Genomic DNA, 57,671 nt, shown 5'->3' on the forward strand with positions numbered 1-57,671 from the left:
CCATCAAAGCCTTTATCATGCCCTGCTGACCTTGCTCAGAAGCAACCCGCTTTAATCGCCTCTGCTTCCTAAGCCCCCTATTTAATAGCTGGTAGCGCCCGTGTCTATTGCGCAAAGCCCCTGTTTTCCTTAAAAATCAGGCGCCCCGCCTAGGCCGCTGCCCAGAACACCGCAAACCACTGCTGCGGATCGGTCCAGCAACGCATCTGGCTGAATCCGGCTTGATTGAGCAGCGCCGTCATCGATTCGACCGTGTATTTGTACGAGCTTTCGGTGTGAATCCGCTCGCCGGCCAGAAAAGACCGCGAATGGCCGGGCCAGGTGACGGTCAGGTCGCTCAAGGCTTCCAGGTGCATTTCAATGCGTGACTGTGCCGTGTTGAACAGCGCCACATGCTTCCACTGGCGAACGTCGAAGTCCGCGGCCAGCAGTTCGTTCACGTTGCGCAGCAGGTTTTTGTTGAAGGCCGCCGTGACACCGAGCGCATCGTCATAGGCCGCCTCAAGTGTGGCCGTGTCCTTGACCAGGTCGATGCCCAGCAGCAGGCCACGCGCCTTGCCCTGCGCCATATCGGCCATGTTGCGTAAAAACGCCAGCGCCTGCGCCGGCTGAAAGTTGCCCAGGCTGGAGCCGGGGTAGAAATACACGCGGTCGTGCCATTGCACTTCATCGGGCAGGCGCAGGCTGGATGAAAAATCCATGCCGATGCCAACGATGTCGAGCGCCGGGAAGCGGTTTTGCACCTGACCGGCTGCGTCCTTCAGGAAATCCGTCGAAATATCGACCGGGACGTACTGGTGTGGCTGGATCACCGGCATCAGCGCCAGTGCCTTGGCGCAGTTGCCCGCGCCCAGGTCGATCAGGCAGGGGTGATGCAGACCGGCTTGCGCCAGCGCGCTGGCGATCTGCGGCGAAGCAGCCTGGAAGATGCCGGCTTCGGTGCGGGTCGGGTAATACTCGTCAAGCACCGTGATGGCCTCGAACAGCATGGAGCCCAGCGTGTTGTAAAAAAACTTCGGCGACAGCGCGGCGGCTTGTGCCAGCAGGCCTTGCGTCAGTTCATAGGCGATGCTGCCGGTTTCACGGTCGGGGGATTTGCTGTCGCGCAGGTTGATGAACCGGGGCGTCGGCAAGGACGGTGTCGCAAGCGGCAAGTCGAAAAGCAGGTCGGAACGTTTCACGGGAGCCTTGGCAAGTAGTACAAATAGCTTTTGATTTGAAAACGTTTTTATCTTGCCGCCTGTAGGACTAGGTCGTTTAGGGGCATCGGGCGGGCCGACTGCTATGTCCGGCCCTTGCAGCGCGCTGCCTTTCCACAGGCGTGCGGGTGGCACAATACCTTTCAGACGTTTCAGCGGCCGCTCAGGCCCCGAACCGAAGCCGCTCACCACGGGAGCATTCCATGTTTTTGGCCGCATCGGCCCACAGACTGCACGCTTTGCAGGCTCACAAAATGCATGGGGTGGCATTCTGGTCCCCATTGACCCCTTGAAACTGGATAAGATAATTCCATGTCGCGCTATAACACCCCTTTTGAAATTCACGTCCACGGCGAAGTGCCTTTGCGTGACGATGTCAGCTTCGAGCAACTGCAGGAGGCGCTCAAGCCCTTGTGGAAATATGCCGGCTCCAAGTCGCTGGCCGCAGGCGCTGCCAGCGTCTATGAAGAAGAGCCCGGCATCCGCTTCGACGCACCCAAGCATTTGCTGCAGATGTGCTGGACGGTTCCAGGCGGCGACGACTTTCGCCAGTCGCTCGATGAAATGTGCATGGGGCTCAATGAGCTGGCCGAGCTTGGCGCGCCGATCGAAGTGACCTTCTACGATGCCGACTTCGACGAGGAAGACGAAGGCAGCGAGGAAGACGAGGCGCGCGATGACTTCGTCATCTACTTTGTCGGCCCGACGCCGGCGGCCATCATGCAGGTGCAGCGCGATCTGCTGGTGCAGGACCTGATCGGGCTGATGGAGCGGCATTTCGACGGCTCCGAACTCGGCGAGGTCGTGGAAGCCGTTGACAAGCTGTTTGGCCGCCGCTTCGACGACCTGGTCAATTCCATGCAGCTAGGCCGGCCGCCGCGCGGTTCGGGCGGCTCGCAAGGCGGTTCGGGCCACGGGACGGGCGGGCGCAAACCGCGCCACCTGCACTGAGCAGGCTTACTGGCTCAGCACCAGCTGCGCAATGGTGCCGGTAGCAACCGCAATCAGCACATAGTCCGAGCCAACCTGCACCCATTGCTGGCCGCGAGGCGGCGCATTCAAACGATGGTCGCGCCAGTGGTTCGCGCCGGACTGCGCTTGCGCTATTCAGCCCAGCCCCAGCGCCTGGTAAACGCGCAGCGCCGCATAGGCATCGTTGGCCGCATAGATCAGCTGCGCCTCCTGCAGATGCACGTTGGCCCAGTTCGAGGTGGTGGCCTTGCGCGACTTGATGAAGCGCTGGTTGAACAGCACCGCCACCGCGCCGCGCACGCCCATGTCCTTGCGGTAGCCACGCTCCCGGAAGACAGTGTTCAGGTCGAGCACAGCCTGCGGATCGACGCCAAGCTTGTGGATGATGCGGCGCCGGTCGTCGCCCAGGCCAAAGCCTGCCTTGATCACTTGGCGTGCCTCCAGCAGCAGGGCAACGGCGCGGCGGCATTCGGCGTCTTCCAACTGGAAGATGTAGGCCCGGTCCAGCGTGGAAAGCTGGACGATGTGCGGTCCGGTGGATGCTTCGTTCTTCATGAACGTCGGCTTGGACTCGGTGTCGAAACCCAGCGCCGTCACGTCGTCGAGTTCTTCCAGTGCGCGAATGGCCTGCTGCGCCGTCGCGACGAGCTGGATCTGCGGCAGATCGAGGCGGTCAAAAGGCGCCAGCAGCGCGATCTGCTCTTTGTCCGGGGTGGGGTGACGTTCGGTCATGAAATCCAATGCGTGAAAATAGGGGTAGAGCTTACCGCCGAGCGCTTGCCGTTCCATCACCTGCATTTTCATCACTTCCCGCATTAACCGACCATGGCCACAGCCAAAAGCATCACCACCGACCACTACAAGCTTTTCCCGTCGCCGCGCAACCGGCACCGGGCGCTTTTCCAGCACGAGGTGTTCGTGCCTTATCCCTACATGCTGATCGATCTGGAAAGCTATAACTTCAAGGGCAAGTACAGCCTGTTTGCCGCCTACCGGCTCAGCGACCAGAAGATGGGCCAGCTGGTCACGATTGACCTGGCCGAAGACGAGGCTAGGTTCAAGGCCCGGTTTGTCCCGGATTGAGGATGCAGGTTGAAGGGCATGGCACCAGGGATGCTCTCAAAAAAATAGCTGGTAGTGCCCGCTGGACGGGCGCTAACCAGCTATTAACTATTATTTTTACTGCCAGGAACGCCTGGCAGCAAGATTTACAGCGTGTCGATGAAGCTGCGCAATTTATCCGAACGCGAAGGGTGCTTGAGCTTGCGCAGCGCCTTGGCTTCGATCTGGCGGATGCGCTCGCGCGTCACGTCGAACTGCTTGCCGACTTCTTCGAGCGTGTGGTCGGTGGACATCTCGATGCCGAAACGCATGCGCAGCACCTTGGCTTCGCGCGGCGTCAGGCTGTCCAGGATGTCTTTCACCACATCGCGCAGGCCGGCCTGCATCGCGGCCTCCAACGGGGCGGTGTTCGCGCCGTCTTCGATGAAATCGCCCAGGTGGCTGTCGTCATCGTCGCCAATCGGCGTTTCCATCGAGATCGGCTCCTTGGCGATCTTCATGATCTTGCGGATTTTTTCTTCCGGAATCTCCATCTTCTCGGCCAGGATGCTGGCGTCGGGCTCAAAGCCGAACTCCTGCAAGTGCTGGCGCGACAGGCGGTTCATCTTGTTGATGGTCTCGATCATGTGCACCGGAATCCGGATGGTGCGCGCCTGGTCGGCAATCGAGCGCGTGATCGCCTGGCGAATCCACCACGTCGCGTAGGTCGAGAACTTGTAGCCGCGCCGGTATTCGAACTTGTCCACTGCCTTCATCAGGCCGATGTTGCCTTCCTGGATCAGGTCGAGGAACTGCAGGCCGCGATTCGTGTACTTTTTTGCAATCGAAATCACCAGGCGCAGATTGGCCTCGATCATTTCCTTTTTGGCGTCACGCGAATTCGACTCGCCTTCGTTCATGCGCTTGTTGATGTCCTTCAGGTGCGCCAGCGGCACGACGACGCGCGCCTGCAACTCACCGAGCTTGGTCTGCAGTTCCTGGATCGGCGGAATGTTGCGCGCCATGACGTTCGACCAGGGCTTGCCGGAGGCGACCTGCTTTTCAACCCATTTCAGGTTCAGCAGGTTGGGCGGGAAATCCTTGATGAAGGTTTCCTGCGGCATGCCGCACTTTTCAACAATGATCTTGCGCAACTCGCGTTCCTTCTTGCGAACGTCGAGCACTTGGCCGCGCAGCAGGTCGCACAGCTTTTCAATCGTCTTGGCGGTAAAACGCACCGTCATCAGCTCGTCGCTGAGGGCTTTTTGCGTTTTCAGGTAAGCCGGCGTACCGTAGCCTTCTTTTTCGTAGAGTTTCTGGAGTTTCGCGGCATAGTCGCCGACTTTTTCGAAGCGGCTGAGCGCGTCTTTCTTCAACTCTTCGAGTTTCTTGGTCAGCGCCTTGGAGCCGCCCTTGCCGTCGTCGTCGTCGTCTTCGTCGAATTCGTCGAAGTCTTCCTCGGCCACGTAATCGTCGGCTTCGTTGGCCACGGTGAAACCATCCACCACGGTCGAGATGACGACCTTGCCTTCGCGGATTTCCTCGGCCAGCCGCATGACTTCAGCAATGGTTGCGGGGCTTTCCGAAATGGCTTCCATCATGCGCATCAGGCCGCCCTCGATGCGCTTGGCGATCTCGATTTCGCCTTCACGCGTCAGGAGTTCGACCGTGCCCATTTCACGCATGTACATGCGCACCGGGTCGGTGGTGCGGCCAAATTCGCTGTCCACGGTGGAGAGCGCGGCTTCGGCTTCTTCCTCGGCTTCCTCTTCCGTTGCCACGGTGGCGCCGGTGTTGTTCAGCAGCAGGGTTTCGGCGTCGGGTGCTTGTTCATAAACAGCCACGCCCATGTCGTTGAGCATGTTGATGACGACTTCGAGCGTCTCGGCATCGACCAGCTTGTCGGGCAGGTGGTCGGAGATTTCGCCGTGCGTCAGGTAGCCGCGCGTCTTGCCGAGCTTGATCAGGGTTTTCAGGCGCACCCGGCGCTTGAGGATGTCTTCTTCGGACAGGACGGTTTCGTCCAGGCCGAATTCCTTCATCAGCGCGCGTTCCTTGGCCTTGCTGATCTTCATGCGCAGCGGCTTGACCTTTTCGGCGGTGGCCGTCACCTCGACCACTGCCGGCTCTTCGGCAAATTCGGCTTCGATGTCGGACAGGTCCTCGTCACCATCCAGGCTTGATTCCTTGGTCTTGCGCACGCGCTTGGCAGCGGCTGCAACCGGCGCGCCTTCGGCAGCAGCGGCTTTGGGCGGGCGGCCGGGTTTCTTTTTGGCAGGCGCGGCGCTTTTGAGCAGGGCGTCTGCAGCGGCGAGAAGTTGGGCTTGGGTGGATTTGGGCTGCACGGCAGGAACTTTCTTCAAGGGCATATCGGTTTTCGCAGAATTCAAAGAATCTTTGCCCGGCGGGGCAGGATCAAACGCGGGCTGCAATGGATATGGCGGTTTTTCCAGGTTTTTCAACCTTTCAACCGGGCACTTCAATCACGCCCTGGCGTCCGGACCACGGTCAGGGAACCCGGGGCAAAAGTTCAGGATTCAAATCGGAAGCGGTAAAAATCAAGGCAGCCTGTGCCTTGGTGCGGGAATGCTTAACTTTTGGCAAGCTGGTTGGGCGAACATTTGGAATGCAGTCCTTGCGGTGCGTTGGCCGTTTCCTGTGGAGTTTCCCTTCGCTGAAAGGGGGCCGGTGCCGGAGGTGCTGCTGTCGCGCTTGCTGGAAAAAAGCGGATTATACCCTGAAAAACTAAATATTCCAGTGTCTATGCGGGTTTCGAGGGGGTGCCCCGGGTGCGCGATTGCGCCAGAAGTTCGCGCAATCGTTCCAGCACGGCCGGGTCATTCGGCGCGCGGGCCGCCAGATCGGCAATTTCACTGTCGTGCCTGAGTTGCTGAAGCTGCGCCAGTATCCGGCGCGTTTCGCCCCAGTCGTAGTCCACGCCTTCCAGCACTTCGGCGAACTGCGCCACGGCATGGTGCTCATGGGCGTGGCCGCGCAGACCTTCGCGCAGCGCGGCCCAGGATTGCGGTCCATGCTCATGCAACTGGCTTTCCAGCCAGGCAAACAGCGGCCCGTGCGGCGCCGGCAGGCCGAGCAGCAACTGGTGTTCCTCGGTGCTGAGCCGGTCCCAGCTTTGCGGCTCGGTCAACAGCAGCCTGAGTACCCGATCCTCGCGGCTGGCCGGCAGGATGCGGCCCGCCACGCGGCGCGGCGTGGTGCCGGAGGGGAAAGGCTTGCGGCCGAACTTTCCCGGCTTGCCCGGGGGGGCGGGCGATGATGGTGCGTAGGCAGGAGGCTGCGAAAAGTAGGGCTCCGACGATGCGTAATCGGGCTCGTCATGCAGGCCCATGGGCGGATAGTCGCCAAACTCGGGCATACCGTGGTCCAGCTCGGGCGCAGGGTGTTCGGGCCGGAAGTTCTGGGGCTGCGGGGGCGGGCCGTTATTTTTTTTGTAATACGGTTTGCGTCCGCCTGACGCCGGCTGCCAGAGCTGCAGCAGTTCGCGGCTGTCAATCATCACCTGGTCGGCAATCTCGGCCAGCAGTTGCGGCTTGAGCGCGCCCTCGGGCAGCGCGCTCCACAGCGGCCGAGCATTGCTGGCCATGTGCGCCCGGCCCTCGGCGGTGTCCAGGTCGCAGCCTTCGCCCGCAGCTTCGAGCAAGAAGCGGCTCAGCGGCACCGCTTTGCTGACATAGGCGGCAAAACCTTCCTGGCCATGCGCGCGGATGAAGCTGTCGGGGTCGTGCTCGGCCGGCAAGAACAAAAACTTGACGGTGCGCACATCGCTGGCAAAGGGCAGGGCGGCATCTAACGCCTTGCGCGCCGCGCGCCGGCCGGCGCTGTCGCCGTCAAAGCTGAACACCACCGAATCGGTGAAGCGAAACAGCTTTTGCACATGCTCAGGCGTGCAGGCCGTTCCCAGCGTGGCGACCGCATTGGGAAAGCCCAGCTGCGCCAGCGCCACCACATCCATGTAGCCTTCGGTGACCAGCGCGTAGCCGTGCAGGCGCAAGGCGGTGCGCGCCTCGAACAGGCCGTAGAGCTCGCGGCCCTTGCTGAACACCGGTGTTTCGGGCGAATTGAGGTATTTGGGTTTGTCGTCGCCCAGCACGCGGCCGCCAAAACCGATGCATTCACCCTTGACGTTGCGAATCGGAAACATGATTCGGTCGCGGAATCGGTCATAGCGCTTGGCTTCGCCAGCGGCGTTTGCTTCGCCGGGCTCGCCGGTGATGACCAGCCCGCTTTCAACCAGCAAGGGGTCACCATAGTCCGGAAACACACTGGCCAGAGCCCGCCAGCCTTCAGGCGCATAACCCAGGCCAAATGTCCTGGCGATTTCACCTGAAACACCGCGCTGCTTGAAATACTGAATCGCCCGTTCTGATGTGCGCAGACTCTTGATGAAGGCCAGGCCGGCTTTTTCCAGCACGCTGGTCAAGGTGGCCTGCTGCTCGCGCACCTGCGCTGCCTTGACCCGGTCTTGCGGCGAGATGTCGTCCTCGGGAACCTGCAGGCCATATTGCTGGGCCAAGTCTTTCACCGCCTCGATGAAGGTCATGCCGGCATGGTCCATCAAAAAGCTGATGGCGTTGCCGTTCTTGCCGCAGCCGAAGCAGTGGTAGAACTGCTTGGACGGGCTGACGCTGAAGGACGGCGATTTTTCGCCGTGGAACGGGCACAGGCCCATGAAGTTGGCGCCGCCTTTTTTAAGCTGCACGTAACGGCCGACGATGTCGACCACGTCAGCGCGGGCTAAAAGCTCCTGGATGAATGATTGGGGTATGGCCATGGGTCAAAAAAGTTGAAAGCCAATTTAAGCACAGCTGCCTACAAAGGATTGCGTGGAAGGCACCCTGCGGCCCGCCAGCTGCCGCACATAATGAAAACCCACTTTTTCCACCTGCGCTCATCCGCGCAAACGCTCAATGACCCTTGAACCGCAGGCCGCCTATGTGCTTCGCCATCCCGGCGCTTTCGCGTTGCAGATCCTCAAGGGCTTTCGCGCCAACCAGGGCTTGTTGCTGGCCGGCGCGGTGGCCTATTACGCCTTGCTGTCGATTGTGCCGCTGCTGATCCTGATTGCGATTGCGCTGTCGCATGTGGTGGATCAGGCCGCGCTGCTGGCGGCCCTGGGCCGCTACATCGGCTGGCTGGCGCCGGGGGAATCCAACTTCATCGTCAGTGAACTGACCCATTTCCTGGCGCACCGGGACGTCATGGGCTGGGTGCTGCTGGGCACCATGCTGTTTTTCAGTTCTTTGGCGTTCACCGTGCTGGAAAACGCGATGTCGGTGATTTTCCTGCACCGCGTGGCGATCCGGCGGCGGCATTTCCTGGTGTCGGCCGTGCTGCCTTATTGCTACATTTTTTGCCTCGGGCTGGGCTTTTTGCTGGTGACGTTGGTGGCCGGAAGCTTTCAGGCGCTGGGCGACAAGAGCATTGAGTTCCTGGGCGCAAGCTGGTCGCTGAGCGGGTTTTCTGGTGTCCTGCTGTACCTGCTGGGCTTGACCGGCGAGATTTTTGTGCTGACCTCGGTCTACATGGTGATGCCGGTGGGCCAGTTGTCCCTGCGCCGGGCGCTGATGGGCGGCGTGACGGCCGCGCTGCTCTGGGAAGTGACGCGCCATGTGCTGGTCTGGTACTTCGCCACGCTGTCGCAGGTCGGCCTGGTGTACGGCTCGCTGACCACGGCCATCGTCGTGCTGCTGAGCCTGGAAATTGCCGCCACCTTGCTGTTGCTGGGCGCGCAGGTGATCTCGGAATACGAACGCATCGGCACCGTCGAGCCCAGCGCGCCAGCCCAGCCTTTGCAGACCTGAGCTCGTCCGCAAGCATTTGGTGCTACTAAAAGCATAGCTGCCTGCGACCGCCAGTCAAGCGTAGAAAGCCTTTTTTACCATCAATCGCCCATCACCAGGCCTTCGCGCCTCGGATCAGCGCCGCCCAGCCAGAGCAGCATGCCATGGGCTTGGCCGCGCGTGATGGCCTGCAGGCCGCTGGTCATGGCCTGTTCGCGCACTTCGGCGCCGCGTGCGCGCAGCGCGTCGACTGTGGCTGGCGCAAAGCGCTTTTCTTCCAGCAGCGTTGGCCCGTTCAGCGACGCGAAGTTGGGCAGGTCAATCGCCTGCTGCGGCATCAGGCCCCAGTTCAGCACGCCGTACAGCGTCTTGGCAGTGAAGTGGATGATCAAGGCGCCGCCGGGGCTGCCGCCGCTCATGACGAGCTGGTTGGTCGCCTTGTCGAACACCAGCGTCGGCGCCATTGACGAGCGCGGCCGCTTGCCGGGCTGCACGCGGTTGGCCACCGGCTTGCCCTCGGCGTCGGTGGGCGCAAAGCTGAAGTCGGTCAGTTCGTTGTTCAATAGAAAGCCGCCGGCCTTCTTGGTGCCGCCATCGGTCATCAGGCGCGAGCCGAACTGGTCCTCGATGGTCGTGGTCATGGCAATCGCGTTGCCGAAACTGTCAACAATGCTGATGTGCGAGGTGCCGTATTCAGGCTGTTCAGGCATGGCGGCATGCGCCGTGCTGACCGCGCCCGGAACGCCGGGCTTGGCGGTTTTCATGCTCGGGCCGGTGGGCTGGATCAGCTTGGCGCGCTGGCTCAGGTAGGCGGGTGCCAGCAGGCTCATCCAGTTGCCGCCGGGCGGCTGGACGAAGTCCGGGTCGCCCAGGAACTGCGCCCGGTCGGCGAAGGCCAGGCGCGAGGCTTCGGTGTACAGGTGCAGCCAGTCGGCCGAGGGCGTGGGTCCGGTGGTGCCGGGAACGCCGCCCATGCCGGTCACCAGCCCGAGCGTGGCGGCTGGCGTGTTGTTGAGGATGCCCAGAATCTGCCCGACGGCGATGGCGCCCGAACTTGGCGGCGGCATGCCGCACAGCCGGTAGGTCTGCGCCTTGACGGGGTAGTCGGAACAGATCGGGTCGCGTTTCTTTGCCTGGTAATTGGCCAGGTCACTGAGCGCGAGCTTGCCCGGGTTGCCAGGGTGGCCCTGCACCTTGGTGACGATGGCCTGCGCGACCGGGCCGGTGTGCAGCGCATTCGGTCCCCGGCTGGCGATTTGCCGCAGTATTTCGGCCAGCGCCGGGTTGCGCAGGGTGGCGCCGGCATCGACCGGGCTGCCGTCTGGCTTGTAGAAATAGGCGGCGGCCGTCGGGTCGTTCTTCAGGTATTTCTCGTCCTTGAGCAGCGTGCTTAGCCGCGCACTGACCCGAAATCCGTTGTCTGCCAGCGCAATGGCCGGCGCGAAAAGCTGCGCCCAGGGCAGCTTGCCGTATTGCTTGTGCGCCATTTCCAGCATGCGCACCGTGCCGGGAGTACCCACCGAGCGGCCGCCGACCACGCCGTCATAAAACGGCATCGGCTTGCCGTCCGCGCCCATGAACAGTTTTTCATCCGCCGCCATCGGCGCCGTTTCGCGGCCGTCAAAGGCTTCCACGGCCTTGCCATTGGAGTGCAGCAGGAAAGCGCCGCCGCCGATGCCGCTGGACTGCGGCTCGACCAGGGTCAGCACCATCTGCACCGCGATGGCCGCGTCAATCGCCGAGCCGCCGGCCTTGAGGATCTGGTAGCCCGCATCGGTCGCCAGCGGATTGGCGGCCGCGACGGCGAACTTCATGGCGGCCCAGCCGGGCTTGGGCGTGAAGCCCGACGAGCCCTCGGGCTGCTGGGTGGGCGCGCTGTAGGCAAAGGGGCTGGGGGGAGGACTGGCGCAGGCCGCCAGCAAGGCAGCCAGGGCAACGGAAGTCAGCAGGCGTTTCATGCGATCTCCTCGGGAAATGGTGAAGCGCCATGGTAGGTGACGCCGCACCGTCCGCCAAGCCATCGTGCGATTTATGAGTCATTTAGGCCGTTAGCGCACGGCGGGCGGGCGCCAGCAGCTATCAAAAAGAAAGCAGCCGCAGCGCCGCCCGTTGCAGGCGGCGCGGGGGTTTTTAGCGCGGTGCCAGGCGAATCGCGCCGTCAAGGCGGATCACTTCGCCGTTGAGCATGTCGTTTTCAAAGATGTGCTTGGCCAGCTTGGAATAATCCTGAGGCGTTCCCAGGCGCGAAGGGAAGGGCACGGCGGCGGCCAGCGAGTCCTGCACGTCCTGCGGCATGCCGAACATCATCGGCGTGCCGAAAATGCCGGGGGCAATCGTCATGTTGCGGATGCCGTTGCGCGCCAGGTCACGGGCAATCGGCAGCGTCATGCCGACCACGCCGCCCTTGGAGGCGCTGTAGGCGGCCTGGCCCATCTGGCCGTCGTAGGCTGCCACGGAGGCGGTGGAAATCAGCACGCCGCGCTCGCCGGTGGCTTCGGGATCATTCTTGGCCATGGCTTCGGCGGCAAGGCGGATCATGTTGAAGCTGCCGACCAGGTTGACGGTGATGGTCTTGGTGAAGGTGGCTAGACTATGCGCGCCATTCTTGCCGATGGTCTTTTCGCCCGGTGCGATGCCGGCGCAATTGACCAGGCCCATCAGCTTGCCCATGGACACGGCCTTGGCCACCACGGCCTGGCCGTCGGCTTCCTGGCTGACGTCGCACTTGACGAAAGCCGCATTGGCTTCGCCAAGTTCCTTGGCGATGGCTTCGCCTTTTTCCGCCTGCATGTCGGCAATCACGACCTTGCCGCCGTTGGCGACCAGCATGCGTGCCGTGCCTTCGCCCAGCCCTGAAGCGCCACCGGTGACGATAAATACCTTGCCTGCGATGTCCATGGGATGTTCCTTGAAATTGAAAGGTTGAAAAAAAGGGAAAGGAAAGTCGGTCTAGCGGTTTGACGTTTACGTTAACGTCAATCCAGCCGCCAATTATCGCGCATGAAAAAGCCCGGCTGTCTTTCAACGGCCGGGCTTGCGCTCAGGGATCGGTCAGTGATTCGATTATTTGTAACCCACGCGGTCGAGCATCTGCTGCACCTTGACCTGGTTCATGCCGACGACACTGACCGGAATAGTTTCGGACTTGAAGCTGCCGCCGGTCATGGCTTGCAACGCCGGGTTGCTGACCTTCACGCTGGACACGGCAGGCCATTCGTTGTTGCCGTTGGCAAAATAGTTTTGCGCCTCTGGCGTGGCCAGGTATTCCATGAACTTGACCGCATTGGCCGTATTTTTGGCATTCTTCGCCACGGCGGCGCCGGCAATGTTCACATGCGTGCCCCAGGTTTGCTGATTGGGAAACACCACGCCGACGCGCTCAGCCACGAGTTTGTCCTCGGGCGCGTTCGACCGCATGATGCGCGCCAGGTAATACGAGTTGGTCAGCGCCACGCCGCATTCACCGCTCGCCACGGCCTTGATCTGGTCGCTGTCGCCGCCCTTGGGGTCGCGCGCCATGTTGGCGACCAGGCCTGCAAGCCACTGCTCGGCCTTGGCTTCGCCCAGATGCTCGGTGACGGCTGAAAACAGCGACAGGTTGTAAGGGTGCGCGCCCGAACGGGTGCACAGCAAGCCCTTGTTCTTCGGGTCGGCCAGTTCCTCGTAGGTATCGACATCGGCCTTCTTGACCTTCAGCTTGTCATACACCACGACGCGGGCGCGGGTGGAAAAGCCAAACCAGGTCGTGCCTTCAGGGCTTGCCTTGGCCCGCAGGTTGACCGGAATGGCCGCTTCAAGCGTGCGCGACTTGATCGGCTTGAACAGGCCTTCGACATCGCCTTTCCAGAGACGGGCGGCATCGACCAGCAAGATCACGTCGGCAGGCGACGCCGCGCCTTCGGCTTTCAGTCGGGCCAGGATGCCGGCGTCGTCGGCATCAACCCGGTTCACCTTGATGCCGGTGGCCTTGGTGAAGTTGCTGTACAGCGCCTCGTCGGTCTGGTAGTGGCGGGCAGAATACAGGTTGACCACCTGTTCCTGGGCGCTTGCGTTGCCCACGGCACCCATCAAGGCAGCGGCAGCAAGGGCAAGACCGGTAAAAATAGGCGCTTTTTTGATCATGGTGAGAAATTCCTGAAGGCTTGAAAGTTAATGAGTTTAATGCAAATGCGAATTAGTCGCAATATCTTTTCGGCTGGATGGCTGGCCAAACTGCTGCTTCCCGCCATGCTTGTCGCCGGCTGCACCACGGCGCCGGTGGCGCCCGTCAAGCCGGCCGTGCCGGACGGAGTCGCGCTGCCTGCCGTCAAAAAGCCTTTGAAGATTGGCCTGGCGCTGGGCGGCGGCGCGGCGCGGGGCTTTGCCCATGTCGGCGTGATCGCGGTGCTCGAAGAAGCCGGACTGCGGCCGCAGATGGTGGTGGGCACCTCGGCTGGCAGCCTGGTCGCGGCCATTTACGCCACCGGCAAGACCAGCGCGCAGCTGCAGCAGACCGCGCTTGGCATGGAGGAAGTGGCGATGACCGACTGGATGCTGCCGATCATCGGCAAGGGCGTGTTTCGCGGCGATGCGCTGGGCCGCTACGTCAACCAGCTGGTCGGTGGCCGCCTGATCGAGAACATGGCAATTCCGCTGGGCATCGTGGCGACAGACCTCAACAGCGGCCAGGCGGTGCTGTTTCGCAGTGGCGACACCGGCACGGCGGTACGCGCGTCGAGCGCGGTGCCGGCGGTGTTCGTGCCGGTCAGGATCAGCGGGCATGAATATGTCGATGGCGGCCTGGTGTCGCCGGTGCCGGTGCGCTTTGCCCGGCAGATGGGCGCCGACATCGTGATCGCGGTGGACATTTCGAACCCGCCCGAAGGCAACCCGGCCGGCGACACCTTGCAGATCTTGTTGCAGACCTTTTCCATCATGGGGAAAAGCATCAACCAGTACGAGCTGAAGGAAGCCGATGTGGTCGTGCGGCCTTCGCAGGCAGGGCTCAAAAGCGCCGATTTTTCGGCCCGCAAGCTGGCGATTGAATCGGGCAGGGCGGCGATGCTGGCGGCGCTTCCGGCGCTGAAGGCGCGGCTGGCCACCGGCATCGCGTCCAGCCATTGAATCCTTTTTCGGATTCGCTCATCTTTCGATAGCTATTGATGCAAGCTGCGCGTGCGCAACAGGCTGATTTGAGCAAAAAAAAGCCCAGTCGCGAAACTGGGCTTGAACGGAACCGCGAAACCAGACGTTTCTGCAAGGAACCGAGGAGACAACTGGTGGAAACCTGTCAGTTCAGACCGGCCTCACGAAGTGGGCTCCGTGTGCTTTCAAGGTGCGCCGGGCACCGAGAGAGCAGCAATTTGAAATTAACGCTTTGTGGAAGCGCTCTTGGAAGCGCTCTTGGAAGCGCTCAAAGCGGACTCGGAAACCGTGTTGAAGTTGGTTTCGGCCATGTCGCCGGCTTGCTTGACGGCTTTTTGTACCGACTCGAAAGCCGTGTTGGCGGCGGTCATGGCGCTTTTCATCATGGTCACTGCGGTTTCGGAACCGGCAGGTGCATTCTGGGTGGCACTTTCGACCAGGTCGGCGAACTTCTTCTGGGCTTCGGCGGTCTGGCCTTCGAAGGTCTTGCTGATTTCAGCGCCGGCGGACTGGGCGATGTCGTACAGGTGACGGCTGTAGGCGGCGGTTTTTTCAGCCAGAGGCTGGACCATGCTGGCTTGCAGTGCGAGCAGTTCCTGTGCATCCTTGACGCCCATGACGGCTTGTGCGTTGTTGGCGGTTTCGGCCAGGGCAGCCTTGGTGGCTTGCACGTTCAGTTCGACCAGTTTTTCGACGCCTTCGAAGGCTTTCTGGGTCAGGCCGAACAGGGTTTCGATATTTGCTTTGTGGGAAGCCATGAGTTGTTCAGCGGTCAGCATAGTTAATCTCCATAAGTGTTGTTAAGGGTAGTAGTTGCCTTGCGCTGAATTGCTGCACTGCAACATGGAATTAATTATAGGAGAAACTCGTCTTTTTGCAAACATATTTTGCTGCAATGCACCAATCTAGATAGGTTACCCTGATCTGATTCGCTATTTCAGGATCAAGTCTCGTGCAAGCCTTTTACGCCGACCACTTCGTCTTGCCGCTTCCCGCTGGACACCGCTTTCCCATGCCCAAGTACAAGCTGCTGCGCGAGCGGCTGGTCGCTGAATTGCCCGAGGTGCGCCTGGGCCAGGCTCCGGCAGCCAGCGATGGCGAACTGGCACTGGTGCATACGCCGGCTTATATAGAGGCCATCACCCATGGCACGCTGGCGTTGCCGGCGCAGCGCGAGATCGGCTTTCCCTGGAGCCCGGCCATGGCCGAGCGTGCGAGGCGTTCGGCCGGGGCCACCATGCTGGCGGCGCGGGTGGCGCTGGGGCTGGCGCCGGGCGCCCGGACCGAGGGCATTGCCGCCAACCTGGCCGGCGGCACCCACCATGCTTACGCGGGCAAGGGCGGCGGGTTTTGCGTTTACAACGACTCGGCGGTGGCTGCGCGGCTCATGCAGGCCGAATGGGCCCGGCGTCACTGCCAGGCGCGCCGGCCGCTGCAAGTTGCGGTGATTGACCTGGACGTGCACCAGGGCAATGGCACGGCCAGCATCTTTGCCGGCGACGCCAGCGTGTTCACGCTGTCGCTGCACGGCGAAAAGAATTTTCCGTTCCGCAAGGAGGCGAGCGATCTGGATGTCGAGCTGCCCGATGGCTGCCTGGACGCGCCCTATTTGCAGGCGCTGGAGGAGGCGCTGGACGAACTGGACCGGCGTTTCGAGCCCGGCCTGATTTTGTTCCTGGCTGGCGCCGACCCCTTCGAGGGCGACCGCCTGGGACGGCTGAGCCTGAGCTTCGACGGCCTGGAGGCGCGCGACCGCCGGGTGTTCGACTGGGCCTGGCAACGGCGGATTCCGCTGGCCTTTTCGATGGCGGGCGGCTATGGCAGGAATATCGACGAAACCGTGCAGGTGCAGGTCAACACCTACCGCGTCGCGCTTGAATATTGGCGCCGGTGGGAATCGGCCAGCTGATGCGCTGGCAAAATAGCGTTCCCATGCGCCCCACACCCCGACCCCAGCCCGAATACCGCAGCGATTACCGGGCTTTTCGGGCCATCGGCACCCGCTGGTCCGACAACGACCTCTACGGCCATGTCAACAACGTCGTTTATTACAGCTGGTTCGATACCGCCGTCAACGGCCTGCTGATCGAGCGTGGTGCGCTCGACATCCATGCCGGCAGTGTGATCGGCCTGGTGGTGGAAACCGGCTGCAACTATTTTTCGCCGCTGGCGTTTCCCGAGCCTGTCGTGGCCGGCATTCGCGTGGCGCATGCCGGCGCCTCCAGCGTGCGCTATGAAGTTGCCCTGTTCCCGGCCGACGACAGCCTGCCGTGCGCCGCCCGGGGCCATTTCATCCATGTGTATGTCGACCGCGCCACGCGCCGGCCGGCAAGCCGCCTGCCGCCTGAATTACTGTCTGTCCTGGAGCTGCTGAAATGAACCCAACCGATTCTTTCGCCCACCCCGTCGTCGCCGGCGACTTTGCGCCTGACGACGCGCCGAGCAGCGCCTTCCAGCCGCCCGTCAACGCGGTGGACCGCGCCATCGAAAGCCGCCAGTCGATGCGCGAGTTCCTGCCGGCGCCGGTGCCGCGCGCGCTCATCCTGCATCTGCTTGAACTGGCCAGCCGCGCGCCGTCGGGCACCAACACGCAGCCGTGGAAAGCCTATGTGCTCCAGGGCGCGAGCAAGGACCGTTTGGTAGAAAAAGTCTGCCGCGCCCATGACGCGCTGCGTGACAACCCGGTGCTGGCGGCCGACTACCAGGAGGAATACGACTATTACCCGGAGAAATGGGTGTCGCCTTATATAGACCGGCGACGCGAAAACGGCTGGGGCTTGTATGGCCTGCTGGGCATCACCAAGGGCGACAAGGACAAGATGCATGCGCAGCACCAGCGCAACTACCGGTTTTTCGATGCGCCGGCCGGGCTGATGTTCACGCTGGACCGGGTGATGGGACGCGGCTCGCTGCTGGACTACGGCATGTTCATGCAGAACCTCATGGTCGCCGCGCGCGGCCACGGCCTGCACACCTGCCCGCAGGCCGCGTGGAACGGCTTTGCCAAGATCATCCTGCCGCACATCGGCGCGGGCGAGAGCGAAATGCTTGTCTGCGGCATGTCGCTCGGCTATGCCGACGAGTCGGCGCTGGTCAACACCTTTCGCACGCCGCGCGTGGATGCCGCCGAATTCACTAGATGGTTAGATTGAACCAGTGACCTTTTCCGTCGTCCAGCTGCTCGGCGGGTTGTCTTACGCGACCACGCTGTTTCTGATGGCCTCGGGGCTGACGCTGATTTTCGGCGTCACGCGGATTGTCAATTTCGCGCATGGCAGCTTTTTCATGCTGGGCGCGCTGTTCACCGCGCACTGGGTCACCGACTGGTTTCCGGCTTGGGGTGACAGCGCGTCGCTGTACCTGCTTGCTATTCTTCTGGGAGCTGCCTGCGCAGCAGGGGCGGGCGCGATTGCCGAATTCTTCTTGTTAAGGCGAATGTCGGGCGCGCCCGAGCTGTACCAGCTGGTGGCAACCTTCGGCCTGAGCCTGGCGATGCATGACGCAATGCAGTGGGGCTTCGGGCCGGACGAGGTGTTCGCGCCGCGTTTTCCGGGGCTCAAGGGATCGGTGCAGATCGGCGACGAATTTTTTCCGGTGTACCAGCTCGCCATGATCGCGCTCGGGCCGCTGGTCTGGTTGGGCCTGCACTTGCTGCTGCGCCGCTCGCTGTTCGGCCAGCGCCTGCGCGCCGCCACGCAGGACCGCGACATGCTGGCGGCGCTGGGCGTGAATCCCAAGCCCTTGATGCTGGGCGCTGTGGTGCTGGGCTGCGCGCTGGCCGGGTTGGGCGGCGCACTGCAGTTGCCGCGTGAACCGGCGCATCTCCAGATGGACATGAACGTGATCGTCGAGACCTTCGTGGTCGTCGTCACTGGCGGGCTGGGCAGCATTGGCGGCGCGTTTGTCGCCGCGCTGCTGATCGGCCTGGTGCATGCCTTTGGCACCGCTGCATTTCCGCAGGCGACGCTGGTCGTCGTGTTTTTGACCATGGCGGTGGTGCTGGTGTTCCGGCCGCAGGGGCTCAAGGGCAAGCGGGCCGCGTCGCTGGAACACGGCGGCAACCGGGAGGCGGCGCAGAAGTTTCGCGGGCTTGGGCTGGGGCGCGGCTGGAGCTTGTTAATAACGCTGGCCTTTGCCTTGCTCGCCGCGCTGGCCTGGTTGGGCGGGGCTTACTGGCAGACGCTGGCCGCCGACGGCTTGATCCTGATGATTTTCGGCATCAGCCTGCAGTCCATGATGGCGCTCGGCGGGCTGGTCAGCTTTGGCCATGCGGCATTCTTTGCGCTCGGCGCCTATGGCGCGGCGCTGTCGCACAGCCTCTGGGGCGCAACGCTGCCGGTCGCGCTGGCCGTGGGCTGCGGCGCGGCGCTGGCGGTCGCTAGCGTGTTCGGCGCGGCGGTGGTGCGCAGCAGTGGTGTGTACCTGGCGATGCTGTCGCTGGCACTGGCCCAGGTGGTCTGGGCCGGGGCGACGCAGTGGGTGGGCCTGACGGGCGGCGACAACGGGCTGATTGGCCTGCGGCTGGTCAGCGATGACGGCCGGCCGGTGTTTTATATGCTGCTGGTGACGCTGGCGCTGGCGGCTGTGTTCGCGCTGCGTTATCTGAGCCGCTCGGTGATGGGCGCGGCCTTGCAGGCGGTGCGCGATGCGCCGCTGCGCGCAGCCGCGTCCGGCCTGTCGGTGGGCTGGCTCAAGTACCGCGTGTTTGTCGAAAGCGCGGTGCTTGCTAGCCTGGCGGGCGGGCTGTTCGCAGCGCACAAGGGCGCGGTGTTTCCATCGCTGGCGGCCGTGTCCACCTCGGTCGATGCACTGCTGGTAGTGTTGCTGGGCGGTGTGCATCAGCTCTGGGGCGCGGTGGTGGGCAGCGTGGTGCTGACCTACCTTGGCGCTGAACTGGGCCGTGAAGTGACTTACTGGCGCGGTCTGCTGGGCGTGTTCATCATGCTGATCATGGTGGCTTCGCCGTCGGGGCTGCTCGGCTTGTTGTCCGGCTTCGGCGGGCGGCGTGTCATCGAAGGGAAGCGCTGATGCTGCAGGTACAAGCGCTGGTCAAGCATTTTGGCGGCATCCATGCGGTCGATGGCGTGAGCTTTGAGGTTGCGGCGGGTGAATGCGTGGCGCTGATCGGCCCCAACGGCGCCGGAAAATCGACCTGCTTCGCCTGCATCGCCGGCCAGTATCCGCTGACCGGCGGCCGCATCCTGTGGAACGGCCAAGCGCTCGAAAAGCTGGCGCCGGCCGCGCGCCTGCGGCACGGCGTGGCGCGCACCTTTCAGGTGGCGCAGGTCTTTGAAGCGCTCACCGTGCTACAAAATGTGCAGCTGGCTATCGAAGCCAACCGTGCGCAAAAGGCCGTTTCGGCCTTCAAGTCGCTAGACCGGCAATCGATTGAGGCAGCCATGGCGCTGCTCGACCAGACCGGCCTGCGCGAATCGTCCGGCGACGACGTGGCAAACCTAGCCTACGGCGCCAAGAAGCGGCTTGAACTGGCCATTGCGCTGGCCGCCGCGCCCCGGCTGCTGCTGCTCGATGAACCGGCCGCCGGCCTGGCCGAAGCCGAGCGCGCCAGCCTGATGGCGCTGGTGAAAAAGCTGGCCGGGCAGGGCATGGCCGTGCTTTACACCGAACACAACATGGACGCCGTGGCCGGTGTCGCCGACCGGGTGCTGGTGCTGATCGAGGGCCGGCTGGCAGCGCAGGGCTCGTTTGACGAGATTTCCCGCGATGCCGAGGTACGTCGGCTCTACCTGGGCGATGGTCTGGGCGATGACGGCGACGGCGTCGATACCAAAGGAGCAGCGCATGCTTGAGATCGACAGGCTTAACGCTTCTTATGGCCAGGCGCAAGCCCTGTTCGAGGTGTCGCTCAGCGTGGCGGCCGGCGAGATGGTCGTGCTGCAGGGACTGAACGGCGCTGGTAAATCAACGCTGCTCAAGGCGGTGATGGGTCTGGAAGTACGCACCGAGGGCGCGATTCGCTGCCAGACGCCCGCCGGCCTGGCAAACGTTGAGCGCTGGGAAACCCACCGGCGCGCGCAGGCCGGGCTGGGGTACGTCGCCGAGGACCGCCGGCTGTTCACCGAACTGACGGTACGCGAAAACCTGCATGTCGCCGCCGGCCGCGATGCCAAAGCCCATGAAGCCCGGGCGCTGGACCTGTTTCCGGTGCTCAAAACCCTGCTCGGCCGGCCTGCCGCGCAGATGAGCGGCGGCCAGCAGCAGATGCTGGCGATTGCCCGGACTTTGATGACCGGCCCGAAAGTGTTGCTGCTCGACGAACCCTGCGAAGGCATCGCGCCGGTGCTGGTGGCGTCGATCCGCGATGCGCTGCTCGCCCTGAAGCGCGAAGGCATGGCGCTGCTGGTCGTCGAGCAAAATCGTTTGCTGGCTTCGCGCGCCGACCGCTTGCTGTGGCTGGTTGCGGGTAAAGTCAGGGGCTCGTGAAATGGACCCGTTTCGGGGTTCATTCATTTTTAATCCATCGCTACAAAGGACATTGTCATGACCATGACCACCACCGCCTCGGGACTGCAGTACGAAGACACCGTGCTGGGCACCGGCGCCATCGCCAAGGCCGGCCAATACGTCAAGGTGCATTACACCGGCTGGCTGTACAACGACGGCGTGCAGGGCAAGAAATTCGACTCCAGCAAGGACCGTGGCCAGCCCTTCCAGTTCTCGCTCGGCGCCGGTGAAGTCATCAAGGGCTGGGACGAGGGCGTGCAAGGCATGTCGGTCGGCGGAACGCGCCGCCTGGTCATTCCGTCGGAACTCGGTTACGGCGCGCGCGGCGCGGGCGGCGCGATTCCGCCGAACGCTACCCTGCTGTTCGAAGTGGACTTTCTCGGCACCTGATTCCCCGGCAACCACCGCCGACAAGCCCAGGCCCGGCAACCGGCCTGTGCCACGCATTTCTTTCCACGGGGCCTTCAGGGTTCAACATGATCATCACCAGCCTGCTCGACACCGACCTGTACAAGTTCACCATGATGCAGGTGGTGCTGCACCAGTTTCCCGGCGCCGAGGTGGAATACAAGTTCAAGTGCCGCAACGCCGGCGCATCAGGGGTCGGCGATCTTTCCTTTTATGTCCACGAGATACGCGAGGAAATCCGCGGGCTGTGCAGCCTGCGGTTCCACGACGCCGAGCTGGCCTACCTCAAGGCCATGCGCTTCATCAAGAGCGACTTTGTCGATTTCCTGGGCATCTTCCAGCTCAATGAAAAGTATGTCAGCGTCAAGGCGCTGCCTTCCGGGGAGATCGAAGTCCTGATCAAGGGCCCGTGGCTGCACACCATCCTGTTCGAGATTCCGGTGCTGGCCATCATCAACGAGGTCTATTTCCGTAACACGCAAAAGCAGCCCGACCTCACCGAAGGCCGCAAGCGACTGGAAACCAAGATCGGGCAGCTGCAGGTCAGGAGCCTTGCCGAACTCAAGATTGCCGACTACGGCACCCGCCGGCGTTTCAGCAAGGCCTGGCATGAAGAAGTGCTGCGCTCGCTGGTCACGCGCCTGGGCACCGGCGCCGAGGGGCAACTGGCCGGCACCAGCAATGTGCTGTTCGCCATGAAGCTCGGCTTGATCCCGCTGGGCACCATGGCCCACGAATACCTGCAGGCCTGCCAGGCGCTGGGACCGCGCCTGCGCGACAGCCAGGTGTTCGGTTTCGAGTCGTGGGCCAAGGAATACCGTGGCGACCTGGGCATTGCGCTGTCCGACGTGTACGGCATGAGTGCTTTCCTGCGCGACTTCGACCTGTACTTTTGCAAGCTGTTCGACGGCGCGCGCCATGACAGCGGCGACCCGTTCCAGTGGGGCGAGCGCATGATCGGTCACTACGTCGGAAACCGTGTCGATCCCAAGACCAAGACACTGATCTTCAGCGACGCGCTGACGGTTCCCCGGACCATCGAGCTGTACCGGCAGTTCAGGGGGCGCTGCCAGCTGGCTTTCGGCATTGGCACCAACCTGACCAACGACCTGGGCTATGAGCCGCTGCAAATCGTCATCAAGATGGTGCGCTGCAACGGCCAGCCGGTGGCCAAGCTGTCCGACACACCGTCCAAGAACATGTGCGACGACGAAAAATACCTGGCCTACCTGCGCCAGGTGTTTGATGTCGCGTCGGTGCGCTGACGCGGTCGCCGACCGGTGCGGCCGGTGCGGCCCAGCTATTAAGATTCGATTTTCAACTGGAGCCGCCCATGAGACTTCTTCGCTGCCCGGCCGCCTTCGCACTGCTTTGTCTGTTGCCCGGTCTGTCATCGGCGGCAGCGCTCGACGGCAGCGCGCTGTCGGTGCTATGGGGCGTGCCGTTTGCCGGGTTGCTGCTGTCCATTGCGACATTGCCGCTGCTGGCGTCGTTTTTCTGGCATCACCATTTCGGCAAGGTGGCGCTTGGCTGGTCGCTGGCGTTCCTGGTGCCGTTCGCATTGATTTATGGACTGGACACGGCAGCCGTCAGTTTCATGCATGCGCTGCTGGAGGAATACATCCCCTTTATCTTGCTGCTCACGGCGCTGTTCACGGTGGCTGGAGGCATCCATATTCGGGGCAACCTTCACGGTACCCCAGCGCTGAACACCGCTATCCTGGCAATTGGCGCGGTGCTGGCCAGCTTTATGGGCACCACCGGCGCGTCGATGCTGCTCATCCGGCCGCTGATTCGGGCCAATGACAACCGCACGCACACGGCCCATGTGGTGATATTTTTTATTTTCATCGTCTCCAATGCTGGCGGCTCGCTGACGCCGCTGGGCGATCCGCCACTGTTTTTGGGTTTTCTGAAAGGTGTGGATTTTTTCTGGACCATACGTTACATCTTTCCAGAAACCTTGTTTATGGTGGGCAGTCTGCTGGGTATTTTTTACGCGCTTGACACCTGGTTTTACCGCCGCTGCGAAGAGCTTTTGCCTGTTGATCCATCGCCTGACGACCCGCGGATCGGTTTTGACGGCAGTGTCAACTTTTGGCTGTTGGGTGCCATTGCTGGCCTGGTGCTGCTCAGCGGGTTTTGGAAATCTCCGGTGGCTTTTGAAGTTGCTGGCAGCCGCGTTGGCCTGCCGGGGCTGGTGCGCGATGTCGGGCTGGTGGCCATCACGTTCATCTCGCTGGCGATCACGTCGGCCAAGGTCCACGCCGACAATCAATTTTCTTGGGCACCGATGGTCGAGGTGGCCAAGCTGTTTGCCGGCATTTTCCTGACCATTGTTCCGGTTATCGCCATGCTCAAAGCCGGAGCCAGCGGGCCATTTGGCGCAGTTGTGGCGATGGTGACGCGGTCTGACGGATCGCCCGACCCGGCGATGTATTTTTGGGCCACCGGCATCCTCAGCTCCTTTCTGGACAACGCGCCGACCTACCTGGTGTTTTTCAATACCGCCGGCGGCGACCCGCAGGCGCTAATGACGACCTTCGCCCCGACGCTGGCCGCCATTTCAGCCGGCGCGGTGTTCATGGGCGCCAACACCTACATCGGCAACGCGCCCAACCTGATGGTCAAGGCCATCGCCGAGGACCGGGGCGTGAAGATGCCGAGCTTCTTCGGCTACATGCTGTGGTCGGGCGGCGTCCTGATTCCGCTGTTCATCCTCATGACCTTCATCTGGTTCAAGTAAGAAAGAAAGCAGGTACTTCCCATGAGCAAACCCAAGATCCTGGTTGCCAGAGCAGTCTTTCCCGAAATCATCGCCCGGCTGGAGCAGCATTTCGAGGTCGAGTCCAACCAGCCAGACGAAACCTGGTCCAAGGCCGAATTGATCAGGCGACTGCAGGACAAGGCCGGCGCCTTTACCACCGGCGGCGACCGCATCGACGGCGACGTGCTGGCCGCTTGTCCCAACCTGAAAATCTGCGCCAACATGGCCGTCGGCCACAACAATTTCGATTTGGGCGCCATGACCGCCGCCGGCGTGCTGGCGACCAATGCGCCCGATGTGCTGACCGAAACCACCGCCGACTTCGGCTTCGCCCTGCTGATGGCCACGGCCCGCCGCATCACCGAGAGCGAGCACTACCTGCGCGCCGGCCAATGGACGAAATGGAGCTACGACATGTTCGCCGGCTCCGACATCCATGGCGCCACGCTGGGCATTCTGGGCATGGGCCGCATCGGGCAGGGCATTGCCAAACGCGGCGCGCTTGGCTTTGGCATGAAGGTTATTTACCACAACCGTTCGCGGCTGGATGCGGCGCTGGAGGCCGAATGCAAGGCCAGCTATGTCGGCAAGGAAGAACTGCTGAAAACCGCCGACCATCTCGTGCTGGTGCTGCCGTATTCACCGGCATCGCACCACGCCATCGGCGCCGCCGAACTCTCGCTGATGAAGCCGACCGCGACGCTGGTCAACATCGCGCGCGGCGGCATCGTCGATGACGCGGCGCTGGCAGCGGCGCTGCGCAACCGCACGATTGCGGCGGCGGGCCTCGATGTGTTCGAGGGCGAGCCGTCGGTGCATCCCGATTTGCTAAGCGTGCCGAACGTGGTGCTGACGCCGCACATCGCCAGCGCCACCTTACCGACGCGCCTGGCGATGGCCAGCCTGGCGGCCGACAACCTGATTGCCTTTTTTACAGGAAAAATGCCTCCTACGCCCTTGAATGCTGCGGTGTTAGCTATCAAATAAAGAGTGACAAACGTCATGGAATTCTGGCTGATGGCGGCCTTGCTGCTGACCAATCTGCTGCTGCTGCTGCTGCTGGTCTGGCTGCTGCTGCGCAAGCCGGCGCAATTCCCGGGCGAAAGCCAAGCCGAACTGCTCAACGGATTTGCCGATATTAACGACCGGCTGGAGCGCGAACTGCGCCGCGAGATCAGCGACAGCGCGCGCGGCAGCCGTCAGGAACTGGCGTCAACGCTGGCGACCTTCCAGCAAACGCTGGTGCAGCAAAGCTTTGAGGCCACGCGCACCCAAAACACCCAGATCGATGCGTTTTCCCGCCAGCTCAGCCTGCTCCAGCAAAGCCTGTCGGACACGTTGACGACCCAGTTGCAGTCGGTCGGCGAATCCAATGCCAGGCGCATGGGCGAGGTGCGCGAAACGCTGGAAAACCAGCTGGCGCAACTGCAGCAAACCAATTCGGCCAAGCTCGACGAAATGCGCCGCACCGTCGATGAAAAGCTGCAAAACACGCTGGAAGCGCGGCTCGGCCAGAGCTTCAAGCAGGTGGCCGACCGGCTCGAACAGGTTCACAAGGGGCTGGGCGAAATGCAGACGCTGGCGCAGGGCGTGGGCGACCTCAAGCACCTGCTCACCAACGTGAAGACGCGCGGCATTTTCGGCGAAGCGCAGCTGGCGGCCCTGCTGGAGCAGGTGTTCACCGTGGACCAGTACGCCGCGCAGGTCGTCACGCGGCGCGGCGGCAAGAACCCGGTCGATTTCGCCATCAAGCTGCCGGGCCGCTCTGATTCAGGCGAGCCGCTGTGGCTGCCGATCGATGCGAAATTTCCGAATGAAGACTACGAACGCCTGTTGGACGCGCAGCAGCGCGCCGACGGACCAGGCGCCGAGGTTGCCGGCAAGGCGCTGGAACTGCGCATCCGCCTGGAAGCCAAGTCGATCAGCGAAAAATACATTGAGCCGCCGTACACCACCGACTTTGCGATTTTGTTCTTGCCGACCGAGGGCCTGTATGCCGAGGTGCTGCGCCGCCCCGGCCTGATCGAATGCCTGCAGCGCGACCACCGCATCACGCTGGCTGGCCCGACCACGCTGCTGGCCATGCTCAATTCGCTGCAGATGGGGTTCAGGACGCTGGCGCTGGAAAAGCGCTCCAGCGAGGTCTGGCAGGTGCTGGGCGCGGTCAAGACAGAGTTCGGCAAGTTTGGCGATGTTCTGGCCAAGGTCAAGTCGCAGACCGAAACCGTGCTCAACACCTTGAGCAACGCCGAGCAACGCAGCCGGGTCATGGGCAAGGCGCTGCGCAATGTCGAAGCCCTGCCTGACGCCGATGCGGTGCGCTTGATTCCGCTGGACAGGGAACTGGAGCCGGATTGAGCTTGCCCGCATGACGCCGGGCGAGGCTGATCCTGGCGCGCATCAGGGCGGCAGGCCGCGCTGCCAGCGCCTGTCAGCCTGCCCAGCTCAAAGTTCGTAAAAGTTCTTGATCGCGTCCCAGGCGGCCTGTGGCTCATCGACATACTGGATGAAGTCGAGGTCTTGCGGCGAAATCGCGCCTTCCTCGATCATCACATCGAAGTTGAACAGCCGTTTCCAGTATTCGGTGCCAAAGAGAATGATGGGCACCGGCTTAGCCTTTTTGGTCTGCACCAGCGTGATGACCTCGAACAACTCGTCGAGCGTGCCAAAGCCTCCTGGAAAAGCCACCAGCGCCTTGGCGCGCATCATGAAATGCATCTTGCGCAAGGCGAAGTAGTGGAACTTGAAGTTCAGCGACGGCGAAATGTAGGGATTGGAGCCCTGCTCGTGCGGCAGCACGATGTTGAGCCCGACCGTCAGGGCGCCCATTTCCTGCGCGCCCCGGTTGGCCGCTTCCATGATGCCCGGGCCGCCGCCGGTGCAGATGAACAACTGCTCGGCCGACGGGCGCGGGTTGCTGTAGCCCGCCACGATGCGCGCGAACAGGCGCGCCTGGTCGTAGTACTGGGCGTTGCGCATGTGGCGCTGGGCGAGCGCCAGTGCGGCTTCGTCATCGCCTTGCTCGGCCAGGGCGAGCGCCGCCTCGGCCTGCTCGGGGGCTGGAAAGCGTGCGCTGCCAAATACCACGACGGTGTTTTCAATGCCCTGGGCCTGCTGGTCGATCTCAGGCTTGAGCATTTCAAGCTGGATGCGGATGGCGCGGGTTTCGCGCCGCAGCAAAAATTCCGGGTCGGCAAAGGCGAGCCGGTTGGCGTCGGGCCGTAAGGGCGCGCTGTCGCTGGACAGGGAATGCAGTTCAGCCCAGGCGTTGGCCAGGCGGTCTTCGGATAAGTCTTGTGTTTGTTCCATGAGCCTGTTTGGGTGGTGCGTGGTCCCTGTGTTTCACCACCGGGTCACGCTTAAAGGAGAGAGAAAAATGCGATGGGTAACGGGAACATCATAAGGACGGTTTGTTTCGCTTCCTGTCAAACCAACAAAAAAGGCTCCCGACGGGAGCCTTTTGACTGCGCAGGGCGATGCCTGATCAGACGCGCTTGCGGTATTCGCCGGTGCGGGTGTCGATTTCGACCACATCGCCTTGCGCCACGAAAATTGGCACGCCGATTTCAAAACCGGTGGCCAGCTTGGCGGGCTTGAGCACCTTGCCGGACGTGTCGCCCTTGACAGCAGGCTCGGTCCAGGTGATCTCGCGCTGCACGCTGGTCGGCACTTCGACCGAAATGGCCTTGCCGTCATAGAACACGACTTCGAGTTCCATGCCGTCTTGCAGGTAGTTCAGCGAGTCGCCCATGTTTTCGGCTTCGACTTCGTACTGGTTGTAGTCGGCGTCCATGCAGATGTACATCGGGTCGGCAAAGTAGGAATAAGTGCATTCCTTCTTGTCCAGGAAAACCTGGTCAAGCTTGTCGTCGGCCTTGAAGACCTGCTCGGTGTTGAAGCTGGCAATCAGGCTTTTGAGCTTCATGCGCACGGTGGCGGAGTTGCGCCCGCCGCGGCTGTATTCGGTTTTCAGCACGACCATCGGGTCCTTGCCGTGCATGATGACGTTACCGACGCGGATTTCTTGAGCGATTTTCATAGCAGTTTTGACTAGGGTGGACCGCAGGGCGCGTGCAGTTGTGATGCAGGTCCGCGGCGGGTTATAGGATCGGTTCCGGGACCAGTTATCTGGCCGTTCATGTCGTTCATGCGTTTTGCCCTCGCGGGCTATTTCGCAAAGCCCACGATTTTAGCGGTTTTTTGCCACAAAGTTAAGCAGGCTGCTTGTCAGGTCATTCTGGCGCATCAGCCGGGAGCGGGCCGCCAGGGCGCAGGCTTGCCAGTCCTGCAGGTCGGACAGCTGGACAGGAGCCGCTTCATGACCGGCGCCCGCCCGGTTCCATGCCTGGTAAAAGCGTCGCAGCGAAGGCGGCGCTTGCAGCATGTCGAGAAAGGCGTCCAGCTTGTCCAGGTGCGCCGCATCGTCCTGCGGGTAGATATGCCAGACAAACGGCTTGCCGGCCCAGAGGGCGCGCACCACCGAATCCTCGCCGCGCACAAAATTCAGATCGCAGGACCAGAGCAGATGATCGAATTCTGTCTGGCTCAGCCATGGAAGGTATGAAATTGATAGCTGGTTACGCCCGTGGATATTGCGCAAAAGGCATTTTTCATCATTGAATACTGTTTTCACTGCACTGGCGGCGCGGCCCGCCGCCACGAGCAGGCGCACCGGTTCCCCGCCAAGCCCGTGCTGCGCAAGCTGATTCAGCAGGCCCGGCAGCGCGACGGGTTCATAGCAGAACAGCGACACCAGCTTTCCCCCGCTGAACGCAATGCCTTGCGCGGCCAGCCAGGCTTGGCGGTCAAAGCGGGCTTGCCGGTCGTCCAGTCCGGGTTCGCACAGCAGGCCGCCGGTGGCTGCGGTGAAGCCCGGGTAGAAAAACCATTTGGTCCAGCCCGCCGCCGGGCCGCGCTGGACCCGCGAGGGCAGGGCATGGCAACGCTCGACATACGCCTCGGCGGACAGGTATTCAAGGTTGATCCACAAGGGTTTCAGGCCGTTTGCGCTTTGCTGGATTGCGCAAGCAGCTATGAATTCAGGAGCAGAATCACATCCAAACGCTTCGATCAGCACGTCGGCTGGCTGCGAAGCAAGGTTCGCTGCCCGCAGGTCGAGCGGCTGTGTCCATGCCATCACCTGAACATTCGGGCAGCCGCCAGGCGCCATCCAGGCCAGGGCGGAGGCATCGTCGACCCACAGGCGCACGCGGTGGCCGCGCGTCGCCAGGTCGGCCGCCAGGCGCCAGCACACGCCAATGTCCCCGAAGTTGTCGATGACTTTGCAAAAAATGTCCCATTGCAGGCGGTGATTCATCCAAGGATTGTCCACAATACGGCCAAACCGTTCCCTTGACACCATGACCCCAATCCACGAATTCGACCCCCAACTGCTCAGCGAAGTGGCGGCATTGCCGCCCTTGCCTGGCGTTTACCGCTACTTTGACGAGCAGGGCGGTGTGCTGTATGTCGGCAAGGCGCGCAACCTGAAAAAGCGCGTCACCAGCTATTTCCAGAAAAACCACGGCGGCACCCGCATCGGCCACATGATCACGAAAATCGTGCGCATGGAAACCACAGTGGTGCGCTCCGAGGCCGAGGCGCTGCTGCTGGAAAACAACCTGATCAAGACGCTCTACCCGAAATACAACATCCTGTTCCGGGACGACAAAAGCTATCCTTATCTCAAGCTGACCGCTGCCCAGCCCAGGCCTGAAGGCAGCGCGCCAATGGCCATCGCCTATCCGCGCATCGCTTATTACCGGGGTGCGGTGGAGAAAAAGCACCGGTATTTCGGCCCGTACCCCAGCGCTTGGGCGGTCAAGGACACGATTTTGTTGCTGCAAAAGGTGTTTCGGCTGCGCACCTGTGAGGACACGGTGTTCAACAACCGCACCCGGCCTTGTCTGCTTTATCAAATCAAGCGCTGTTCCGCGCCGTGCGTCGGCCATGTGACGCCCGAGCAGTACGCGCTGGACACGGCCAACGCCGAACGCTTCCTGCAAGGCCAGACGCAGGAAATTTTGAGCGAGCTGGAAAAGAAAATGCTCGCGCATTCCGACCGGATGGAATTTGAGCAGGCCGCCGAGTTGCGCAACCAGATGTCGGCGCTGTCGAAAATATTGCACCAGCAGTCGATGGAAATTGGCGGCGACAAGGATGTGGACATCCTGGCGGTGAAGGTCCAGGGCGGCAAGGCTTGCGTCAACCTGGCGATGGTGCGCGGCGGCCGCCATTTGGGCGACCGGCCGTATTTTCCGACGCATGTGGAGCATGCGGCCGACGTGGCCGCGCTCGATACCGAGCCCGATTCGTCCGTGGTTCCGGTGAAGGAAAAATCGCTGGAGGCGCTGGTGCTTGAGGCCTTTATCGCGCAGCACTACATCGACGTCCCGTTGCCGCCCACGCTGGTCGTCAGCGAGCCGGTCGACAAGGACCTGATGGCCGCACTTAGCGAGCAGTCCGGCAGCCGCGTCGTCGCCGTCCACCAGCCGCGCGAGCAGCGCCGCGTCTGGCTGGAAATGGCGCAGAAAAATGCCGGCCTGCAATTGGCCCGGCTGCTGGCCGAGCAGGGCTCGCAGCAGGCCAGAACCCGGGCGCTTGCCGAAGCGCTGGAACTGCCGATGGACAACCTGGACGCGCTGCGCATCGAGTGCTTCGATATTTCGCACACGGCCGGGGAATCGACCCAGGCGTCGTGCGTGGTGTTCAAGGAACACAAGATGCAAAGCAGCGAATACCGCCGCTACAACATCGAAGGCATCACCCCGGGCGACGACTACGCGGCCATGCGCCAGGTGCTGACCCGCCGCTACACCAAGCTGGCCGAGGCGGCGCGCAATGGCGAGGCCACGTTGCCCGATCTGGTGCTGGTCGATGGCGGCAAGGGCCAAGTGTCGATGGCGCGCGAGGTGTTCGTCGAGCTGGGGCTGGACCTGGGGCTGATCGCCGGTGTCGAAAAAGGCGAGGGCCGCAAGGTCGGCCTGGAAGAACTGGTGTTTGCCGATGGGCGCGAGAAGGTCTACCTGGGCCGCAATTCGGCCGCCTTGATGCTGATCGCCCAGATTCGCGACGAGGCGCACCGCTTTGCCATCACCGGCATGCGCGCCAAACGCGCCAAGGTGCGGATCGGCGGCAGTCGGCTGGAAGACATTGCCGGCATTGGTCCGAAAAAGCGCGCCAGCCTGCTGCAGCGCTTTGGCGGCGTACGCGGTATCGCGTCGGCCAGCGTCGAGGACATCGCAATGGTCGATGGCATTTCGACCGAGCTGGCCGAGGAAATCTACCGGGCGCTGCATTGACGGCGCACCACGGCGCAGGCTGCGGCGCACAGGTCGGCCGCAGCGCTTACGCAGCCGGTCTGCCGCGCATGCCAAAATCAGTGCCATGTTCCTGACCATCCCCACCCTAATGACCTGGACGCGGATTGTGGCAATTCCGCTGATCGTGGGGGTTTTCTACCTCGACATGCCGGCTGCGCAACGCAATCTGATCGCCACCGTGATGTTCGTCGTGTTTGCCGCCACTGATTGGCTCGACGGTTTTCTGGCCCGCAAACTTAACCAGACATCTTCCTTCGGTGCTTTCCTGGACCCGGTGGCCGACAAATTCTTGGTCTGCGCCTCGCTGCTGGTGCTGGTGCATCTGCAGCGTGCCGATGTGTTCGTGGCCCTCATCATCATTGGCCGGGAGATCGCCATTTCGGCGCTGCGCGAATGGATGGCGCAGATTGGTGCGTCGCGCAGCGTGGCGGTTCACATGCTGGGCAAGGTCAAGACCACGGTGCAGATGATCGCCATTCCTTTCCTGCTGTATGACGGGCGCCTGTTTGGCATCATCAACACGCCGGTGTGGGGCACTTGGCTGATCTGGCTGTCGGCCATTTTGACGGTCTGGTCGATGGTGTATTACCTGCGAAAAGCGATTCCTGAAATCCGCGCACGGGCCAAGTAGATTCTTCCTGTAGCAGGCTGGCCTTGAATTTTTCACCCTCTTCAAGTGCGCTCGTTCGCGCCATGCCGGCGGTCTTCGTGCTGATCTGGAGCACGGGTTTCATCGTCGCCAAGTTCGGCCTGCCTTACGCGCCGCCGCTGACGTTCCTGGTGCTGCGCTATGCGTTTTCCATTGCCTGCTTCCTGGTCTGGGTCCGGTTCAGCCGCGCCCGCTGGCCGCGCGACCGCCAGCAGTGGCTGCACCTGGCCCTGACCGGGGTGCTGATGCATGCCGGTTACCTGGGCGGCGTGTGGGTGGCGGTCAAGGGCGGCATGGGGTCGGGCCTGGCGGCATTGATTGTCGGCCTGCAGCCGGTGCTGACCGCGCTGTGGCTTTCATGGGCCGGCGCATCGAGTTCCTCCATGGCATCGAAAACGCAGGTCACACCCCGCCAGTGGGCCGGTCTGGTCTTGGGGCTGGGCGGCTTGCTGCTGGTGGTGGCCCGCAAATTCGGCGCCGGCAGCGAAGTCACCTTGCTGACGCTTGGCAGCACGCTTTTTGCGCTGTGTTGCATCACGGTTGGAACGCTCTACCAGAAGCATTTTGTCCAGCCGACCGACGTGCGCACCGCCAATGCGATCCAGCTGGCCGCCGCGCTGCTGGTCACGCTGCCTTTTTCCTTCATGGAAACCGAGGCGATTGTCTGGAACACTGAGTTCATCGGCGCCATGGCCTGGTCGGTGCTGGCGCTGACGCTGGGCGGCAGTTCGCTGCTGTACCTGCTGATCCAGCGCGGCGCGGCCACGGCGGTCACCAGCCTGCTTTACCTGGTGCCGCCCACCACAGCCGTGATGGCTTGGGTGCTGTTCGGCGAATCCATCACGCTGGCAACCGTTGCCGGCACGGCGCTCACGGCCCTGGGCGTCAGCCTGGTGGTACGGCCCGCGAAGCCGGCGGCAGCGGCGTAGTTCTTCAGATGAAGAGCCCTCAAAGTGCTCCACCAGAACATAAGCCAGCAGCCGGGTGTGGCGTGGCGAATCCTCACGGCAGTGCGCCACCGCTTGAATATCGGCCTTTCGCATCGCGTAGCTGGTCAGCACCCGCTCGGTTTGCCCGTCCGACTCTGTATCGCGCAGGAGCCTCGGCACTGCGGCTGGCGCAAGCCCTGGATTTTTTTAAAAACTGAAACGAAAAGGACCCATATGAACAAGAGCTTTGGCAAGAAAAGAATCGCCGTCATCGCCGGCGATGGCATCGGCAAGGAAGTGATGCCTGAAGGCATCCGTGTGATGGAGGCTGCGGCGGTCAAGTACGGCATCGACCTGCAGTTCGACCACTTCGATTTTTCCAGCTGGGATTATTTTGAAAAGCATGGCAAGATGCTGCCCGATGACTGGAAAGACCAGATTGGCGGACATGATGCGATCTACTTCGGCGCGGTCGGCTGGCCCGACAAGATCGCCGACCATGTGTCGCTCTGGGGTTCGCTGCTGCTGTTCCGTCGCGAATTCGACCAGTACATCAATCTGCGGCCTGCTCGGCTGATGCCGGGCATCATCGCGCCGGTCGTGCGGCGTGACGGCAGTCCGCGCCAGCCCGGCGAGATTGATTTCTACATCGTGCGAGAAAACACCGAGGGTGAATACTCCAGCATCGGTGGCCGGGCGTTTCCCGGTACCGAGCGGGAGTTTGTGCTGCAGGAGTCGGTGTTTACGCGCATCGGCGTCGATCGGGTGCTGAAATTCGCGTTTGAACTGGCGCAGGCACGGCCTAAAAAGCATTTGACCAGCGCGACCAAATCCAACGGTATTTCCATCTCCATGCCTTACTGGGACGAGCGTGTCGCCGAGATGGCGAAAAATTATCCGGACATACAGCTCGACAAGTTTCACATCGACATCCTGACGGCTCATTTTGTCCAGCGGCCAGAATTTTTCGATGTCGTGGTGGCGAGCAACCTGTTTGGCGACATCCTGAGCGACCTGGGCCCTGCCTGCACTGGCACCATCGGCATTGCACCGAGCGCCAACCTCAACCCGGAGCGCAAATTTCCTTCGCTGTTTGAGCCTGTTCATGGCTCGGCGCCGGACATTGCCGGGCGCGGCATTGCCAATCCCATAGGGCAGATCTGGTGCGGTGCCATGATGCTGGAATTTCTGGGACACAAGGATGCCCACGACGGCATTCTTGCAGCCATAGAACAGGTCCTCAGCGCCCAGAGTGGTGCGCCACGCACGCCCGATCTGGGGGGGCAGGCGGGTACGGCAGACGTTGGCAAAGCCATCGCGCAAGTGTTGATCGAACGGTAATACCTTGTGTTGTCAAACATGAAAATTAAAGTTCATGCTCCGCAACAAAATCAGAATTTGCCAAAACAAAGCTAGAATTCTGCCTCTGAGCTTAAATACTTGCGCCATGTTGACAGCCTGGAAGTCCATGGCTTTAATGGATCCAGAAACCAAGCTGTTCTGCCGCTCCTGCTAACACCGCACCGCCGCGTGCTGCGGAAACGGGTACTAAGCCAACCAGACCAACTGATCAAATAACGAGGTGCTTTTTGTGAACAAGACTGAATTGATTGAGCACATTGCCCAGAACGCCGACATTTCCAAGGCTGCGGCAACACGTGCCCTGGAGTCCACCATCAGCGCCGTGAAGGCCACGCTGAAAAAAGGCGGCTCCGTGTCCTTGGTGGGCTTTGGCACCTTTGCTGTCGGCAAACGCGCAGCCCGCACGGGGCGCAATCCCCGGACTGGCGATGCGATTAAAATCAAGGCAGCCAAGGTTCCTAAATTCCGCCCAGGCAAAGCGCTCAAGGATGCGCTGAACTGATGTAATGTTTTTACAGTGGGGTGCTTAGCTCAGTTGGTAGAGCAGCGCCTTTACACGGCGTAGGTCGGCGGTTCGAGTCCGTCAGCACCCACCACCCACTAAAAAAAGGCGAACTTGGGTTCGCCTTTTTTCGTTGTTGTGCCCGTCCGGGCCGTCACACAGGAAATTCGAAGATGTTTGATTTCATTCGCAAGCACACCAAGTGGACAATGGCGTTGCTGTTTTTGCTGATTGTGCCGTCCTTCATATTGGTTGGCATGAACAGCAACCCTTCCACTGAAAAAGGCCGTGTGGTGGCCAAGGTGGATGGAACCGAGATTACCCAGCCTGAATGGGATCGGGAGCATCTCGGTGAAGTTGACCGTCTGCGCGCCTCCATGCCGACGCTCGATGCCAAACTGCTGGATACACCCGAAGCACGCTATGCCACTTTAGAGCGTATGGTTCGCGACCGCGTTGTTGCCGTGGCTGCTGAAAAGCTCAAGCTTTCCACCAGCGATCAGCATCTTGCGCGGGAATTGCAGAGCAGCCCCGAGATTGCCGCCTTGCGTCGCGCTGATGGCTCGCTTGACATGGAGCGCTATCGCCAATTGCTCGGCGCCCAGGGCTTGAGTCCTGAAATGTTTGAGGCCAATGTGCGCTCTGATCTGTCCCGGCGACAGGTGCTGGCGGGTGTGACTGGCAGCGGCCTGGGCTCCAGTGTTGCGGCTGACCTTGCATTGAACGCTTTTTTTGAAAAGCGCGAGATCCAGCTTGCGCGATTCAATGCTGCTGATTACGCGGCAAAGCTGAGTCCCTCGGAGGCCGACATCGAGCAGTTCTACAAGGCCAATGAAAAACTTTTTCAGGCGCCTGAGCAGGCCAGCATCGAGTATGTTTTGCTTGACCTTGACACGGTGACAAAGAGTATTGCGGTCAATGAAGCGGACCTCAAGACGTATTACGAACAGAACGCCAGGCAATTGACGGGCGCTGAGGAGCGTCGTGCCAGCCACATCCTGATTACTGCTCCGGTCAGTGCACCTGCCGCGCAGCGCGAGGAAGCCAAAGCAAAAGCAGAAACACTGCTCGCAAGTGTAAGAAAAGCCCCAGATGCCTTTGCTGACGTGGCCCGAAAAAACTCGCAGGATCCAGGCTCTGCGCCCAGCGGTGGCGATCTTGACTTTTTTGGAAAGGGTGCCATGGTCAAGCCCTTTGAAGACGCTGTTTTTTCGATGCAGAAAGGTGACATCAGCGATGTGGTCGCGTCTGATTTTGGATACCACATCATCAAGCTGACCGACATCAAGTTGCCCAAACAACGCAGTTTTGAAGAAATGAAGCCCACGCTTGAAGCGGACCTGAAGAAACAGCAAGCACAAAAGAAGTTTTCCGAAACTGCTGAAGCTTTTTCAAATGGCGTGTATGAGCAGTCAGACAGCTTGAAGCCAGTGGCGGATCGTTTGAAACTGGAAATCAAAACCGCTGGGAATGTATTGCGTCAGCCAGTTGCAGGCGCAACCGGTCCGATGGCCAATGCCAAGTTTCTCAATGCGCTTTTCTCGCCTGATTCAATCGAGAAAAAACGCAATACCGAAGCTGTCGAGGTGGGGTCCAGCCAGTTGGCGTCAGGTCGCATTGTCCAGTACACCCCGGCGCGGACCTTGCCTTTGCCCGAAGTTAAAGAAAGCGTGCGCCAGCGCTGGCTGGCGCAGCAGGGTGCCGAAGAAGCCCGTAAGGACGGGACGGCCAGGCTCGCGGCCTGGAAGTCCGCACCCGCCACGGCGGCCCTGGCCGCGCCAATACTGGTGTCGCGCGAACAGAGTCAGCAGTTGCCGGTGCCGCTTGTCGATGCTGCGCTGCGTGCCGATACAAGTGCTTTGCCCTCCTTTGCGGGCGTTGACCTGGGGGCTCAGGGCTATGTAATCCTCAAAGTCAACAAGGTCGTGCCGCGTGATCCACCGGCCGACGCAGCAGCCAAGCAAGAGCGCAACCGGTACGGCCAACAATGGACCTCTGCCGAAACGCTGGCTTACTACAATGGTTTGAAAGACCGCTTCAAAGCAGAAATACTGGTAGCCAAGCCCGCAGTTGCCGAGCAAAATGCAAAAGCCGCCCCAAGCAGGTAAATAATGCTCTCTTTACCGTTATAATTTCGCCCTACGGTGGCTGTAGCTCAGTTGGTAGAGTCCAGGATTGTGATTCCTGTTGTCGTGGGTTCGAGCCCCATCAGCCACCCCAGTATTTAAAACCCAGCATTCCTGCGGCATGCGGGTGCAAACTTCTAAAGCCTCTTGAAGCAATTCAAGAGGCTTTTTTTGTTGGCCAATCGAAGTACAAAAGTGGTGGTAATACTTCTTGCAACCTCAGCAACCCCTCAGGTTCTTTCCCCGGTTATATCAAGGGGGCGCTGGGGTGTAAGTCTGGGGACTGGGGTGGTCTGGGATCTGGAATAAAGCCTGAGGCGGTAGGGTCTGAAATAGGGGAAGAAAATTGTTGATCGATGAATTTCGTTTTTCTTTTGTCACGGTAGCAACTGATCTCAAACAGGAGTCGAGTCATCGTGGATAACAACCCGGCATCACACGGTCTGGAGCGGTTCATGGCGGCGCAGGACCGCGTCTATGCCTCTGTCTGCGAAGAACTGGCTACGGGAAGCAAGACAAGCCACTGGATGTGGTTCGTCTTTCCTCAATTCAAGGCGCTAGGCCGAAGCAGCATCGCCAAGCACTTTGGCATCGAATCAAGGGATAAAGCGCTGGCCTATTGGCAGCACCCCGTCCTTGGAAGGCGTCTCAAGGAATGTGCAGAACTTGTTCTGGCTGTTGACGACAAGACGGCCCATGAAATTTTCGGCTCGCCAGATGATCTTAAATTCAGGTCCTGCATGACGCTTTTTGCACAGGTCGCCCCGGATGAGAAGGTTTTTAGCCTGGCGCTACAACGCTTCTTCGGCGGGCAGCCTGATGAAAATACGCTCAAGCTGCTTGAGGGGGTTGGTTGAATGCCGATGCCAAGCTACATGGCCAAGGCAAAATTTCTCGGCTGCGCAGCATCGACATGCACATGAATCTGCGTATCAATCGCCGTCGCCAAAGAGATCTTTGCTGGAGGACTTGACCGCAACGTCAGCTTTCAGCTGGTCACTGGGATAAGGCTGCATGAACGCCAGCGTCTGTTCCACCGGCATCGTGAGCCAGTCCAGATAAGCGCCGTCGGGCAAGACCACCACCATTCTTTTTTCATCCTTGGGCTTGTGATAGTGCTTCATCAGCGGGTGGGTATCGGCATTGATGGTCAGCATCGCAAAGCTGTGGACCACTTCGCCGGAGGGCGACTTCCATCGAGACCACAAGCCTGCCAGGCCGATCGGCTTGCCGTCAGCGCGGCTGATGCGGGTCGGCACGGCCTTGCCGCTGCGCCAGTCCGGCTCATAAAAGGCATCGACCGGAATGATGCAGCGCTGACCGTGGCGCCACGCATCCCGAAAGCTCGGCTTGCTGGCGGCCGTCTCGCTGCGCGCGTTGTAGGTTCGCTTGCCGATGGACACGTCCTTGGCCCAATGCGGGATCAGCCCGAACTGGCCGGACAAGGCTTCGCGTTCAGGCACAGCTTCGTCGTCGGCGTCGGCTTCAGGCGGGCGGCGTATCAGGCTGGCCATGTACAGGGGCCAGACATCGGATCGGCCCGCATTCGCCGGTGGCTCGACATCAAAATAACGTTGGTAACGCTGTCGGTCATGGACCGCTTCATAGTGGGCGCACATGCGTTTATCGTAATGGGACGCGCCGCAAAGTACACAGCAAAACGCCGGGGCTGCGACTTGTCCCCGCTCGCTGTGGCTTAGCTTGTGGATAAGCACAGGGACAAGTCTCGAGAACGGCGCCAGTGCTGGGCTGGCGGGCGATGCTTAAAAAACAGGCGGACAAGGTTGCTCGGGTAAAAAAGAACCGTCGTGGACGATTGATCAAGCGCTGGCCGCGTTTATGCTGCTGTTTGTTCTATGGTGAATTTTTTCATCAAATCGTGGCTTTGCGCTTTACTGCTGTGTGTTTATTGCTATAAATATTAAAGTTTTGAATTTTCAATTGCTTGCCCGGCCTTGCCCCGCAATCGCACGCTGTCTGAAGCAAAATCAGGCAGCCGTTTCGACAAGAAAGAGACTTGCATGCGTTTCATTCATACCGCCGACCTGCATATCGACAGTCCCTTGCGTGGGCTGAGCCGCTACGAGGGCGCGCCGCTGGAGCGGCTGCGTGGGGCGACTCGCCGCGCGCTGGAGCGCCTGGTGGACCTGGCGCTGGATGAGCGGGTCGATTTTGTGCTGATTGCTGGCGATCTGTACGACCGGGACTGGCAGGATTTCCATACCGGCCTGTTCGTGCGCGAACAGATGGTGCGCCTGGGCCGCCAGGGCATTCGCGTGTTCATCGTGCAGGGCAACCACGATGCCAGAGGCGTGATCACGCGGCAGATTCCGTGGCCTGACCATGTCAAGGTGTTTTCCAGCCGCACCGCCGAAACCGTTTGCCTGGATGCCCTGGGCGTGGCCATCCACGGCCACAGCTTTCCGGACCGCGAGGTGCCCGAAGACCTGGTGCCCGGCTACCCCATGGCCGTGCCGGGCTGTTTCAACATCGGCCTGCTGCACACCAGCTTGACCGGCATTGGCGGACACGACACCTACGCCCCAACGACCTTGCCGGACCTGAAATCCAGAGGCTACGACTATTGGGCGCTGGGACACGTCCATGCCCGGCAGGTGATCTGCGAGCAGCCCCGGGTGGTGTTTCCCGGCAACCTTCAGGGCCGCCATGCCCGCGAAACCGGCCCCAAGGGCTGCGAACTGGTCACGGTCGAGGGAACCCGGATAACGGCCAGCTTCATGCCGCTGGCCGTGGTTCGCTGGCACCAGATCGGCATCGATTTGCAGCCGGTGAAGACACTGGACGAACTGCCTTTGCGGGTTGCGCAGGCGCTGGAGCTTGCGGCATCCGAAGATGGTGATGTGCTGCATGCGGTCCGGATGGTGCTGTCCGGCGAAACCCATCTGCATGCCCTGGAAGCGCGCCAGCCCGGAACCTTGGCCGCAGCCGTGCAGGCCGCAGCGCAGGACGTGTCTGGCGTGGAGGTATGGATCGAGCAGGTCAGGCTCGATCTGCGTTCGCCCCTGGACCGGTCGCGGGTGGAGCAGGGCGACGATGCCCTGGGTGAACTGGTGCGCTGGGTTGACCTGCTGGCCAACGACGGCCCGGGACTGGAGGACTTTTGCCGCACGGCCCTGACCGACGTACTGGGCAAGGTGCCTGCCGAGGTGCTGGCGGCCATGGCCCACGAGGCTGCCGACGCCACCACGGACATTCCCCGGCTGGACGATGGCGCGGCGCTGCTGGCCCTGTTGAAGGACGCCGAAGCCACGCTGCTGGCGCGGCTGACAAGCCCAGAAGTGAATGCATGAAAATCCGCAAACTGTTCCTGACGGCGTTTGGCCCGTTCACCAATGCCGCGCTGGATTTCTCGGGTGCCGCCAACCTGCACCTGGTCTATGGTGCCAACGAGGCCGGCAAGTCTTCGGCGCTGCGCGCCATGACCGATTTGCGCTACGGCATACCCCCGCGCAGCAAGGATGATTTTGTGCATGGCTTCAGGGACATGCTGCTGGCCGGGTGTTTCGAGGACGCGGCGGGCGCCGCCGTGGGCCTGGCGCGCCGCAAGGGCAACAAGGACCCGCTGACGAGCGCTGATCCGGCAAGTGGCCTGCCTGCGACGGGTCCCGTGGTTTCCGCAGAGGTGCTGCTGGCGCTGACCGGCGGGGTGGCACGCGAACAGTTCGACACCATGTATGGCCTGAACTCCATGCACCTGCGCAAGGGCGGCCAGATGCTGATCCAGGGCGAAGGCGAACTGGGCGCCGCGCTGTTCGAGGCCAGCACCGGCTCGGCCGGCATCAAGCTGATGCTCCAGACGCTGCAACTTGACGCGAAAAAATACTTCGTCCCCAAGGGCCAGTTGCCCATCCTCAATGAAGCCGCGCGGCAGCTTGAAGAGGCCCGCCAGCGCTACCGGCAGGCCGTGACCAAGCCAGACCAGTGGAAGGCGCTCAAGCGTGTCCATGACGAGGCGCAGGCCCAGCTTGCGCAGGCCAGGGAACAACTGGCCGGCCAGCGCAGGCGGCTTGAAGAGCTGACCGAGTTGCGGGCGGTCGAGCCCCTGCTGCGCGAGCTGGACATGGCCGAAAGCCAGTGGGACGCGGTGCAAGGCCATGTGGCGCTGCCAGCCGATGCCCGGGACTGCAGGCTGGCCGCGCTTCAGCACCAGGCGCAGTCGCACAGCGCGCTGCTTGAAGCCGACGAAGCGATTGCACAATGCCGCGATTCGCTGCTGGCGCTGGAGATCGAGCCCATGCTGCTCACCCGTGCGGCGGCCATCGACCGCCTGGAGGCCGACGTGTCGCTGGTGCGGCGCGAGCGTGATGTCCGGCGCAAGCTGCAGGCTGCGACCGATGACGAAGGCCGGCAGCTGATGCTGCGGGCGCGGCAGATGCAGTCCGGCCGCCAGGCGGTTGACGGCCTGGAAGAATTCTTCAGTCATGCGCCGTCGGCGGCGGACCAGGCCGAGGTGCTGCGCACGCTGGAAGCGTTTCAGGCACTGAACATCGAGTTGCAGCATGTCCAGGCCCGGCTGGCGGCAGACGACTGCAAGCTGGCGCAACTGCGGCGCGAGGAGGTCCATGAGCCGGCAGCGGATTTGCGACAGGCCCTGACGCTGGCGCTGGAGCAGGCCCGGTCGCTGGGCGATGCGCAGCAGCGGCTGTTGGGCCTGCAGGCCGGACTGGAAACCGAGCAGCGCAAGCTCGACGGGTCATTGCGCGACATGGGGCTGCAGTCGCCCGCGCAACTGACGCTCACGGGCTGGCTCGCCGTTGCCGAAATCGATGACTGGGAAAGCGAACGCAGCGAACTGCTCAGGCAGACAGCGCTTGACGGGAACCGGATTGAGCAGTTGCAGACCGATCTGGCATTGCAGCACCGGCGCAGCAAGCGCCTGGCAGCTACTGGCGAAGTCGTGACGGCCGACACCTTGCGCCAGGCCAGGGAACTGCGGGAAGCCAACTGGCAGGCCCTACGGTTTGTTTTTCTCAACCCTGATGCAGAAGCGGCCAAGCGTTCAAGTAGCGACACGTTCGACGACACCCTGCCGCTACGTTTCGAGCAGACGCAGGCCGAGGCCGACCGGCAGGCGGACCTGTTGCGCGAGGGTGCGCAGCGAGCCGCCGAAGTGGCCGAATGCGGGCAGCGCATTGCAGAAATGACGCAGGCGCTTTCCGACCTGCAGGCCCGCCAGGCCGAACACGCCCAGACACTGGCGTCGCTGGACAGCCGCTGGCACCAAACCCTGTCGCGCCTGGGGATTCCCGCCGGCACGGCAGCCGGGGTGCGGGAGTGGCTGGTGGTCCGGCAAACGGCGCTCGACCGGCATGAGCGCCTTGTGCAGGCAAGGCTTTCCCAGGACCTGCTGGCGCAGCAGATGGCGGCAGCCTGCCAGGGCTTGTGCGATGCCCTGCGGGCGCTGGGGCACGCTCTGCCTGCGATACAGCCACCCCTCGATGCGCTGGTCGCGCTGGGCACCGCCGCCGACCGCGAACTGGTGACCGCGCGGGCTGCGATGCAGCGCTGGCGTGTTGACCTGAACAGCCTGGAGCAGAGCATTCAGGCTGACCAGGCCCGCGATGCCGAACTGGCCCGGTTGATCCAGAACTCTCGCGTGGCGCTGGACCACAGTTGCTTGCGCCTGTTCCTGTACAAGGATGCCGAAGCGCCGGCCCTCAAGGCGCGGCTCGCTGAACTCCAGCACTGGGTCAATGACTACCAGCTGCATGCGGGCCAGCAACATCAGCTCAGGCAAATGCAGGCGAGCGAAGAAGCTGTCGCCGAATCGGCAGCTGCCCTGGGCCAGCTGTTGGGGGAAGCGCTCCTGGATCATCTGGATGCCTGGATCGATGCGCTGGCCGGGCGGCTCTCGCGTTCCCGCGAGGCCGCCGCGACGAAGGCATCGCTGCAACGCAGGGAGGCCGAGGAAGCCGCGCGCCGGCAACGTGCATGCTCGGCCCTCGAAGAGGCCCGGCAGACCCTTCAAGGGCTGGTCAGCCAGGCAGGGGTGCAGCATGCCGACGAGCTGCCGGAGGCGGAAACCCGCTCCGGCCAGCAGCACGCGCTGCGCTTGCGCCTTCAGGGGCTCAGGGACCAGCTCGCACGAACTTCCCGCAAGGACGCTTCCACCCTGCGCCACGAACTTGCCAGCCGGGACAGCGTGACCATCGAGCAGGAAAAACAGACCTGCGCGGCTGCGATCCTCGGGCTGGAGTCAGACGAAAAAACTGCCATCGAGGCAGAGCAGGCCGCCCGGCTTGCGCTGGCGACAATTGACACATCGGACGACGCGGCCCAGGCCAAGGAAGAAATGGAAGCCGCCATTGCCCGCTACCGCGCTGGCGTGCGCCCATGGGCGCAGCTCAAGCTGGCCGAAGCGCTGTTGGCCGAAGCCTTGCGCCGCCACCGAGAAAAGGCGCAGGGCCCGGTGGTGGCCCTGGCCGGCGAATACTTCCGGCTCATGACGGCAGGACGTTTTGTGCGGCTGGTGGTCGATGCCGACAGCGACACGCCGCTGCTGCTTGCCCAGCCGGCCCAGGGCAAGGCCCTGGAGATTTCGGCATTGAGCGAAGGAACGGCCGACCAGTTGTACCTCGCCTTGCGGCTGGCCGCGCTGCAAGTGCAGCGCAAGCCCGGCCGCATGATGCCGCTGGTGCTCGACGATGTGTTCATGACCGCCGATGACGAACGGGCCACCCACATGTTCCGCGCCCTGGCAAAATTCGCCGCTGCATCGCAGGTGCTGGTGTTCACCCACCACCACCATTTGCTGGCGCTGGCGTCTGGCGCTGTCGGGGAAAACGGGTTGCGGGTGCATCGGCTCGAAGCCGCACCTGCGCACGGCCAGTGAAGTCAGTGACAGGAAGGAGCGTTGCGACGTTCCTGTTAATGATTATTTACTGCCTTTGCGCACTACCAGAAATCGCTGACAGCTATCATTTTTGATTTCAATGAAAGACAAGGGGATTGCATGATTGTTCGTTTCCACATCGACCCGATGGAGCAGGACCTGTATGAATACAGCGTCAGCTATGAAGGGGAGACGCTGTATGCCGATGTTGGCCTGGGCTCCATGGAGGACTGCATCATCGCCGCAACGGAAGGCCTTGATCAAGAAGCCGTGGCTGCCGAAATAGCCTACAAGGGAATCATCAGCGGAACCTATGCGCTGGCGTCGCTGGCCCTGATGTCTGCGCAGATTGCCGACCATGCGCTTCAAACGACGCTGGCCATTGAAGAGGTTTTACCCTGAAGCCCTGGGGTTGCCGTGCTGTTAGAAGCCCGGACTGTCCACAAAATCCGTCCCAGTCCAGGCACCTGTCAGGCTGGTTTCCCGCCTCAGGAGAAAGCTTTCATTGACGCATTCCCGCAGCCTCGGTCTTTACCTGGCGATCTGCTTTTCGCTGCTGTCGGTGTTGCTGACCCTTGTTTTGGTGGCGGTGATCGACGTCACCGTCACGAAGCAGGCCAAGGCCAGCATTGGCGCGAGTCTGGCCGAGCTTTCCTACCAGATGAGCTACCGGCTGGACCGGGCCATGTTCGAGCGTTACAGAGAAGTCCAGCTGATGGCCGAGCGAATCGGCAGGGACAGCCGGGCCGTGCGCGAGCCTGAAAACCGCAGGGCGCTCGACAGCCTTCAGCGCACCTACCCGCATTACGCCTGGATGGGGGCCGCCGACCACGAGGGCCAGGTGCTGGTGGCCACCCGCGGCGTCCTGGAGGGCAGCGACGTTTCCGCCCGACCCTGGTTTCAGAATGCGCTGAAGGAAATTCATATGGGCGATGTGCATGAGGCCAAGCTCCTGCCCAACACCACCGGAGCGCCCTTGCGTTTCGTGGACATCGCCTTTCCCTATGCGGGCGCAGACGGCCGGGTGCAGGGGGTGCTGGGCGCGCATCTTTCCTGGGAATGGGCCAAGACGATCGAGCAGTCGATCACCGAGCCGGTCGGCAAGGAGCGCGAGGTGGAAGCGCTGATCCTGTCGGCCGACAACGAGGTGCTGCTGGGACCGGCCGACCTGGAGGGGCAGACGCTGGCGCTGCAAAGCCTGCAAGGCTTTACAAAGGGCGCGCGCGGTTTTTACACGGAACGCCTGCCCGATGGCAACGACTACCTGGTGGGCATCAGCCAAGGCAATGGTTATGCCGACTATCCGGGCCTGGGCTGGAAAGTGATCATGCGCCAGCCTCTCGATAATGCCTATTTGCCAGTCAAGCAGCTGCAGAGGCAGGTGTTCCTGGTTGGAATTCTGGTGGCATCGGTGTTTTCCCTGCTGGGATTCTGGGTTGCGCGCGTGATCACCCGCCCGATCAAGCTGCTGTCGCATTCGGCGCAGCGGCTGGAGTCCGGCGAGCATGACGCCATCAACGCCATCGGCGCCATCGATGCCGCCTACACCGAAGTCAGCGCTCTGGGGCGGTCGCTCAATTCCCTGATCCGCAACCTTCAGCAAAAGGAAGCCGACCTGAAAGATCTCAATGCCACGCTTGAACACCGGGTGGCGCAACGAACCCTTGAATTGACGCAAGCGCTGCAAAATGTGCGCGACAACGAAAACCGCATCAACACCATCGTCGAAACCGCCCAGGACGCGTTTATCGGCGTGAATTTCCAGGGGCGCATCACCGACTGGAATTCACAGGCGGAAGTCATGCTGGGCTGGCGGCGCGATGAAATACTGGGCCAGCCGCTGGAGCGCCTGGCGCCCGAGCGCTTTGCCGGCAGCATCCGCAAGGCGATGCAGGTGTTTGCCAGCACGGGCAAGGCCAGCTTCGTCAACACCAAGCTCGAACGGCTAGTGCAGACGCGTGATTCGGGAGAGCTTGCGGTGGAGGTGCGAGTCGGCCTCATCAACAACAGCAAGCTGAAGTTTTTCAGCGCTTTCCTGCGCGATATTTCGGAGCGCAAGCAGGTCGAGCGCATGAAAAGCGAGTTCATTTCGACAGCCTCTCATGAGCTTCGAACGCCCTTGACGGCCATTTATGGTTCGCTCAGCCTGGTCAATTCCGGCATGGCGGGCGATCTGCCGCCCGATGCCAAAGAGCTGGTGGATATTTCCTACCGGAGCGCCGAGCGGCTGGTGCGCCTCATCAACGACATTCTGGATGTTGAAAAAATCGAATCCCACAGCATGGTTTACCACCGGGCGGTGCTGCCGCTGCTGCCGCTGCTGGCCGAGTCGATACGGGCCACGCAAGGCTATGCGGACCAATACCAGGTGAAGTTTGAGCTGGCATCGAGCAGCGGTGAAGAAACCCTGGTGTGGGCCGATGCCGACCGCCTGACCCAGGTCATGGTCAACCTGCTGTCCAATGCGGCCAAGTTTTCTCCGTCCGGCGGGGCCGTCGTCACAGTCAGCCTGCGGCGCGGTGCGGATTCCGTGCGTGTTTTGGTCACCGATGCCGGCATGGGCATTGCCGAGGATTTTCGCAGCCGGATATTTCAGCGCTTTGCCCAGTCCGACGGTTCGGATCGCCGGCTAAAAGGCGGCACCGGGCTGGGCCTGAACATCTGCAAAAGCATCATCGAGGCGCACCGGGGCCGGATTGATTTTGTCAGCGAACCCGGCAAGGGCTCTACGTTCTACTTCGATCTGCCGCTGGCTGGCTGAGCGTTCCACGCAGTTCAGGGCAGTTTAGGCTGATGGCCCACGCCCTTGCGCTTCATCTCGCCCCAGCTCGATTCCTGCTGACGCGCCCAGCGGTACAGGCCGATCAGCCGCCACCAGCTATTGATCTGGCGGTAGCCCAGGTTTTCCAGCACCACCACCAGCGCCAGCAGGGCCAGTTGCCTGAATTTCGGGTAGATGTGAAACGAAATTTCCTCCAGCAGCAGGCCCGAGGCCGACAGCAGGATGCCCAGGCCGATGGCCATGAACAGGAACACCGAGAAAGCCTGCCATGAGATCAGGTCAAACACGTAGGCATACAGCATGAACAGGTAGCCGCCCAGCTCCACCAGCGGCCCCAGCCATTCAAACAGGATCATGAATGGAAAAGCCAACCAGCCAGGCGCGCCGCCATTGCGGCTGAACATCAGCGACCAGTGGCTGCTCAGGCTCTCGGACAAGCCGCGCTGCCAGCGTATGCGCTGGTTCCTGAGGGTGGTCCTGTCCTCGGGCGCCTCGGTCCAGCACACCGGCTCCGGCACAAAGATGATCCGGTAGGGCTTGCCCTGTTCCCTGAGCTGGCGATGTATGCGCACCACGAGCTCCATGTCTTCGCCGATGGTGTTGCTGCGGTAGCCGCCAGCGGCCACCACCACCTCTGTCTTGAACAGTCCGAAGGCGCCTGAAATGATCAGCATGGCATTGATTTGCGACCATCCCAGACGGCCGAACAAAAATGCGCGAAGGTATTCGACCACTTGGAACAGGGCCCAGATATTGGTCGGCAGCCCGACCTTGGTCAAAAAGCCGTCTGTCACTTCGCAGCCGTTGGCCACCCGCACGGTGCCGCCGGTGGCCACCGTGTCGGGGTCGTTCAGGAAGGGCTTGGCCACGCGCTGCAGGCTGTCGCGCGCCAGGATCGAATCGGCATCGACGCCACAAAACAGCGGGTGGTGGGCGACATTGATGCCGGCGTTCAGCGAGTCGGCCTTGCCGCCGTTTTCCTTGTCGATCACGCGAAGGTTGGGATGCACGAGTGAGCGGTAAATGCCCCGCACCGGCTTGGTCGCCAGCCCGTCTCGCTCGGCGGAAGGAAAGGGCAGCAGGGAAAACTCCCGCTTGAGCACTTCCAGGGTGTTGTCCTTGGAGCCGTCGTTGATGACGATGATTTCAAACTCCGAATACGTCAGCTGGAACATGGAGCGGATCGACGCGGTGATCGTGGCTTCTTCGTTGTAGGCCGGCACCAGGATGCTGATGCCTGGCTCCAGGCCGCTGAAGACCTGCGGCAGGTCGTCCAGCAGCTTTTCCTGCTTGTTGCGCTGCAGGGCAAAGATGGACAGGAAGTTAAGGGCGAGGTAGCCTGCGTTGAGCAGGATGAAATACGCGAAGATGGCCCAGGTGGTGAATTCAATCATGGTGGCAGGGCTTCAGGCCATTGGGCCGTGGTATTCGGCCAGCACATGGTCCAGCATGCCTATGGCCAGCACATCCGTGGTTTGTTGGCGCAGCAGGCTCAGTTGTTGGGGGCCGAAGAACGGCAGCCTGGCCAGCGACTGCGCGGCCTGGTAGCGCACCCACCATTGCTCGTCATGCAGCGACTGGCGAAGCAGTCCAATGTCGTCCTCTTCGCCAAAACTGCCCAGGAACCTTGCTACTTCGACCCGGACCCGCCAATCGGCATGCTGCCAGAAATACCGCACCGCAGGCAGCAGCTTCGCATCCGAGGCCAGATGCAACGCAGCCACCAGCGTGGCAGCTGACTTGCAGTTTTCCAGGATGAAGCGCACGGATTTCAGGGAAAGCTGAAGGTGAAGCGCATCGGCTAGCTGCAGCGCGCGCGTCCATTGACCCTGGTCCACCTTCAGGATGTTGTTGGCTAGCTGCAGCCAGAAAGCCTGCCGGGCTTCGCCCAGGAAGCTCGCAATCTGGGCAATGTCCCAGTCTCGCCGGTTGAGCAGCATGGGAAACAGCCATTCGGTGCCGCGCAGCGGGTCGATCTTGATCAGGGCGCGCGCTGCCTGGAGGGATGCGAGCCTGTCCGCCTGCGTGGCCTGCAGTGCCAGCGCGTCCCAGGACGCTTCGTCCCGAAGATGGCCCAGTGTCAGGATGGCCAGCAGCCGTTCGGAGCGGTTTCCCTTTTTCAGGAAGCCGCGTGCGGCCGCATCGCATCGCAGCTGCCTTGCCAGTCCATTGAGCCTGTCATTGGCCGGCCCGCGCAGCGACTCCTGCAGGTAAGTCCAGAGTTTGAGAAAGAAAAGCTGGTCCTGTGGGGCAAGTTCAGGCACTGGCGAGGGCGTTTCTTCATAAAGGGCCTCCAGCAGCAGCGGACGCCACCGTGCAATGAACTCTGCTTCGCGCCGGGCATTTCGGCGCATGGTGATCCGCAAGTAAATGATCACCAGCGCCAGCAGGATGGTCATGCCGACAGCGGCAATGCCGATATCGAAAGCCAGCGCCAGATACGGATCAGAAAATGTATTCAGCACCAAGATGCACGGTGTCTTGCCTGTAAAAACCGCCTTGCCAGGTGCGGGACAAGGCATAGCTGAACGCCCATTGGCGGCTCAGCGAGTGACGGCCCAGAAGGGCTGTCGAGCGAACATCCACCAGCAGCACCGTGTTGGGATTCACGGTGCTTGCTTCCTGACCGCTGCTGGCGATCAGGCCAATCGAACTGGCATTTCCGTAGTAATAGGCGCCGCGCAGTTCCGTGCTGCTGGCGTTGGCGCCCAGTGCGCGCACGGGACGCCAGGCCGCCGACAGGCTGAAGGACGAGAAATAATGCTCCAGCGCCAGGCTGGCACTGTTGATGTTGGCCGTGCTGTAGCGCCGGTTGCCCAGGCCGGCATGGACCAGCCAGGCGGGCGCGAATTCATACTGAAGCGTGGACTCCAGCTCATGCCTGGCCAGCACCCGGTGCGAAGGACTGATGCGCCCGCCCAGTGACAAGGTGGCCTGCCCGGACAGCGGGGTGACATACAGGCCGCTGATCTGCTTGTCATTCAGGCCAAAGCGGCGTGTTTGCGTGAAGCCCAGTTCGCGGACATCACGCGGGCTGGACTTGCGGGCCACGCGCAGTGTTTCGGAGTGCCAGCCGGGGCTGCCGTTGCTCAGTTGGCTCGATTCGGCGCTGAGTCCGACCAGGGTTTGAAGCGTGTCGGTTTGGGCAAGGGATGCCACCGGAATCGCCAGCATGACAAAGTAAAAAGCTTGTATTTTCATGGTCGCTGCAGGGAAAGCCGCTTGATGCGCGCCAGCAGTTCCGCCGGCTGAAAGGGCTTGAGCACATAGTCATTGGCGCCTGCGCTAAGCGCACGGACAATGTCCTGCTCCTGCGTCTTGGCCGTCAGCATGATGACCGGGGTATTCTTCCAGGCGGGCTGCTCGCGCAGCAGGCCAAGCAGCGCAAAACCATCAAAAAAGGGCAGCATGACATCCAGCAGCACCATGGCGGGCGGCGGATTGTTTTCTATGAATTTTTTGGCCTGGCGGCCATCGCGCGCCTGATGGACCAGGTACTTCTCTCGCTTGAGCATGAAGGAGAGCAAATGCGAAATATTCTCGTCGTCTTCTGCGACCAGGACCGTGGGCGCAAGAGTTGGCGGCGTTGTCATGGCGATGTCCTGAAACCAACGAAGGCTGATTGCGGCATCTGCATCCGCGCTTCCAGGAAGAGGAAGGGAAGGTACAAGGCCAAAATGAATTAGGTGACGAGCCTTGACCCCGGCACTGGCTCCGCAGTTAGGGCTGCTTGGTTCCCCATCTGACCCGGTTGGCCGCTATCAATTTTGACTTTCACCTACCTGTTTTGCACTTTAGGTGCCACAGTTAGATGCTACAAAAAATGACTAAAAAAGGCAAGGACCATTGCAGTACCTCAACGCGGTCGTGCAGCCCTACGGGCACCTGCATCTCTTACACGTTGTGGAAGCGTATAGCGTTGCTCAAGTAGATGTACGGTGAAATCCAGCAAATCTTCTGCCTCTGCTTTAGAAAGTGTGCCTCGGTGAGCACCATCGTTCCCGTCTTCTTTAATACATTGCGCCAATTCATGTAAATCGTAAGGTAACTTGCGGTTGTCAAACAACCATTGGAGACGGAGTCCTAAATCACGCCGCTGCCGATGATTAGGCCCTCCAGCTTCACCTTCAGGTGGAAGCAGTTCGTGAGTGGCAAGGTCTACACCGAGCCTGAACATGGTTCCCGCAGCATTAAAGCATTTGACTGCTAAGCACGTGGCTCCTTCGCGGAATGCTGCGTCGATTTCAGGTGGGAGATGCTCTGGAGGCGTAACGTCCGCTGTATCTTTCAGGCTTACATAATCTACAACGGAAAATAAATGGCTGATCGAACCCATCGATGCCGTTATTCCTTTTGCAACAAATATTTGAAGGGCGTTGTACTCCCTTAACTTCAAAATAAACAAAGTTGCACGGTGGCAATGTCTACACACGCTGTAAGTTTCGTAGATGAGTTGCCAATCTACGTTTCCACTTCCCCTGGCATTAGAGCCATAGACGTCAAACGTTGTCTTTGTTACACCACACCTCGGACAGTCAGTCACTAACTCAGTCATTAATTCCTAATTTGGTTTGCTTAAGCTAAATAAATATATTATGGGTGAGATTTCAGATCCAAGCCTGAAAGCTTTATTTAAAATTCACCCCGATTTTTTGGGGATGTCAATGACACATAATTGATTGAGGAAACGATCACAATTTGCTTGGCATCAATCTTTCGATCGTGCCGCTTGATCGTAAATTTCCCCTGTAAATTTGTTTACAACAGCAATTTGGTCTAGTCGTCCAAACAGCGCATAGCCAGTTGTTGTAGCGTCAAATGGCATATCACGACTAGGAATAGTTCTTTCTTTAAACTTGAAAAAGTAGGGTGATTCAAGAGAAAAAACAGACATGCAAGCCATTTGTTTCTCCTGCTCACGCGCTTGACTTGAGGGCATCTTGACTATGAAATTTAGGAAATTAGACGTGTATTGATAGGGTAACCGTGTAGATGATTTGCGACTCGGCATGAGTATCGAAGTTGGTTCATAAGATGCTCCCGCAGGAAACGTCAGTACGTAATTATCTGATACCGTGCGAGAGATTTCTGTTGATGCCCCATAGGCATTTTGTCCAGTATAGGTGTCCATCTTTAGGTTAGATATTGCCAAAGTCATCTGGCGTAGATTTAAAGCTTCAGGATTAGGCGTCTTAAGAGTTGAATCTTTAACTGATAACAGAATAACCTTAACATTAAATTCTTGCTGATCGGGGTCATACTTTTTCTGGCATGGACTGATAAAAGCAAGTTGCCCAATTGACTTCATCCGTTCTGATATTGCTATTTCAAATTGTTGACGTTCTTCTGATGTAGAGAACTGATCAATTTTTCTAGGTAAAGCGGCGATTTGACCCTGAACCCAACTGAAAACTTTCTCTGGATCATTTTCAAGATAGGCGGTGATTGGCAATGACGTAGAAAAGGAGATTGGTGCAAATGGCTTTTTCACAATTTGAGGTGTAGCTTCTACTGAAGTTGCTCTTGCGGAATCTCTTGATTTTTGGGTTACGGTTGCTTTTGATATAGCCTTGTTAGGTTCAGTTTGTGCTGCTGTATTATTCACACAAAAAACAAAAGGCAATACACATGAGAGAACCAAAGTGTTGGTTGAGTTAAAGCGCATAGTAATTAACTTTCATTAAATTTATCTCTGAGAGAGATGATTAAAAAACGTACAGTGAGTTATAAATAATTATCTTATTTAGTGTTTTTAAACACACATATCATGACCGTATGAAATACCGAATTGCTACTAATGTAATCAAAAGTAGCGCGATTTTGCTTCCGCATGCGAATATTTTTATTTTTAAAAAATTTTCAGTTCTCGTATTTCAGCTAGTTGATCTGTCACACCATAAAAGCGTGTTTCCTGGCATTAACGACTTGCGCGAGTGCGGTGCTTAGTCCAGCGGTACTGGCTCAAACTGAACTGCTAAACCGGCAAAATATCGTGTTTGGGCTTTGTTTTGGGTCGGTTGATACTGTGGTGACGCTTGGAGCATTGAACGCGTGAGAAGCTGTATTGATCTGGAAGACACGGTTTCATGCTGCCAGTCTTGCCGATAATTTGATGCTGGTCAGGTTCCACCGCCAGCAGTTCTGATGTTGATGACTGTGGCGCGACTGATCTTGTACTTGTCGGCCAAGCTGCTGACTGTCGCACCTTTGGCAAGAGCCAACAGGATGGCATCACGGTCTGCTTCGCTGGTCTTGGCTGGCCTGCCCATGTGCGTTCCTGCTGCCCTTGCTCTGGCCTGACCTGACAGGGTGCGCTCTATGAGAAGGTCACGCTCAAACTCAGCTACAGCGGCGATAACGCCCATCGTCATTTTCCCGGCGGGGCTGGTCAGATCGACGCCACCGAGTGCCAAGCAGTGAACACGTACGCCCATGCCTGCCAGTGCGTCTACTGTTGCGCGTACGTCCATTGCGTTACGCCCAAGGCGGTCTAACTTTGTCACTACCAATACGTCTTTGTCTTCCAGCTTGTCCAGCAGCTTGCGGAAGCCTGCGCGTTCGTTGGCTGCGACTGAGCCTGAGACGGTTTCTGTGATGGTGCGTGATGCAGTGATCTGGAATCCTGCCTGTGCGATCTCTTGCACTTGGTTATCAGTATGCTGGTCAACGGTAGAGACGCGGCAGTAAGCGAAGACACGGGACATATGAAACACTCCAGACTGTTAGAAAGTGGTGTCAGTATATATCAGGGTGTTAACAAGTAGCAAGCACTATCTTTCTAACATGTGATTCTTTACTGTTGGTAAGTGGTCACTTGTTGACATAAGCCAGTTCGGGTAAGGTCGGGCTGTCCTGGCGGGTCCGAACAGAGTCACTTATTCGTCGCCAAGAAAAGCGTCATCATTTCTTTGTGAATGAGTCAGCCGTAAAAAAACCCGCTGATGGCGGGTTCTTCGCTGTGGTCTGAATTTTTAGCGCGTTCCGAAGGCGGCAGAACCGTATGTGCGTGTCGAATCAACTTGCGCAAGAATCAACTGCGTCTTACCCGTGGCCAACGGATAAGACACCGCGATTCCTGATGCCGTTTGACCAGCAAGGCCGCACGGCGCTGGGCCAAAAGTCATTTTGGTGTCAAAAACGTTTTTACCCGACGCACGCGGTGTGACTGTTCCAGAGAATCGGCAACCGCTGCCTCCTACTGCGCTGAACGTTCCAGCGGCAGCGATATTTACGTTCACGGTTTCACCTGATGTACTTGTCGTCACCCATGAGCCAGCTATGTTGGTCAAGGATGCTGCAATGGTGTAGTTGTAGAGTGAACCTGGACTAGGGCCACCGTTAAAAGTAACCGTATTTGCGTTTGCTGTAGCTGTGCCCGAGATTGTTTTGGCAATGGCGTCGTATGTTGCTTTAAACGTGCCGGGTATAGCTGGGTTTCCACCAAAATCTTTTGCATCTAATGACGTGAAGCTGCCGTTAGATGAAGTTCCAGTTCCCTGAAGGATGCCACCCACTAAAAACTGCGTTGAAGTTTGAGTGCCATACAGCGTCCAAAGATCACCGTTTTCCAAAATAAGCATTTGAAATCCTGGGATTTTGCTGCCGGTGGATGTGCCCACATAAACGCCTTCTGCGGTCGGGCCAACTACAACTGGTGCTGGTGCTGGTGCTGGAGAATCGCTACCACCACCACATGCGGAAAGAAGAACAGCCGATATAGCTAAAGCCAATGTTGTTTTAATTTTCATTTAATTTTGGATAAGAGGTTTGACAGCTAATCAATGTTCATCCTGGTAGCTGTTAGTTTCAGGATGTAATTTCAAGTGTAAATCAACAATCAACAATCAACAATCAACAACAAGTGAAGAAAGACAAACTAAAGTGCTAGAGTTTCAAAGTGCTATATCCGGCGAACTAACACTTCAGCCATACGCCAGACTTACACGTGGATGCACATCCAGCGTGGGTCTCAAAGTTTTCTGTCAGTCGGCCTGCGTCGTCAAAATTCATCCTAAAAGTTGGTGACTATGCTGCCTCTCAGCAAGGTATGCACATAATGCGTTTAAAGGCTTTTGAGGTGCCGGTTGTTATCGCAAGATGCCCTGACATCCGAGGTTATCCACCACGACGAACCGCAAGCCGTGTAGTCTGGTCAATTTCCGTGTGGAAAAATCACTTTACCTAAATTTCATATTATGATATTTAACTTTCTATTTCACATTCTGTGTTGGAGTGAATCAGAGACAGAGAAGAAATTTCAAAAATCTTCCTCTAATTGTCACAACTGCCCAGCCAGACAGAAAATGTCTATGGAGACGATATAGAAGTAGCATTGGGTGTAATCGTTACTTGTTTAAACAAACAAACAAACAAACAAAGACAGCAGTGAGCACTCCTTTTCGATGCATGGGAAGTTGGCATTTAAAACGTTTATTTGCCTTCAGGCTACGTATCCCTTACTCTACTGATTTAAAGCGTTTGTAGGGATGTTTCATGAGGTGCAAAGCCTATTGCATGGCCTTCTATTTGGATGACATGCATCAGATAATTTAAATTACAGAATTCAGTATTAGCCGCTTAGCGGCCTGCATATAGCCCTGCCAGGGCCACCCTTGCACAAATAAAAGAAAGGGATAAATTTCTTATATCTCTTAAAATTTTCAGGGATAGCCCTTGCAGGGCATGAATAGAGCCGCTACGCGGTTGCAATGCTCAATTGAATACGGCCTATCAGCCTTAGCATGGTTAGTGCTGTAGAGCCCTGAAAGGCCATGCTCACAGGAATAGAGGGAAAGAATAAAATTACTATTTTCCTTAATCTTTCTTGTGCAATGATGGGCCCTTACAGGGCTTGCTATGAAACTCTTGTAAGCTCTAAGCTGTGCCATAGCCAAGCTAACTTAAGACGATTGCATGATTTTCAGATAAGAAACATCCATAAAAACACATGAAAAAATACATCAAGCAGTTTGTGGCTCACTGAGAGTTATCTCAGTTCTAAGCTTCAGTAGTTTCGTGCGACTGATGCCAAACATTTGGGCAGCTTGTTGGTCACTGAGGCAGTGCTCCTTCTTAGCCGTCTCACACTTGCGTAGCAGTACGATATCCCTGTCATCTTCGTTATAAAAAGAAAGCAGTTCGTTCAGTACCCTGCCACGTTCTTCAGCAAGTGCAGTCATGTCCTCTAATTCAAGCAGAACTAATTCTGTGTACTTCATCGACTCCTTATTGTCTAGTGCAACTTGCTTGGGGCTGGTAGCTCCCAATAAATCTTGATGATCTCTCCACAATTGAAGGGGGCCAATCATTCCATTAACTGCTTGTCGCAGTTCGTGCAATGTTTTAGCTTGCGCTATGGCAGACCGAAGAGTTCGCAGAGGCTTAGCTTTCCACTTTTCAGCACTAAATTCTGAGGCTTCAACTCTTTCCCCAATGAGGTCAGACCAGCGTTTCAACTTCTGTGCATCTTCAAAATCAGAGACATCAGAAAGATTGGTTTCTTCTAATTTGAAACCATTTTCCAAAATGCGATCAATATATGCCTCGACTTCAATGTCATCGTACTCGTGTACTTTAGTTGAAGTCTCAGCCATTTTTGTGGCAGCTTCTTTAAGAAGATTAGACAGAAAACGACGGCCTGCTGATAACTCATCTGCGTCTAATTTATTCAGACTTTTGAAGTCTTCTTCAAGTAGGTAGAGAATTTGACTGCGTGCACTTCGTACAGGCATTTCTGAAGGTTTGAAACTCATTGGCTAGCACTCAGGTAAGTAAAGCCAGAGGTGCTGTTCACTACCTTTTCGTAGCAGGTTTGTGTAATTAATTCCTTATTCATTCGTGATTCTTTTTAACTGTCGAACGCGCATAGATGTATCTCCTAAATTGGTGATTGATATAAAAAAATTGAATTTGACCTGAAATGGTCTCGGAAATAAAAAAGGCTCCCAAAATTTGGAGCCTTAATTTGTTTCTAGCTGAAGTAGCTGAAACTGAGTTCGAGCATTTTATGATATTTAATTAAAAATACCCATCATTTGTTCAAGCGCACATTTTACTAAAGCCAGATAGTCTCGTCAATTGATTTTCACAAAAACAACAGGTTAACTGTCTGGCTGAATATTCACCATATATGGTCAGAGGGAAATTCCGAATATACGAGGAATTGAAAGGGCAGGGTAGCAAATTTTCTCAATCGCCTTGGAAAGCGCCTGTAGGCTTCTGTGCGTGTACACCTTTGCTCCGGTACTCCCCTTAACCTCATGGCCTACAAGTGCGTCCATGATTTGCTCTGAGACTTCAGCTTCTGCCATCTGGCTTCTGACCGTATGCCGTAGGCAATGAAAGTCAGGGTACAACTCAAAGCCAAGCGCCTTTCTGTAACCACCAAACCACTGACTGAAGTAGCCACCCGGTTTACCGTCACGAACGCTCAGGAGAGGCCAAAGCTGGCGTTCACCTTTTGCAGTCATGGCTGCTACATATTCAAGGAACCCAAGTCGGATGAGTTCACTGTGGATGGGTACTTTGCGAACCCCTGCTTGTGACTTTACCGACTGCCCTTCACCTTCATCAGTGATGGACACCATGGGCCGTTCCCTTGAGGTTTCTACATCAGCAACCCTGAGTTGCGCCAGTTCACCAACCCTTGCGCCCGTGTAAAGCCCCAGTAGGGGAATCCAGTAAGCTGCATCAGCCCCGGCTTTCTTATCCTTGGGCAGTTTGTACAAGGTGTACAGGTCTTGAGTGAAGAAGGTTTGCAGTTCAGCATCTGTCCACGGTCTGCGCTTGTTGGTGGTCTTGAAGTCAATGTCTATGCCTTCCCATGGATTCTTATCAAGCAAACCAAGCTCACGGGTTGCATACTTCAGCAATGACTTGACCCAGGTTAGACGATCTCTGGCTGTCTTGCTGGTGGTCTTCCTGTCGGGTTGTTGGAGCCATGTCCTGAACCCGTCGCCTTGTTCCCGTGACAGTAGCGTGATGGAAGGGTTGCCAGTGAACTCTTCATAAAGCGTCACAGAGCGTAGGCAGGTGTTCAACGAGTCAGCAGAGCGGGGCTTGCTGTCCTTCCAACGGGCGTAAATTTCCCGCAGTACCGGCCCTGACGATGATTGCTTAGCTACTTCTGGAGGTGCTTGATGCAGCGAGGAAGTCGCAAGATGCTGGCCTCCCAGAACTTCGGCTCGTTTGATGGTGCCTTTGAGCACTGCTTCACGATGTGTGCAGCGGCCCAGTGAGGCAACCAGCCTTCCGTTTTTGTATTTGCCCTGCAAAGGGTGTTTCAGGGGAAGTACTATGCAAAGATAGTAAGCCGTTCCGCGCTGAAATAGACCTGTCAATGTAGCCATTTGGCCTCCACGTTGGTTGAA

The 57,671-nt window shown here is 59.7% G+C and carries 49 protein-coding genes and 2 tRNA genes; 28 read left to right on the forward strand and 23 right to left on the reverse strand.

Annotated features, from left to right (window positions below; translation table 11 throughout):
• Window positions 1-149 precede the first annotated feature (149 nt).
• Window positions 150-1,181 (reverse strand): L-histidine N(alpha)-methyltransferase, encoded by a 1,032-nt coding sequence (gene egtD / locus ACP7AD_RS13425; protein WP_426148234.1) that lies wholly within the window; start codon window positions 1,179-1,181, stop codon window positions 150-152.
• A gap of 330 nt (window positions 1,182-1,511) precedes the next feature.
• Between egtD and ACP7AD_RS13430 the strand changes: the two genes are divergently transcribed.
• Entirely contained in the window at window positions 1,512-2,150 is a 639-nt protein-coding gene (locus ACP7AD_RS13430; protein ID WP_426148235.1) for a DUF6806 family protein, read from the forward strand.
• A gap of 6 nt (window positions 2,151-2,156) precedes the next feature.
• On the opposite strand, the gene ACP7AD_RS13435 is transcribed toward ACP7AD_RS13430, so the two are convergent.
• Both ACP7AD_RS13435 and ACP7AD_RS13440 read right to left on the reverse strand, forming a co-directional pair.
• On the reverse strand, window positions 2,157-2,306 hold the full coding sequence (locus ACP7AD_RS13435) for an RcnB family protein (RefSeq protein ID WP_426148297.1): 150 nt from the start codon (window positions 2,304-2,306) through the stop codon (window positions 2,157-2,159).
• Window positions 2,307-2,903, reverse strand: coding sequence for a 3'-5' exonuclease (locus ACP7AD_RS13440; RefSeq protein WP_426148236.1), 597 nt, complete (start codon window positions 2,901-2,903; stop codon window positions 2,307-2,309). It abuts the gene before it with no gap.
• Window positions 2,904-2,996: 93 nt separating this feature from the next.
• On the opposite strand from ACP7AD_RS13440, the gene ACP7AD_RS13445 reads away from it, so the two are divergent.
• Window positions 2,997-3,254, forward strand: a complete 258-nt coding sequence (locus tag ACP7AD_RS13445; protein WP_426148237.1) for a hypothetical protein — start codon at window positions 2,997-2,999, stop codon at window positions 3,252-3,254.
• A 125-nt stretch (window positions 3,255-3,379) separates the two neighbouring features.
• Here the strand turns inward: ACP7AD_RS13445 and rpoD are convergent, their stop codons facing one another.
• Both rpoD and dnaG read right to left on the reverse strand, forming a co-directional pair.
• Window positions 3,380-5,581 carry an RNA polymerase sigma factor RpoD gene (gene rpoD / locus ACP7AD_RS13450; RefSeq protein WP_426148238.1) on the reverse strand — a complete coding sequence of 734 codons (2,202 nt, stop codon included), beginning with the start codon at window positions 5,579-5,581 and terminating at the stop codon, window positions 3,380-3,382.
• 392 nt (window positions 5,582-5,973) lie between these two features.
• Entirely contained in the window at window positions 5,974-8,004 is a 2,031-nt protein-coding gene (dnaG, locus tag ACP7AD_RS13455; protein WP_426148239.1) for a DNA primase, read from the reverse strand.
• 136 nt (window positions 8,005-8,140) lie between these two features.
• Here dnaG and ACP7AD_RS13460 point away from each other — a divergent pair, with 136 nt between their 5' ends.
• The gene (locus ACP7AD_RS13460) at window positions 8,141-9,034 is read left to right on the forward strand and encodes a YihY/virulence factor BrkB family protein (RefSeq protein ID WP_426148240.1); all 894 of its coding nucleotides are present in this window, start codon (window positions 8,141-8,143) and stop codon (window positions 9,032-9,034) included.
• 80 nt (window positions 9,035-9,114) lie between these two features.
• Here ACP7AD_RS13460 and ACP7AD_RS13465 read toward each other — a convergent pair whose 3' ends face one another.
• The 3 genes from ACP7AD_RS13465 to ACP7AD_RS13475 all read right to left on the reverse strand — a co-directional run bounded on the left by ACP7AD_RS13465 (window position 9,115) and on the right by ACP7AD_RS13475 (window position 13,135).
• Window positions 9,115-10,971: a gamma-glutamyltransferase family protein gene (locus ACP7AD_RS13465; protein WP_426148241.1), complete on the reverse strand. Its 1,857-nt coding sequence runs from the start codon at window positions 10,969-10,971 to the stop codon at window positions 9,115-9,117.
• 172 nt (window positions 10,972-11,143) lie between these two features.
• Window positions 11,144-11,911 carry a 3-hydroxyacyl-CoA dehydrogenase gene (locus ACP7AD_RS13470; RefSeq protein ID WP_426148242.1) on the reverse strand — a complete coding sequence of 256 codons (768 nt, stop codon included), beginning with the start codon at window positions 11,909-11,911 and terminating at the stop codon, window positions 11,144-11,146.
• Window positions 11,912-12,076: 165 nt separating this feature from the next.
• Window positions 12,077-13,135, reverse strand: coding sequence for an extracellular solute-binding protein (locus ACP7AD_RS13475; protein WP_426148243.1), 1,059 nt, complete (start codon window positions 13,133-13,135; stop codon window positions 12,077-12,079).
• A gap of 45 nt (window positions 13,136-13,180) precedes the next feature.
• On the opposite strand from ACP7AD_RS13475, the gene ACP7AD_RS13480 reads away from it, so the two are divergent.
• Window positions 13,181-14,116: a patatin-like phospholipase family protein gene (locus ACP7AD_RS13480; RefSeq protein ID WP_426148244.1), complete on the forward strand. Its 936-nt coding sequence runs from the start codon at window positions 13,181-13,183 to the stop codon at window positions 14,114-14,116.
• Window positions 14,117-14,361: 245 nt separating this feature from the next.
• Here the strand turns inward: ACP7AD_RS13480 and ACP7AD_RS13485 are convergent, their stop codons facing one another.
• Window positions 14,362-14,916, reverse strand: a complete 555-nt coding sequence (locus ACP7AD_RS13485; protein WP_426148245.1) for a phasin family protein — start codon at window positions 14,914-14,916, stop codon at window positions 14,362-14,364.
• Window positions 14,917-15,089: 173 nt separating this feature from the next.
• Here ACP7AD_RS13485 and ACP7AD_RS13490 point away from each other — a divergent pair, with 173 nt between their 5' ends.
• The 11 genes from ACP7AD_RS13490 to ACP7AD_RS13540 all read left to right on the forward strand — a co-directional run bounded on the left by ACP7AD_RS13490 (window position 15,090) and on the right by ACP7AD_RS13540 (window position 26,135).
• A complete protein-coding gene (locus ACP7AD_RS13490; RefSeq protein WP_426148247.1) occupies window positions 15,090-16,046 on the forward strand; it encodes a histone deacetylase family protein in 957 nt (318 codons plus the stop codon).
• Between the two features lie 23 nt (window positions 16,047-16,069).
• The gene (locus tag ACP7AD_RS13495; RefSeq protein ID WP_426148248.1) at window positions 16,070-16,516 is read left to right on the forward strand and encodes an acyl-CoA thioesterase; all 447 of its coding nucleotides are present in this window, start codon (window positions 16,070-16,072) and stop codon (window positions 16,514-16,516) included.
• Entirely contained in the window at window positions 16,513-17,289 is a 777-nt protein-coding gene (locus ACP7AD_RS13500) for a nitroreductase (RefSeq protein ID WP_426148249.1), read from the forward strand. Before ACP7AD_RS13495 ends, ACP7AD_RS13500 begins: the two co-directional genes overlap by 4 nt.
• A 4-nt stretch (window positions 17,290-17,293) precedes the next feature.
• Window positions 17,294-19,165, forward strand: a complete 1,872-nt coding sequence (locus tag ACP7AD_RS13505; protein WP_426148250.1) for an ABC transporter permease — start codon at window positions 17,294-17,296, stop codon at window positions 19,163-19,165.
• Window positions 19,165-19,947 (forward strand): ABC transporter ATP-binding protein, encoded by a 783-nt coding sequence (locus tag ACP7AD_RS13510; RefSeq protein ID WP_426148252.1) that lies wholly within the window; start codon window positions 19,165-19,167, stop codon window positions 19,945-19,947. Before ACP7AD_RS13505 ends, ACP7AD_RS13510 begins: the two co-directional genes overlap by 1 nt.
• Entirely contained in the window at window positions 19,940-20,581 is a 642-nt protein-coding gene (locus ACP7AD_RS13515) for an ABC transporter ATP-binding protein (protein WP_426148253.1), read from the forward strand. Before ACP7AD_RS13510 ends, ACP7AD_RS13515 begins: the two co-directional genes overlap by 8 nt.
• Before the next feature lie 57 nt (window positions 20,582-20,638).
• Window positions 20,639-20,992 (forward strand): FKBP-type peptidyl-prolyl cis-trans isomerase, encoded by a 354-nt coding sequence (locus ACP7AD_RS13520; protein ID WP_426148254.1) that lies wholly within the window; start codon window positions 20,639-20,641, stop codon window positions 20,990-20,992.
• Window positions 20,993-21,078: 86 nt separating this feature from the next.
• Complete coding sequence (gene pncB / locus ACP7AD_RS13525; protein ID WP_426148255.1) at window positions 21,079-22,275, forward strand: nicotinate phosphoribosyltransferase; 1,197 nt, start codon at window positions 21,079-21,081, stop codon at window positions 22,273-22,275.
• A gap of 68 nt (window positions 22,276-22,343) precedes the next feature.
• On the forward strand, window positions 22,344-23,756 hold the full coding sequence (locus tag ACP7AD_RS13530) for a sodium:proton antiporter (RefSeq protein ID WP_426148256.1): 1,413 nt from the start codon (window positions 22,344-22,346) through the stop codon (window positions 23,754-23,756).
• Between the two features lie 21 nt (window positions 23,757-23,777).
• Window positions 23,778-24,764 (forward strand): 2-hydroxyacid dehydrogenase, encoded by a 987-nt coding sequence (locus ACP7AD_RS13535; protein ID WP_426148257.1) that lies wholly within the window; start codon window positions 23,778-23,780, stop codon window positions 24,762-24,764.
• A 15-nt stretch (window positions 24,765-24,779) separates the two neighbouring features.
• A complete protein-coding gene (locus tag ACP7AD_RS13540) occupies window positions 24,780-26,135 on the forward strand; it encodes a DNA recombination protein RmuC (RefSeq protein WP_426148258.1) in 1,356 nt (451 codons plus the stop codon).
• Between the two features lie 87 nt (window positions 26,136-26,222).
• Here ACP7AD_RS13540 and ACP7AD_RS13545 read toward each other — a convergent pair whose 3' ends face one another.
• From ACP7AD_RS13545 to earP, 3 genes are all read right to left on the reverse strand, one after another.
• The gene (locus tag ACP7AD_RS13545; RefSeq protein WP_426148259.1) at window positions 26,223-27,086 is read right to left on the reverse strand and encodes a TIGR00730 family Rossman fold protein; all 864 of its coding nucleotides are present in this window, start codon (window positions 27,084-27,086) and stop codon (window positions 26,223-26,225) included.
• Window positions 27,087-27,261: 175 nt separating this feature from the next.
• Window positions 27,262-27,816, reverse strand: coding sequence for an elongation factor P (gene efp / locus ACP7AD_RS13550; RefSeq protein ID WP_029525317.1), 555 nt, complete (start codon window positions 27,814-27,816; stop codon window positions 27,262-27,264).
• Between the two features lie 150 nt (window positions 27,817-27,966).
• On the reverse strand, window positions 27,967-29,094 hold the full coding sequence (gene earP / locus ACP7AD_RS13555; protein ID WP_426148260.1) for an elongation factor P maturation arginine rhamnosyltransferase EarP: 1,128 nt from the start codon (window positions 29,092-29,094) through the stop codon (window positions 27,967-27,969).
• Between the two features lie 43 nt (window positions 29,095-29,137).
• Between earP and uvrC the strand changes: the two genes are divergently transcribed.
• From uvrC to ACP7AD_RS13600, 9 genes are all read left to right on the forward strand, one after another.
• Window positions 29,138-31,078 (forward strand): excinuclease ABC subunit UvrC, encoded by a 1,941-nt coding sequence (gene uvrC, locus ACP7AD_RS13560; RefSeq protein ID WP_426148261.1) that lies wholly within the window; start codon window positions 29,138-29,140, stop codon window positions 31,076-31,078.
• A gap of 85 nt (window positions 31,079-31,163) precedes the next feature.
• The gene (gene pgsA, locus ACP7AD_RS13565; RefSeq protein WP_426148263.1) at window positions 31,164-31,730 is read left to right on the forward strand and encodes a CDP-diacylglycerol--glycerol-3-phosphate 3-phosphatidyltransferase; all 567 of its coding nucleotides are present in this window, start codon (window positions 31,164-31,166) and stop codon (window positions 31,728-31,730) included.
• Window positions 31,731-31,792: 62 nt separating this feature from the next.
• Window positions 31,793-32,677, forward strand: a complete 885-nt coding sequence (locus tag ACP7AD_RS13570; protein ID WP_426148298.1) for a DMT family transporter — start codon at window positions 31,793-31,795, stop codon at window positions 32,675-32,677.
• Window positions 32,678-32,911: 234 nt separating this feature from the next.
• Window positions 32,912-34,018, forward strand: a complete 1,107-nt coding sequence (locus tag ACP7AD_RS13575; RefSeq protein WP_426148264.1) for a tartrate dehydrogenase — start codon at window positions 32,912-32,914, stop codon at window positions 34,016-34,018.
• Between the two features lie 250 nt (window positions 34,019-34,268).
• Window positions 34,269-34,541 (forward strand): HU family DNA-binding protein, encoded by a 273-nt coding sequence (locus tag ACP7AD_RS13580; RefSeq protein ID WP_011801034.1) that lies wholly within the window; start codon window positions 34,269-34,271, stop codon window positions 34,539-34,541.
• 18 nt (window positions 34,542-34,559) lie between these two features.
• Window positions 34,560-34,635 (forward strand) — tRNA-Val (locus ACP7AD_RS13585).
• A gap of 79 nt (window positions 34,636-34,714) precedes the next feature.
• On the forward strand, window positions 34,715-36,649 hold the full coding sequence (locus ACP7AD_RS13590; protein ID WP_426148265.1) for a SurA N-terminal domain-containing protein: 1,935 nt from the start codon (window positions 34,715-34,717) through the stop codon (window positions 36,647-36,649).
• A gap of 36 nt (window positions 36,650-36,685) precedes the next feature.
• A tRNA-His gene (locus ACP7AD_RS13595) sits at window positions 36,686-36,761 on the forward strand.
• 322 nt (window positions 36,762-37,083) lie between these two features.
• Complete coding sequence (locus ACP7AD_RS13600) at window positions 37,084-37,524, forward strand: DUF1810 domain-containing protein (RefSeq protein ID WP_426148266.1); 441 nt, start codon at window positions 37,084-37,086, stop codon at window positions 37,522-37,524.
• A 75-nt stretch (window positions 37,525-37,599) separates the two neighbouring features.
• Here ACP7AD_RS13600 and ACP7AD_RS13605 read toward each other — a convergent pair whose 3' ends face one another.
• Window positions 37,600-38,286 (reverse strand): SOS response-associated peptidase, encoded by a 687-nt coding sequence (locus ACP7AD_RS13605; protein WP_426148267.1) that lies wholly within the window; start codon window positions 38,284-38,286, stop codon window positions 37,600-37,602.
• 402 nt (window positions 38,287-38,688) lie between these two features.
• On the opposite strand from ACP7AD_RS13605, the gene ACP7AD_RS13610 reads away from it, so the two are divergent.
• The 4 genes from ACP7AD_RS13610 to ACP7AD_RS13625 all read left to right on the forward strand — a co-directional run bounded on the left by ACP7AD_RS13610 (window position 38,689) and on the right by ACP7AD_RS13625 (window position 46,281).
• The gene (locus ACP7AD_RS13610; protein WP_426148268.1) at window positions 38,689-39,978 is read left to right on the forward strand and encodes a metallophosphoesterase family protein; all 1,290 of its coding nucleotides are present in this window, start codon (window positions 38,689-38,691) and stop codon (window positions 39,976-39,978) included.
• Complete coding sequence (locus tag ACP7AD_RS13615; RefSeq protein WP_426148269.1) at window positions 39,975-43,520, forward strand: AAA family ATPase; 3,546 nt, start codon at window positions 39,975-39,977, stop codon at window positions 43,518-43,520. Before ACP7AD_RS13610 ends, ACP7AD_RS13615 begins: the two co-directional genes overlap by 4 nt.
• Before the next feature lie 120 nt (window positions 43,521-43,640).
• Complete coding sequence (locus tag ACP7AD_RS13620; protein ID WP_426148270.1) at window positions 43,641-43,922, forward strand: hypothetical protein; 282 nt, start codon at window positions 43,641-43,643, stop codon at window positions 43,920-43,922.
• A 103-nt stretch (window positions 43,923-44,025) separates the two neighbouring features.
• Entirely contained in the window at window positions 44,026-46,281 is a 2,256-nt protein-coding gene (locus ACP7AD_RS13625; protein ID WP_426148271.1) for an ATP-binding protein, read from the forward strand.
• 14 nt (window positions 46,282-46,295) lie between these two features.
• Here the strand turns inward: ACP7AD_RS13625 and ACP7AD_RS13630 are convergent, their stop codons facing one another.
• The 10 genes from ACP7AD_RS13630 to ACP7AD_RS13675 form a co-directional block, all read right to left on the reverse strand.
• Window positions 46,296-47,696: a glycosyltransferase family 2 protein gene (locus tag ACP7AD_RS13630; RefSeq protein WP_426148272.1), complete on the reverse strand. Its 1,401-nt coding sequence runs from the start codon at window positions 47,694-47,696 to the stop codon at window positions 46,296-46,298.
• 12 nt (window positions 47,697-47,708) lie between these two features.
• Entirely contained in the window at window positions 47,709-48,767 is a 1,059-nt protein-coding gene (locus ACP7AD_RS13635; RefSeq protein ID WP_426148273.1) for a HEAT repeat domain-containing protein, read from the reverse strand.
• A complete protein-coding gene (locus ACP7AD_RS13640) occupies window positions 48,748-49,503 on the reverse strand; it encodes a YaiO family outer membrane beta-barrel protein (protein WP_426148274.1) in 756 nt (251 codons plus the stop codon). The genes ACP7AD_RS13635 and ACP7AD_RS13640 overlap by 20 nt, the downstream gene beginning before the upstream one ends.
• A complete protein-coding gene (locus ACP7AD_RS13645) occupies window positions 49,500-49,895 on the reverse strand; it encodes a response regulator transcription factor (RefSeq protein ID WP_029524437.1) in 396 nt (131 codons plus the stop codon). The genes ACP7AD_RS13640 and ACP7AD_RS13645 overlap by 4 nt, the downstream gene beginning before the upstream one ends.
• Window positions 49,896-50,158: 263 nt before the next feature.
• Complete coding sequence (locus ACP7AD_RS13650; protein WP_426166175.1) at window positions 50,159-50,707, reverse strand: DUF4145 domain-containing protein; 549 nt, start codon at window positions 50,705-50,707, stop codon at window positions 50,159-50,161.
• 303 nt (window positions 50,708-51,010) lie between these two features.
• A complete protein-coding gene (locus ACP7AD_RS13655; protein WP_426148276.1) occupies window positions 51,011-51,967 on the reverse strand; it encodes a hypothetical protein in 957 nt (318 codons plus the stop codon).
• 454 nt (window positions 51,968-52,421) lie between these two features.
• Complete coding sequence (locus tag ACP7AD_RS13660) at window positions 52,422-53,006, reverse strand: recombinase family protein (protein WP_426148277.1); 585 nt, start codon at window positions 53,004-53,006, stop codon at window positions 52,422-52,424.
• Window positions 53,007-53,273: 267 nt separating this feature from the next.
• Complete coding sequence (locus ACP7AD_RS13665) at window positions 53,274-54,050, reverse strand: hypothetical protein (RefSeq protein WP_426148278.1); 777 nt, start codon at window positions 54,048-54,050, stop codon at window positions 53,274-53,276.
• A gap of 1,212 nt (window positions 54,051-55,262) precedes the next feature.
• Complete coding sequence (locus ACP7AD_RS13670; RefSeq protein WP_426148279.1) at window positions 55,263-56,054, reverse strand: hypothetical protein; 792 nt, start codon at window positions 56,052-56,054, stop codon at window positions 55,263-55,265.
• 381 nt (window positions 56,055-56,435) lie between these two features.
• Window positions 56,436-57,650 carry a site-specific integrase gene (locus tag ACP7AD_RS13675; protein ID WP_426148280.1) on the reverse strand — a complete coding sequence of 405 codons (1,215 nt, stop codon included), beginning with the start codon at window positions 57,648-57,650 and terminating at the stop codon, window positions 56,436-56,438.
• Between the last annotated feature and the right edge of the window lie 21 nt (window positions 57,651-57,671).

Origin of the sequence: Polaromonas sp. DSP2-3-2b2, from assembly GCF_049895905.1 — a bacterium.
Classification (GTDB): domain Bacteria; phylum Pseudomonadota; class Gammaproteobacteria; order Burkholderiales; family Burkholderiaceae_C; genus Polaromonas.

Bases quoted from the DNA above. Each gene is read 5' to 3' on its own strand.
- ACP7AD_RS13545 (WP_426148259.1), bottom strand. From the start codon at position 27,086: ATGGAACAAACACAAGACTTATCCGAAGACCGCCTGGCCAACGCCTGG.
- ACP7AD_RS13610 (WP_426148268.1), top strand. From the start codon at position 38,689: ATGCGTTTCATTCATACCGCCGACCTGCATATCGACAGTCCCTTGCGT.
- ACP7AD_RS13430 (WP_426148235.1), top strand. From the start codon at position 1,512: ATGTCGCGCTATAACACCCCTTTTGAAATTCACGTCCACGGCGAAGTG.
- ACP7AD_RS13510 (WP_426148252.1), top strand. From the start codon at position 19,165: ATGCTGCAGGTACAAGCGCTGGTCAAGCATTTTGGCGGCATCCATGCG.
- ACP7AD_RS13665 (WP_426148278.1), bottom strand. From the start codon at position 54,050: ATGAAAATTAAAACAACATTGGCTTTAGCTATATCGGCTGTTCTTCTT.
- ACP7AD_RS13470 (WP_426148242.1), bottom strand. From the start codon at position 11,911: ATGGACATCGCAGGCAAGGTATTTATCGTCACCGGTGGCGCTTCAGGG.
- ACP7AD_RS13640 (WP_426148274.1), bottom strand. From the start codon at position 49,503: ATGAAAATACAAGCTTTTTACTTTGTCATGCTGGCGATTCCGGTGGCA.
- pncB (WP_426148255.1), top strand. From the start codon at position 21,079: ATGATCATCACCAGCCTGCTCGACACCGACCTGTACAAGTTCACCATG.
- ACP7AD_RS13515 (WP_426148253.1), top strand. From the start codon at position 19,940: ATGCTTGAGATCGACAGGCTTAACGCTTCTTATGGCCAGGCGCAAGCC.
- ACP7AD_RS13660 (WP_426148277.1), bottom strand. From the start codon at position 53,006: ATGTCCCGTGTCTTCGCTTACTGCCGCGTCTCTACCGTTGACCAGCAT.
- ACP7AD_RS13480 (WP_426148244.1), top strand. From the start codon at position 13,181: ATGCGAATTAGTCGCAATATCTTTTCGGCTGGATGGCTGGCCAAACTG.
- ACP7AD_RS13475 (WP_426148243.1), bottom strand. From the start codon at position 13,135: ATGATCAAAAAAGCGCCTATTTTTACCGGTCTTGCCCTTGCTGCCGCT.
- ACP7AD_RS13645 (WP_029524437.1), bottom strand. From the start codon at position 49,895: ATGACAACGCCGCCAACTCTTGCGCCCACGGTCCTGGTCGCAGAAGAC.
- ACP7AD_RS13465 (WP_426148241.1), bottom strand. From the start codon at position 10,971: ATGAAACGCCTGCTGACTTCCGTTGCCCTGGCTGCCTTGCTGGCGGCC.
- ACP7AD_RS13575 (WP_426148264.1), top strand. From the start codon at position 32,912: ATGAACAAGAGCTTTGGCAAGAAAAGAATCGCCGTCATCGCCGGCGAT.
- dnaG (WP_426148239.1), bottom strand. From the start codon at position 8,004: ATGGCCATACCCCAATCATTCATCCAGGAGCTTTTAGCCCGCGCTGAC.
- rpoD (WP_426148238.1), bottom strand. From the start codon at position 5,581: ATGCCCTTGAAGAAAGTTCCTGCCGTGCAGCCCAAATCCACCCAAGCC.
- ACP7AD_RS13460 (WP_426148240.1), top strand. From the start codon at position 8,141: ATGACCCTTGAACCGCAGGCCGCCTATGTGCTTCGCCATCCCGGCGCT.
- ACP7AD_RS13590 (WP_426148265.1), top strand. From the start codon at position 34,715: ATGTTTGATTTCATTCGCAAGCACACCAAGTGGACAATGGCGTTGCTG.
- ACP7AD_RS13675 (WP_426148280.1), bottom strand. From the start codon at position 57,650: ATGGCTACATTGACAGGTCTATTTCAGCGCGGAACGGCTTACTATCTT.
- ACP7AD_RS13620 (WP_426148270.1), top strand. From the start codon at position 43,641: ATGATTGTTCGTTTCCACATCGACCCGATGGAGCAGGACCTGTATGAA.
- ACP7AD_RS13605 (WP_426148267.1), bottom strand. From the start codon at position 38,286: ATGTGCGCCCACTATGAAGCGGTCCATGACCGACAGCGTTACCAACGT.
- ACP7AD_RS13570 (WP_426148298.1), top strand. From the start codon at position 31,793: ATGCCGGCGGTCTTCGTGCTGATCTGGAGCACGGGTTTCATCGTCGCC.
- earP (WP_426148260.1), bottom strand. From the start codon at position 29,094: ATGAATCACCGCCTGCAATGGGACATTTTTTGCAAAGTCATCGACAAC.
- ACP7AD_RS13670 (WP_426148279.1), bottom strand. From the start codon at position 56,054: ATGAGTTTCAAACCTTCAGAAATGCCTGTACGAAGTGCACGCAGTCAA.
- ACP7AD_RS13655 (WP_426148276.1), bottom strand. From the start codon at position 51,967: ATGCGCTTTAACTCAACCAACACTTTGGTTCTCTCATGTGTATTGCCT.
- efp (WP_029525317.1), bottom strand. From the start codon at position 27,816: ATGAAAATCGCTCAAGAAATCCGCGTCGGTAACGTCATCATGCACGGC.
- ACP7AD_RS13485 (WP_426148245.1), bottom strand. From the start codon at position 14,916: ATGCTGACCGCTGAACAACTCATGGCTTCCCACAAAGCAAATATCGAA.
- ACP7AD_RS13495 (WP_426148248.1), top strand. From the start codon at position 16,070: ATGCGCCCCACACCCCGACCCCAGCCCGAATACCGCAGCGATTACCGG.
- ACP7AD_RS13440 (WP_426148236.1), bottom strand. From the start codon at position 2,903: ATGACCGAACGTCACCCCACCCCGGACAAAGAGCAGATCGCGCTGCTG.
- ACP7AD_RS13615 (WP_426148269.1), top strand. From the start codon at position 39,975: ATGAAAATCCGCAAACTGTTCCTGACGGCGTTTGGCCCGTTCACCAAT.
- ACP7AD_RS13540 (WP_426148258.1), top strand. From the start codon at position 24,780: ATGGAATTCTGGCTGATGGCGGCCTTGCTGCTGACCAATCTGCTGCTG.
- ACP7AD_RS13445 (WP_426148237.1), top strand. From the start codon at position 2,997: ATGGCCACAGCCAAAAGCATCACCACCGACCACTACAAGCTTTTCCCG.
- pgsA (WP_426148263.1), top strand. From the start codon at position 31,164: ATGTTCCTGACCATCCCCACCCTAATGACCTGGACGCGGATTGTGGCA.
- ACP7AD_RS13520 (WP_426148254.1), top strand. From the start codon at position 20,639: ATGACCATGACCACCACCGCCTCGGGACTGCAGTACGAAGACACCGTG.
- ACP7AD_RS13630 (WP_426148272.1), bottom strand. From the start codon at position 47,696: ATGATTGAATTCACCACCTGGGCCATCTTCGCGTATTTCATCCTGCTC.
- ACP7AD_RS13500 (WP_426148249.1), top strand. From the start codon at position 16,513: ATGAACCCAACCGATTCTTTCGCCCACCCCGTCGTCGCCGGCGACTTT.
- ACP7AD_RS13535 (WP_426148257.1), top strand. From the start codon at position 23,778: ATGAGCAAACCCAAGATCCTGGTTGCCAGAGCAGTCTTTCCCGAAATC.
- uvrC (WP_426148261.1), top strand. From the start codon at position 29,138: ATGACCCCAATCCACGAATTCGACCCCCAACTGCTCAGCGAAGTGGCG.
- ACP7AD_RS13530 (WP_426148256.1), top strand. From the start codon at position 22,344: ATGAGACTTCTTCGCTGCCCGGCCGCCTTCGCACTGCTTTGTCTGTTG.